The 57,671-nt window shown below is 72.4% G+C and carries 45 protein-coding genes and 1 pseudogene (1 of these 46 running past the window's edge); 19 read left to right on the top strand and 27 right to left on the bottom strand.

Annotated elements, in window-relative coordinates; all coding sequences use genetic code 11:
- The 7 genes from K7787_RS04590 to K7787_RS04560 form a co-directional block, all read right to left on the bottom strand.
- Positions 1-353, bottom strand: the beginning of a protein-coding gene (locus tag K7787_RS04590) for a peptide ABC transporter substrate-binding protein (protein ID WP_223000573.1). Its footprint begins 1,267 nt before the window's first position; only the first 353 of its 1,620 coding nucleotides appear in the window; it begins with the start codon at positions 351-353; the stop codon falls past the left edge of the window.
- A gap of 116 nt (positions 354-469) precedes the next feature.
- Positions 470-862: a VOC family protein gene (locus K7787_RS04585; protein WP_223000572.1), complete on the bottom strand. Its 393-nt coding sequence runs from the start codon at positions 860-862 to the stop codon at positions 470-472.
- Positions 863-998: 136 nt separating this feature from the next.
- Entirely contained in the window at positions 999-2,159 is a 1,161-nt protein-coding gene (locus K7787_RS04580; protein WP_164393400.1) for an ABC transporter ATP-binding protein, read from the bottom strand.
- Positions 2,152-3,198: an ABC transporter ATP-binding protein gene (locus K7787_RS04575; RefSeq protein ID WP_043261250.1), complete on the bottom strand. Its 1,047-nt coding sequence runs from the start codon at positions 3,196-3,198 to the stop codon at positions 2,152-2,154. Before K7787_RS04575 ends, K7787_RS04580 begins: the two co-directional genes overlap by 8 nt.
- A 51-nt stretch (positions 3,199-3,249) precedes the next feature.
- A complete protein-coding gene (locus tag K7787_RS04570) occupies positions 3,250-4,173 on the bottom strand; it encodes an ABC transporter permease (RefSeq protein ID WP_009190430.1) in 924 nt (307 codons plus the stop codon).
- Positions 4,174-4,206: 33 nt separating this feature from the next.
- A complete protein-coding gene (locus K7787_RS04565; protein WP_043261249.1) occupies positions 4,207-5,133 on the bottom strand; it encodes an ABC transporter permease in 927 nt (308 codons plus the stop codon).
- A gap of 186 nt (positions 5,134-5,319) precedes the next feature.
- Positions 5,320-6,966 carry a peptide ABC transporter substrate-binding protein gene (locus K7787_RS04560; RefSeq protein WP_164393398.1) on the bottom strand — a complete coding sequence of 549 codons (1,647 nt, stop codon included), beginning with the start codon at positions 6,964-6,966 and terminating at the stop codon, positions 5,320-5,322.
- Positions 6,967-7,785: 819 nt separating this feature from the next.
- On the opposite strand from K7787_RS04560, the gene typA reads away from it, so the two are divergent.
- Entirely contained in the window at positions 7,786-9,693 is a 1,908-nt protein-coding gene (typA, locus tag K7787_RS04555) for a translational GTPase TypA (RefSeq protein WP_019980270.1), read from the top strand.
- A gap of 237 nt (positions 9,694-9,930) precedes the next feature.
- On the opposite strand, the gene K7787_RS04550 is transcribed toward typA, so the two are convergent.
- Together K7787_RS04550 and K7787_RS04545 are read right to left on the bottom strand one after the other, a co-directional pair.
- Complete coding sequence (locus K7787_RS04550) at positions 9,931-12,177, bottom strand: ABC transporter family substrate-binding protein (RefSeq protein WP_223000571.1); 2,247 nt, start codon at positions 12,175-12,177, stop codon at positions 9,931-9,933.
- 221 nt (positions 12,178-12,398) lie between these two features.
- On the bottom strand, positions 12,399-13,544 hold the full coding sequence (locus K7787_RS04545; protein WP_372456605.1) for a glycoside hydrolase family 18 protein: 1,146 nt from the start codon (positions 13,542-13,544) through the stop codon (positions 12,399-12,401).
- Between the two features lie 457 nt (positions 13,545-14,001).
- On the opposite strand from K7787_RS04545, the gene K7787_RS04540 reads away from it, so the two are divergent.
- Entirely contained in the window at positions 14,002-15,474 is a 1,473-nt protein-coding gene (locus K7787_RS04540) for a hypothetical protein (protein WP_223000570.1), read from the top strand.
- A 120-nt stretch (positions 15,475-15,594) separates the two neighbouring features.
- On the opposite strand, the gene K7787_RS04535 is transcribed toward K7787_RS04540, so the two are convergent.
- The 5 genes from K7787_RS04535 to K7787_RS04515 form a co-directional block, all read right to left on the bottom strand.
- Entirely contained in the window at positions 15,595-18,354 is a 2,760-nt protein-coding gene (locus K7787_RS04535) for a SpoIIE family protein phosphatase (RefSeq protein WP_223000569.1), read from the bottom strand.
- Between the two features lie 367 nt (positions 18,355-18,721).
- The gene (locus K7787_RS04530; protein ID WP_223000634.1) at positions 18,722-19,168 is read right to left on the bottom strand and encodes an ATP-binding protein; all 447 of its coding nucleotides are present in this window, start codon (positions 19,166-19,168) and stop codon (positions 18,722-18,724) included.
- Positions 19,169-19,533: 365 nt separating this feature from the next.
- Positions 19,534-19,965 carry a (deoxy)nucleoside triphosphate pyrophosphohydrolase gene (locus K7787_RS04525; RefSeq protein ID WP_223000568.1) on the bottom strand — a complete coding sequence of 144 codons (432 nt, stop codon included), beginning with the start codon at positions 19,963-19,965 and terminating at the stop codon, positions 19,534-19,536.
- A gap of 466 nt (positions 19,966-20,431) precedes the next feature.
- Positions 20,432-20,629 carry an SPOR domain-containing protein gene (locus K7787_RS04520; protein WP_009190420.1) on the bottom strand — a complete coding sequence of 66 codons (198 nt, stop codon included), beginning with the start codon at positions 20,627-20,629 and terminating at the stop codon, positions 20,432-20,434.
- Positions 20,630-21,104: 475 nt separating this feature from the next.
- Positions 21,105-21,857: a GntR family transcriptional regulator gene (locus K7787_RS04515; RefSeq protein ID WP_009190419.1), complete on the bottom strand. Its 753-nt coding sequence runs from the start codon at positions 21,855-21,857 to the stop codon at positions 21,105-21,107.
- Between the two features lie 352 nt (positions 21,858-22,209).
- On the opposite strand from K7787_RS04515, the gene K7787_RS04510 reads away from it, so the two are divergent.
- Positions 22,210-23,316 carry a pyridoxal-phosphate dependent enzyme gene (locus K7787_RS04510; RefSeq protein WP_009190418.1) on the top strand — a complete coding sequence of 369 codons (1,107 nt, stop codon included), beginning with the start codon at positions 22,210-22,212 and terminating at the stop codon, positions 23,314-23,316.
- Positions 23,317-23,344: 28 nt separating this feature from the next.
- Here K7787_RS04510 and K7787_RS04505 read toward each other — a convergent pair whose 3' ends face one another.
- From K7787_RS04505 to K7787_RS04480, 6 genes are all read right to left on the bottom strand, one after another.
- The gene (locus K7787_RS04505) at positions 23,345-23,893 is read right to left on the bottom strand and encodes a GNAT family N-acetyltransferase (RefSeq protein WP_223000567.1); all 549 of its coding nucleotides are present in this window, start codon (positions 23,891-23,893) and stop codon (positions 23,345-23,347) included.
- A gap of 427 nt (positions 23,894-24,320) precedes the next feature.
- Positions 24,321-25,091 carry a DUF4232 domain-containing protein gene (locus K7787_RS04500; RefSeq protein ID WP_223000566.1) on the bottom strand — a complete coding sequence of 257 codons (771 nt, stop codon included), beginning with the start codon at positions 25,089-25,091 and terminating at the stop codon, positions 24,321-24,323.
- Between the two features lie 152 nt (positions 25,092-25,243).
- Positions 25,244-27,916, bottom strand: coding sequence for an AfsR/SARP family transcriptional regulator (locus tag K7787_RS04495; RefSeq protein WP_223000565.1), 2,673 nt, complete (start codon positions 27,914-27,916; stop codon positions 25,244-25,246).
- A 280-nt stretch (positions 27,917-28,196) separates the two neighbouring features.
- Positions 28,197-30,389 (bottom strand): DEAD/DEAH box helicase, encoded by a 2,193-nt coding sequence (locus K7787_RS04490; protein ID WP_223000564.1) that lies wholly within the window; start codon positions 30,387-30,389, stop codon positions 28,197-28,199.
- Between the two features lie 100 nt (positions 30,390-30,489).
- A complete protein-coding gene (gene galE / locus K7787_RS04485; protein ID WP_223000563.1) occupies positions 30,490-31,485 on the bottom strand; it encodes a UDP-glucose 4-epimerase GalE in 996 nt (331 codons plus the stop codon).
- 308 nt (positions 31,486-31,793) lie between these two features.
- A complete protein-coding gene (locus K7787_RS04480; protein ID WP_223000562.1) occupies positions 31,794-33,212 on the bottom strand; it encodes an ATP-binding protein in 1,419 nt (472 codons plus the stop codon).
- Between the two features lie 235 nt (positions 33,213-33,447).
- Between K7787_RS04480 and K7787_RS32045 the strand changes: the two genes are divergently transcribed.
- The 6 genes from K7787_RS32045 to K7787_RS04455 all read left to right on the top strand — a co-directional run bounded on the left by K7787_RS32045 (position 33,448) and on the right by K7787_RS04455 (position 35,851).
- Positions 33,448-33,663, top strand: coding sequence for a CPCC family cysteine-rich protein (locus K7787_RS32045; RefSeq protein WP_223000561.1), 216 nt, complete (start codon positions 33,448-33,450; stop codon positions 33,661-33,663).
- 32 nt (positions 33,664-33,695) lie between these two features.
- A complete protein-coding gene (locus tag K7787_RS31565) occupies positions 33,696-34,040 on the top strand; it encodes a HEAT repeat domain-containing protein (RefSeq protein WP_247720539.1) in 345 nt (114 codons plus the stop codon).
- Between the two features lie 159 nt (positions 34,041-34,199).
- Positions 34,200-34,421, top strand: a complete 222-nt coding sequence (locus tag K7787_RS31560; RefSeq protein WP_247720538.1) for a hypothetical protein — start codon at positions 34,200-34,202, stop codon at positions 34,419-34,421.
- 3 nt (positions 34,422-34,424) lie between these two features.
- Positions 34,425-35,054 carry a DUF6000 family protein gene (locus tag K7787_RS04465; protein ID WP_223000560.1) on the top strand — a complete coding sequence of 210 codons (630 nt, stop codon included), beginning with the start codon at positions 34,425-34,427 and terminating at the stop codon, positions 35,052-35,054.
- A 271-nt stretch (positions 35,055-35,325) separates the two neighbouring features.
- Positions 35,326-35,595 carry a type II toxin-antitoxin system Phd/YefM family antitoxin gene (locus tag K7787_RS04460; protein WP_015578585.1) on the top strand — a complete coding sequence of 90 codons (270 nt, stop codon included), beginning with the start codon at positions 35,326-35,328 and terminating at the stop codon, positions 35,593-35,595.
- Positions 35,588-35,851, top strand: a complete 264-nt coding sequence (locus K7787_RS04455) for a type II toxin-antitoxin system RelE family toxin (protein WP_164392122.1) — start codon at positions 35,588-35,590, stop codon at positions 35,849-35,851. Before K7787_RS04460 ends, K7787_RS04455 begins: the two co-directional genes overlap by 8 nt.
- Before the next feature lie 764 nt (positions 35,852-36,615).
- On the opposite strand, the gene ychF is transcribed toward K7787_RS04455, so the two are convergent.
- Entirely contained in the window at positions 36,616-37,704 is a 1,089-nt protein-coding gene (ychF, locus tag K7787_RS04450) for a redox-regulated ATPase YchF (RefSeq protein WP_009190408.1), read from the bottom strand.
- A gap of 164 nt (positions 37,705-37,868) precedes the next feature.
- On the opposite strand from ychF, the gene K7787_RS31555 reads away from it, so the two are divergent.
- Complete coding sequence (locus K7787_RS31555; protein WP_308036284.1) at positions 37,869-38,507, top strand: DUF6542 domain-containing protein; 639 nt, start codon at positions 37,869-37,871, stop codon at positions 38,505-38,507.
- Positions 38,508-38,735: 228 nt separating this feature from the next.
- Here the strand turns inward: K7787_RS31555 and ppgK are convergent, their stop codons facing one another.
- Together ppgK and K7787_RS04435 are read right to left on the bottom strand one after the other, a co-directional pair.
- Positions 38,736-39,482, bottom strand: a complete 747-nt coding sequence (ppgK, locus tag K7787_RS04440; protein ID WP_223000559.1) for a polyphosphate--glucose phosphotransferase — start codon at positions 39,480-39,482, stop codon at positions 38,736-38,738.
- 195 nt (positions 39,483-39,677) lie between these two features.
- Entirely contained in the window at positions 39,678-40,685 is a 1,008-nt protein-coding gene (locus K7787_RS04435) for a 4-hydroxy-3-methylbut-2-enyl diphosphate reductase (protein ID WP_009190405.1), read from the bottom strand.
- Between the two features lie 233 nt (positions 40,686-40,918).
- On the opposite strand from K7787_RS04435, the gene xseA reads away from it, so the two are divergent.
- Together xseA and K7787_RS04425 are read left to right on the top strand one after the other, a co-directional pair.
- Positions 40,919-42,127, top strand: a complete 1,209-nt coding sequence (gene xseA / locus K7787_RS04430) for an exodeoxyribonuclease VII large subunit (protein ID WP_223000558.1) — start codon at positions 40,919-40,921, stop codon at positions 42,125-42,127.
- A 9-nt stretch (positions 42,128-42,136) separates the two neighbouring features.
- Positions 42,137-42,382, top strand: coding sequence for an exodeoxyribonuclease VII small subunit (locus K7787_RS04425; RefSeq protein ID WP_009190403.1), 246 nt, complete (start codon positions 42,137-42,139; stop codon positions 42,380-42,382).
- A 343-nt stretch (positions 42,383-42,725) separates the two neighbouring features.
- Here the strand turns inward: K7787_RS04425 and K7787_RS04420 are convergent, their stop codons facing one another.
- Positions 42,726-43,259, bottom strand: a complete 534-nt coding sequence (locus tag K7787_RS04420; protein ID WP_009190402.1) for a DUF4245 domain-containing protein — start codon at positions 43,257-43,259, stop codon at positions 42,726-42,728.
- A 127-nt stretch (positions 43,260-43,386) separates the two neighbouring features.
- On the opposite strand from K7787_RS04420, the gene glpX reads away from it, so the two are divergent.
- Positions 43,387-44,421: a class II fructose-bisphosphatase gene (glpX, locus tag K7787_RS04415; RefSeq protein WP_009190401.1), complete on the top strand. Its 1,035-nt coding sequence runs from the start codon at positions 43,387-43,389 to the stop codon at positions 44,419-44,421.
- Between the two features lie 292 nt (positions 44,422-44,713).
- Here the strand turns inward: glpX and K7787_RS04410 are convergent, their stop codons facing one another.
- Complete coding sequence (locus tag K7787_RS04410) at positions 44,714-45,091, bottom strand: WhiB family transcriptional regulator (protein WP_027757751.1); 378 nt, start codon at positions 45,089-45,091, stop codon at positions 44,714-44,716.
- Positions 45,092-45,225: 134 nt separating this feature from the next.
- Complete coding sequence (locus K7787_RS04405) at positions 45,226-45,945, bottom strand: DUF1707 SHOCT-like domain-containing protein (RefSeq protein ID WP_009190399.1); 720 nt, start codon at positions 45,943-45,945, stop codon at positions 45,226-45,228.
- Positions 45,946-46,148: 203 nt separating this feature from the next.
- Here K7787_RS04405 and K7787_RS04400 point away from each other — a divergent pair, with 203 nt between their 5' ends.
- The 4 genes and pseudogenes from K7787_RS04400 (at position 46,149) to K7787_RS04385 (ending at position 53,476) form a co-directional block, all read left to right on the top strand.
- Positions 46,149-47,819, top strand: coding sequence for a fumarate hydratase (locus K7787_RS04400; RefSeq protein ID WP_223000557.1), 1,671 nt, complete (start codon positions 46,149-46,151; stop codon positions 47,817-47,819).
- Between the two features lie 1,008 nt (positions 47,820-48,827).
- Positions 48,828-50,213 (top strand): class II fumarate hydratase, encoded by a 1,386-nt coding sequence (locus K7787_RS04395; protein WP_223000556.1) that lies wholly within the window; start codon positions 48,828-48,830, stop codon positions 50,211-50,213.
- 74 nt (positions 50,214-50,287) lie between these two features.
- Positions 50,288-50,983, top strand: coding sequence for a cytidylyl-2-hydroxypropylphosphonate hydrolase (fomD, locus tag K7787_RS04390; protein ID WP_078512092.1), 696 nt, complete (start codon positions 50,288-50,290; stop codon positions 50,981-50,983).
- A 293-nt stretch (positions 50,984-51,276) separates the two neighbouring features.
- Positions 51,277-53,476, top strand: a pseudogene (locus K7787_RS04385) (SpoIIE family protein phosphatase).
- 231 nt (positions 53,477-53,707) lie between these two features.
- Here the strand turns inward: K7787_RS04385 and K7787_RS04380 are convergent.
- Entirely contained in the window at positions 53,708-56,155 is a 2,448-nt protein-coding gene (locus K7787_RS04380; protein WP_223000555.1) for a transglycosylase domain-containing protein, read from the bottom strand.
- 278 nt (positions 56,156-56,433) lie between these two features.
- Between K7787_RS04380 and K7787_RS04375 the strand changes: the two genes are divergently transcribed.
- Both K7787_RS04375 and K7787_RS31550 read left to right on the top strand, forming a co-directional pair.
- Positions 56,434-57,393, top strand: coding sequence for an SPFH domain-containing protein (locus K7787_RS04375; RefSeq protein WP_009190393.1), 960 nt, complete (start codon positions 56,434-56,436; stop codon positions 57,391-57,393).
- Positions 57,339-57,671: type II toxin-antitoxin system antitoxin (locus tag K7787_RS31550; RefSeq protein ID WP_372456602.1), on the top strand; the 333-nt coding region annotated here is incomplete at its 3' end. The genes K7787_RS04375 and K7787_RS31550, both read left to right, overlap by 55 nt.

Here is a 57,671-nt window from a genome sequence, read left to right as displayed (position 1 = left end):
CAGGCGTCGACGAAGGAGCGGGCGGTGACGGGTTCGCCGTTGCTGAAGGTCCAGCCGTCCTTGACGGTGACGTGGTAGGTGCGCGAGTCGGTGGTGTCGATGCGCTCGGCGAGCATGTTCTCGGCGCGGCCGGTGCGGGGGTTGTACCGCTTGAGGCCGCGGAAGATCATGTCGAGGACCTTGCCGCCCTGCACCTCGTTGGTGTTGGACGGCTCCAGCGGGTTCTGCGGGTCGCCCCAGGAGGAGGAGAGGACGCTGCCCCCGGCGGCTCCCGCGCCGCTCGTGCAGGCGGCGAGCGGCAGGACGGCGACCGCCACGGCCAGGGCCCACTGCACGCGCGTACGGCCACGCATGGGCGCCTCCTGGGGTGCGGTGACAGACCTGTCCTCATATCAACAGACAAGCCGCATATCGCACGTGTGCCGCACCGCGGCACGCCCTCGCTTGAGCCGTACGGCGCAGCGCCGGATCAGGCGCCCTGTTCGGCGGCCACCAGCTCCACCTCGTACCCGTCGGTGTCGGTGAGGTAGCCCGCGTAGTGCCGCGGGCCGCCCGCGTGCGGGTAGCGGTCGGCGAACAGGGGCGACCAGCCGTGCGCGGGCGCGTCCCGCATCAGCGCGTCCACGTCCGCGCGGCCGCCCGCGTGGAAGGCGAGGTGGTTCAGGCCCGGCCGCGTCCGGTCGTGGCCGCCCCCGCTCATCGCGGGCGACTGTTCGAGGACCAGATAGGTGACGCCGTGCCGCCAGCTGCGGCCGTGCTCCCATTCCTGGTACGGCACATGGCCGAGCCGGCCGAGCAGCCAGCCCCAGGAGCGGACCGCCCGGGACAGGTCGGGGACCCAGAGTTCGACGTGGTGCAGCATCCGCCCGTCCTTCGTGTGTGCCGTGGGTGCGCGCGTGCCGTGCGCGTGTGCGTGCCGTGGGTGTGCGCGGCCGGAAAAACGCCGGTTCCCGGCGCCTTCGGGAAGACGCCGGGAACCGGAAGGGGAACCGCTGGGACTACGCCGCGCCGACGACGTCCTTCTCCTCGGCGAAGTGGCAGGCCGACTCGTGGGCCGCCGGCGTGTCCACGCCCTTGAAGCGCTCGGGCACCGCCAGCAGCGGGACCTCCTTGGCGCACTTGTCCTCGGCCTTCCAGCAACGGGTGCGGAAGCGGCAGCCCGAGGGCGGGTTGGCCGGGGAGGGCACGTCGCCGGTGAGGATGATCCGCTCGCGGTGGTCGCGGGCGTCCGGGTCCGGCACCGGGACCGCCGACAGCAGCGCCTGGGTGTAGGGGTGCGTCGGGTGGTCGTAGATCTGCTGGTCGGTGCCGATCTCGGCCATCTTGCCCAGGTACATCACGCCGACCCGGTCGGAGATGTGCCGGACGATCGACAGGTCGTGCGCGATGAAGATGTACGACAGGTTGAACTCGTCCTGCAGCCGCTCCATCAGGTTGATGACCTGCGCCTGCACCGACACGTCCAGCGCCGAGACGGGCTCGTCGCAGATGATGATCTCGGGGTTGAGCGCGAGGCCGCGGGCGATGCCGATGCGCTGGCGCTGACCGCCGGAGAACTGGTGCGGGTAGCGGTTGATGTACTCCGGGTTCAGACCGACGACGTCCAGCAGCTCCTGCACCCGGCGCCGACGGTCGCCCTTCGGGGCCACCTCGGGGTGGATGTCGAAGGGCTCGCCGATGATGTCGCCCACCGTCATGCGCGGGTTGAGCGAGGTGTACGGGTCCTGGAACACCATCTGGATGTTGCGGCGCACGGCCTTCAGGGCCCGCCCGGACAGCTTGGTGATGTCCTGGCCCTTGTAGAAGATCTCGCCGGCGGTCGCCTGCTCCAGGTTCATCAGGAGCTTGGCCACCGTGGACTTGCCGCAGCCGGACTCGCCCACGATGCCCAAGGTCTCGCCCTGGTACAGGTCGAAGGAGATGCCGTCGACGGCCTTGACCGCGCCGATCTGCTTCTTGAACAGGATGCCCTGGGTCAGCGGGAAGTGCTTGACCAGGTTGCGCACCTGAAGGACCGGCTCGCCGCGCTGCGCCGGGGCGTCCAGCACCTCGACGGCCTCCTCCTCGGAGGCCACCTTCACGGTTTCCACCTTGGAGACGTTCGGCGTGGCGTCGTCCTTGGGCTCGTCGTCCTTCGCGAGCTTCGTCGGCTCAGCCATGGATCGTCTCCTTCCAGAAGTGGCATGCGGAGTGACGGCCGGGCAGCTCCGTGCCGTCCAGCTCGGTCACCGGCACCAGCGGCGGTACGTCGGTGCGGCAGACGTCCTGCGCCATGGTGCAGCGCGGGTTGAACGCGCAGCCCGGCGGGATCGCCTGGAGGTTGGGCGGCAGACCCTTGATCGCGTACAGCTCCTGGCCCTTGTGGTCCAGGCGCGGGATCGACTCCAGCAGACCCTTGGTGTAGGGGTGCGCGGGCCGCTTGTACAGCTCGTGCACGGGAGCCGTCTCGACGATCCGGCCGGCGTACATGACCGCGATCTTGTCGGCCACGTCGGCGACGACGCCGAGGTCGTGGGTGATCAGGATCAGGCCCATGTTGTACTCGCGCTGCAGCTCCGCGAGCAGGTCCATCACCTGGGCCTGGACAGTCACGTCGAGGGCCGTGGTCGGCTCGTCGGCGATGATCAGGTCCGGCTCCAGGGCCAGCGCCATCGCGATCATGATGCGCTGGCGCATACCGCCCGAGAACTGGTGCGGGTAGTCGCCCACGCGCTGGGCCGCGGCCGGGATGCGCACCCGGTCCATCAGCTCGATCGCCTTGGCCTTGGCGTCCTTGCGGGACATGCCCTGGTGGGCGCGGAACATCTCGCCGAGCTGGAAGCCCACCGAGAGCACCGGGTTGAGCGAGGACAGCGCGTCCTGGAAGATCATCGCCATCTTGGCGCCGCGCAGCTTGCGCCGCTCGTTCTCCGGCAGGCGCAGGATGTCCTGGCCCTGGAAGAAGATCTCGCCCTTGGCGATCCGTCCGGGCGGGCTGTCGAGGATGCCCATGATCGCCTGCGCGGTGACGGACTTGCCGGAGCCCGACTCACCGAGCACCGCGAGCGTCTCGCCCGCGTTGACGCTGTAGTTGACGCCGTTGACCGCCTTGGTCACGGAGTCGCGGACCGCGAACTCCACGTGCAGGTCGCGGACTTCGAGGAGCGGCGCGGCCCCGTCCGCCCCGGCGTTGGTGGGAGCCATCTCCAGGCTGGTCATGCCGTCACCTTCATCGTGCTTGGTCACTGGGGTTCGACTCATGGCGGCGCCTCACCGCATCTTCGGGTCGAGCGCGTCGCGCAGACCGTTGCCCAGCAGGATGAAGCCGAGTGCGGTGATGACGATCGCGAGGCTCGGGTAGGTCCACATGAAGTCCTTGACGCCCATGAAGTTGCGGCCCGCGGAGATCATGTTGCCCCACTCGGCGACCTCCGGGTCGACGCCGACGCCCAGGTAGGACAGCGACGCCTCGGCCACGATCGCGATGCCGACGTTGCTGGTGGCGTACACCAGCACCGAGGTCAGCGAGTTGGGCAGGATGTGCTTGCGGATGATCCGGCCCTGGCCGGCGCCGAGCGCCTTGGCGGCGTGGACGTAGTCCATCTCACGCACCGACAGGACCTGGCTGCGCAGCAGCCGGGCGAAGGTCGCCCACGAGAAGATGGCCAGCGAGAGCACGACGGGCAGCACACCGCGGCCCATCAGCAGGATGATGACGATGGCGCCGATCAGCAGCGGGAAGGCGAAGAAGACGTCCGCGACGCGCATGATCACGGTGTCCACCCAGCGGCCGTAGTAGCCGGCCAGGGCGCCCAGCGCCACGCCGATGACGACGGCGACCAGGATGGAGGCCAGACCCACGATCACCGCGATGCGGCTGCCGTAGATGAGGCGGGACAGCTGGTCGCGGCCGAGGGCGTCGGTGCCCAGCCAGTGCGCGCTGCCCGGCGACTGCAGGGTCTGCGTGAGGTCCTGCTTGAGCGGGTCGTGCGGGGCCAGCAGCGGCGCGAAGAGGGCCACCAGGACGAGCAGGAAGATGATCACCAAGCCCACCACGGCGAGCTTGTTGGCGAAGAAGCGGTGCCGGATGTCGGTCCACTGGCTGACCCTGGCGACGCTGGGTTCGGCGCCCGGGGCCGCCGGGACGGGACCGGCCGCCGTCGGCTCGCCCGTGCCCGAGACGAGTTCGGTCATTGTGTGACTCCTAGAGGGGAACGACCCTGCGGGTCAGGCAAGGCGGATACGCGGGTCAAGGGCGGCGTACAGCAGGTCGACGACCAGGTTCAGCACGACGAAGACCGCCACGCTGATCGTGACCACACCCACGATGATGGGGTTGTTGTTCTGCTGGATCGCCTGGATGAGCGCGAGACCGATGCCGTTCCAGTTGAAGATCGTCTCTGTGATGATCGCGCCGCCGAGCAGGGTTCCGAAGGAGATGCCCAGGTAGGTGACCACCGGGATGACCGAGTTGCGCATGATGTGCCGGGTCAGGACGGTACGGCGCGGGAGGCCCTTGGCGACCGCCGTCTTGACGTAGTCGGCGCGCAGCACCTCCAGCATGGTGCTGCGGGCGAGCTGGGCGACCAGGGCCGCGTCGATGATGGCGAGGGTGAAGGCCGGCAGGATGATGCCCTCGAAGCTGTCGCCCGCGATGAGCGGGAACCAGTCCAGCTCGATGACGAACACACGCTGCATGATCATGCCGAGCACGATCGAGGGCACGCCGATGGCCAGGGTCGTGATGAAGGTCGCCGACACGTCCCAGATCGAGTATCTGCGCATGGCGGCGAGGACACCGACCGAGATGCCGATGACGATGTCGATGACGATCGCCGCGACCGCCAGCTTGGCGGTGTTCTCCAGCTTCGGGCCGAGGATCTCGGTGACCGGACGGCTCTGCGTGTAGTCCGTTCCGAGATCGCCGGTGACGAGCTTGCCGACGTAGGTGCCGTACTGGACGACCAGCGGCTTGTCGAGCCCGTACTGCTTGTGCAGCTGTTCGATGACGGCCGGGTCGCGCGCCTTGTCACTGCCCGCGATCTGGCCCACCGGGTCGCCCGGGAGCACGAACAGGCAGGCGAACAGAACCATCGTCGCGCCGAGCACGACGATGACCAACTGGCCCAGCCTGCGGACCACATACCTTCCCATGACTGCCTCTCTGCCTCGCTGCCTCTTCCACAGCAGCTCCCTCGCCCCGGAATGTGGGGGTGGGGTGGGGGGCGGGAGCGGTGGATCACACCGCTCCCGACGGTCGTCGAGGGTCGCGGCGTCCGAGCGTCTGCTCGGACCCCGCGACCCCCGGTTGCCGGATGCCGCGCGGGGCGCGGCGACCCGTTACTTCATGGTGATCTCGGACAGGTTCGGGTCCTCGTGGAAGTCCATCTTCAGACCGTCGAACTTCTTGGTGTTGGCGAGACGCAGCTGGGTGCGGTTCCACAGCGGGATCAGCGCCACGTCGTCCATGGCGACCTTCTCGGCCTGCTTGTAGATCGCGTTGCGGCCGGCCTGGTCCTCGGTGGCGCGGGCCTGGGCGAGCAGGTCGTCGAACTTCTTGTTGCTGTAGCGGCCGCGGTTGTCGCCGGTGACCTTGCCGTTCTCGTCCTTGTTGATGGACGCGGTGTCCAGCAGCGGGTACAGGAAGTTGTCCGGCGTCGGGTAGTCGGCGCCCCAGGCGAAGCGGTACATGCCCGTCGCGCCCGGCTTCTGCTGGTCGGCGAGCAGCTCGGCGAACGGCTTGCCGGTCGACTTCACCTTGACGCCGAGGACCTGCTCGAGCTGCTGCTTGACGGCCTGGATCCACTCCTCGTGGCCGGCGCCGGTGTTGTAGGCGACCTCGATGGTGGTGCCCGGCTTCAGGCCGGCCTCGGCGGCGAGCTGCTTGGCCTTGGCCTTGTCCTGCTTGATGCAGGAGGTGCACAGGTCCTTCTGGTACACGTCGGTGAAGACGGGCGGAAGGATCGTCGTCGACTTGGTGTACATGCCCTGGAAGACGCCCTTGATGATGGCGTCGCGGTCGATCGCGTAGGAGACCGCCTCACGGGCCTTGGCGCTCTTGAGCGGACCGTTGTCGGTGATCGGGAGGAGGTAGTTCATCCCGTTCGTGTCGGTCTGGATCCACTCGCCCTGGGGCTCGTACTTGGCCTTGGCGGCCGGCAGCTGCGGGGTGGGCATACGGGCCCAGTCGTACTGGCCCGACTCGAAGCCCTGGTACTCCAGCGTGACGCCGTTGGCGGAGTTCAGGATGTCGATCTGCACCTTGTCCAGGTGGGCCTTGGTCAGGCCGTAGTCGTCGTTGCGGACGAGCGTGATCGACTTGTTGTGCTCCCACTTGCCCTGCATCTTGAACGGGCCGTTGCCGATAGGGGCTTCGTTGTACGCCTTGTTCTTGGCGTCGCCCGCGACCTTCGGGACGGGGCTGAAGACCGTGTGCGTGGTCTTGATGTAGAACTCGAAGTCCGGGGCGGACAGCTTCACCTGAAGGGTGTACGGGTCCGGGGCGGTCAGACCGGTCATGGTCTTCGCCTTGCCGGACTGCACGTCGGCGAAGCCCTCGATGCCGGCCATGTGGTACGCCACGTCGGACGCGGCGGTCTTCACCGCGACGCGGTTCCAGCCGCGGATGAAGGACTCGGCGTCAACGGCCTCGCCGTTGGAGAACTTGGTGCCCTTCTTGATGGTGAAGGTCCAGGTCTTGCCGTCCTTGCTGACCTTCTTCGACGTGGCCAGCGCCGGGTTGACCTTGCCGTCGGCGGTCGGCTCGTACAGACCCGTGAAAAGGTTGTCCGTGACCAGGATGCCCTCGGACTCCTGGGCGTTGTACGGGTCGATGGCCACCGGCTCCGTGATGCCCATCCGGAAGGTGCCACCGGCCTTGCCGGATCCCTTGCTGCCGCCATCGTCGTCGCCGCCTCCGCAGGCGGTCGCCGCCAGGGCTATGACGATCGCACCCGCGACCCACTTGGCGCTGCTGGCACCACGCATGGGTTCCTCCTCTGAGTCCTTATGTTCACCACAAGAGGGAACACGCGACATCCCACGGACATGAAGAACGGGGAAGGTCAAGTGCACCCGCAACGCTCGTGAGCCGGCGCCTCCTGCGGCGCGTGACTCGTCGACCCGAGCTCTACGCGCCTAACTATCTGCCATCGCCTCACTGACAGACCACAGTCATTTGGTCTCGTTTCGATCACACCTGACGTCTACTTCTTCCAAAATCCGGACAAACGGTTTCGCGAAAGATGCCTGCGAAACGGACTTGTTACACAAGTATCGGAGTCCGGTGTCCGAATAGCGGACACGCTGAAGGGATATCAGTTGCGCTCGGCGACGGAGAGTGCTTCCTCGACGGCGTGAGCCAGGCAAACCGGGGCAGAGTGAGCCCGTAGGTCGCCCATATCCGGCCAACCGTACCGCCGTGAAGTGGCGTCTGCGGCCATACATGGGGCTCACACCCGTTCCCTAGGGAAAACCCTCTATGCCCCTGTCTCCGCCCCGTCCGTGATCGTCGCGGATGCGATCACTCACCGCGCCTGGGACGCGATCACGCCATCAGCGGGGGAAGTGGCCGGGACATGGGAGAAGAGGCGGCCGAGTCGCACGGCCCCCCTATAAAGCCGCGCGGCCCTCCCTATAAAGGGGGACGCCGCGAGACCTCGGTGATCTTGCCGACAGGCGCGCGCAGGCGGCACCTCGGGGGCACCCCGTACCATGGGGTGAGGCCGTGGCGTGTTCAGCCCGGCAGGGCGCGTGTACCGAGGACGTACGCGCAGCCGTCCGCACACTCCGGGAGTACGCCTCACTATGGCCACGCGCCACGACATTCGAAACGTAGCCATCGTCGCCCACGTCGACCACGGCAAGACGACCATCGTCGACGGGATGCTCAAGCAGGCCGGCGCCTTCGCCGCGCACCAGCTCGACTCGGTCGACGATCGCATGATGGACTCGAACGACCTGGAGCGTGAGAAGGGCATCACGATCCTCGCCAAGAACACGGCGGTGAAGTACCACCCCAAGGACGGCGGGGACCCGATCACGATCAACATCATCGACACCCCCGGCCACGCCGACTTCGGCGGCGAGGTCGAGCGCGGTCTGTCGATGGTCGACGGTGTCGTGCTGCTCGTCGACGCCTCCGAGGGCCCGCTGCCGCAGACCCGCTTCGTGCTGCGCAAGGCCCTCCAGGCCCGCCTCCCCGTCATCCTCTGCATCAACAAGACGGACCGTCCCGACGCCCGCATCGACGAGGTCGTCAACGAGACGTACGACCTCTTCCTCGACCTGGACGCGGACGAGGAGCAGATCGAGTTCCCGATCGTCTACGCCTGCGGCCGGGACGGCGTGGCCTCCCTCACCAAGCCGGAGAACGGCACGGTGCCGGCCGACTCCGACAGCCTGGAGCCGTTCTTCTCCACCATCCTGGAGCACATCCCGGCCCCCACCTACGACGAGGAACTGCCGCTCCAGGCCCACGTCACCAACCTCGACGCGGACAACTTCCTCGGCCGTATCGCGCTGCTGCGCGTGGAGCAGGGCGAGCTGCGCAAGGGCCAGACGGTCGCGTGGATCAAGCGCGACGGCTCGATCAGCAACGTGCGCATCTCCGAGCTGATGATGACCGAGGCGCTGACCCGCAAGCCCGCCGAGAAGGCCGGTCCGGGTGACATCTGCGCGGTCGCCGGCATCCCGGACATCATGATCGGCGAGACCCTCGCCGACCCGGAGAACCCGGTCCCGCTGCCGCTGATCACGGTCGACGAGCCCGCGATCTCCATGGTCATCGGCACCAACACCTCCCCGCTGGTCGGCCGCGGCGGCACCGGCAAGGGCGCGGACGCCAAGGCGGCCGTCAAGGACCGCAAGGTCACCGCCCGCCAGGTCAAGGACCGTCTCGACCGCGAGCTGATCGGCAACGTCTCGCTGCGCGTCCTCGACACCGAGCGCCCCGACGCCTGGGAGGTGCAGGGCCGCGGTGAGCTGGCGCTGGCCATCCTGGTCGAGCAGATGCGCCGCGAGGGCTACGAGCTGACCGTCGGCAAGCCGCAGGTGGTCACCAAGGAGATCGACGGCAAGGTCCACGAGCCCGTCGAGCGCATGACGATCGACGTCCCCGAGGAGCACATGGGCGCGGTCACGCAGCTCATGGGCGTCCGCAAGGGCCGGATGGACAACATGTCCAACCACGGCTCGGGCTGGGTCCGCATGGAGTTCGTGGTGCCCTCGCGCGGTCTGATCGGCTTCCGCACCGAGTTCCTGACCCAGACCCGCGGCACCGGCATCGGCCACTCCATCCACGAGGGCCACGAGCCCTGGTTCGGCACCCTGCAGACCCGTAACAACGGCTCCCTGGTCGCCGACCGCGCCGGCACGGTCACCGCGTTCGCGATGACCAACCTCCAGGAGCGCGGCGTCCTCTTCGTGGAGCCGGGCACCGAGGTGTACGAGGGCATGATCGTCGGCGAGAACAGCCGCTCCGACGACATGGACGTCAACATCACCAAGGAGAAGAAGCTCACCAACATGCGGTCCTCGACCGCCGACGTGGCCGAGTCGATCGTCCCGCCGCGCAAGCTCTCCCTGGAGCAGTCCCTGGAGTTCTGCCGCGACGACGAGTGCGTCGAGGTCACCCCGGAGGCCGTGCGCATCCGCAAGGTGAACCTGGACGCCCGCGAGCGCGCCCGCGCGGCGAGCCGCGCGAAGCACGGCTGAGGCCGGGGCACGGCTGAGGCCGGGGCACGGCTGAGGTGCCGGCCGTGCGCTGACGCGCGGCTGAGGTACTGACGGGAACGCCGCCCGTGGAGACGTCCGAGTCTCCGCGGGCGGCGTTTTCCGTGTCCGGTATCCGGTATCCGGCGCCGGTCGCCCCCCTGGTCGCCGGGGCGGGGCGGCTGCTTCGGCGGCGGATGCCGGAGGGCGGCTGCTTCGGCGGCGGGTGCCGGAGGGCGGCTACTTCGGCGCCGGCTTCGCGCCCTTCTTCAGGAAGCCCATGTCCTCGTAGACCGGGGTCTGGAAGCCGAAGGCGCCCACGTTGGCCAGGTCGGTGCGGGTGGCGACGAGCTGGGGGCGCTGGTAGAGCGGGATGGAACCGGCCGCGGCCCAGATACGGGAGTCCGCCTTGCGGATCAGGTCCCGCTCCTGGTCCTCGTCCAGGGTGGCGATGGCCTGGTCGAAGAGCTGGTCGACCTGGTCGGTGCCGACCCGGGTGTAGTTCTGCTGGACGTTGAGGGAGCCGTCGGCGGCCGGGGCGGGCTTGGCGTAGACGGGGCGGGCGTCGGTGGCCGGGTAGGCGGAGGCCGGCCACGAGTACAGGGCGAGGTCGAACTGCCCCGAGGCGATGTGGTCGCGGAAGTAGCTGTCCTCGGAGACCTTGGTGATCTCCGTGCCGATGCCGACCTTCTTCAGCATCGCCGTGATCTTGTCCGCCACCTTGCGCAGCGTGTCCGAGCCGGGGCCCGAGGGCAGGACGAAGCGGAGCGTGAGCGGCTTGCCGTCCTTGGCCAGCGGTCCGGCCATGGTGCCGGCCGGCGCGGCGGTGCCCTTGGGGGCGTAGGCGCCGGGCGCGCCGCCCTGGGTGAGGCGGTCCCTGGCGTACTGCTTGCCGTCCTGGGCGAGCTGCTGGGCGCCGCTGCCGTCCCCGGCGTGCTGTCCGGCGTGGTCCTCGGCGCTCTCCTGGCCGCCGGGCTTCCCGCGGTCGCTCTCGGCGCGGCCCTTGCCGTCGCCGTTGTGCTCCACGTCGTCGTCGACGCCGACGATGTACGTGCCGTCCCCGGCGGCGGCGTCCGGGCCGTCCTCGCCCTTGTCGCGTTCGGCGCCGGCCGCCTTGTCGCCCTTCTTCTGGTCCTTGACCGCGCCGTGCACCCAGCCGGCGTCCGTGAGCAGGGCCTGCGCCTGGGCCGCGTCCTGGCCGCCGAGCGCGTCGCTGTTGTCGGCGTAGGCGTCCTGGCCGGACAGCGCGAGGTGGCTGCCGACGGGAACCGCGGGCAGGCCGAGCGGCTTGAGGACCAGGTCGGCGATCTGCTGGCGGTCCAGGGCGTGGGCCACCGCGTGCCGGACGCGTTCGTCGGCGAGCGGGCCGCCCGCGCCGTTGAGGGCGAGCTGGGTGTAGGCGGGCTCCAGCGACTTGCGCACCTGGAACCGGCGCAGCCCGTCCTGCTGCTTCAGATAGGCGCCGAGCGTGCCCCGGCCCTCCGCCACGGCGCGGCGCTCGCGGTCGGCGGCCTTCTCGTCGGAGCCGTGGAGCAGGGCCCAGGAGCGCAGGGCCTTGGCGGCGGTGCGGCCGCCGGCCGGTCCCTTGAAGGGCGAGCTGCCCTGGCTGCCGGCGGCCTGGGCGATGCGGTCGGCGTCGCCGGGGTCGATGTCGGCCACGTCCACCGTGCCGTCGGCGAGGGCGGCGGCGCGCTTGTCGCGGGGCACCTCGTGCAGCACGATCTCGGAGAGCTTGGCGGGGTGGCCCCACCAGCGGGGGTTGCGGGCGAGGACGACGTCCTTGTCCTTGGTGTCGATCTTCTGCACGGTGAACGGACCGGCGCTGACCTTGAGCTTTCGGCGGGCGCCGTCGTTGAAGGAGTTCGCGGTGCCGGTGACGTCCTTCGGGTACAGCGGGGAGAACAGCGACTTCCAGTCGGCGTAGGGGCGCGCGAAGGTGACGCGCACCTCCAGGTCGTTGGCGCCGCGCTCGACCTTCTCGATGCGGTCGTAGCCGGCGTTGCGCGCGGTCCAGTACGCGGAGTCCTTGCCGGACAGGGCGCGCCACTGGGCGGCGAAGTCGGCCGCGCCGATCTCGCGGCCGTCGCTCCAGACGGCCTGCTGGTTGAGCCGGTAGACGACGACCTGCTTGGGCTCGGTCTCCACCACGCGGGCGGAGTCGAGGAAGTCGGCGTCGCGCTGCGGGCGGCCGCTCGCGTCGATGCGGAACATGGCCGGCAGGACGGCCTGCGCGATCCGGGTGGTGCCGGCGTCGGCGTCCGCCTGGAAGGTGTTCAGCGTCTGCGGCATCTCGTCCACCGCCCACCGCAGGGTGCCGCCGTCGGCGATGTCCTGCCGCTTGGCCGACCCGATGTCCTGCCCGGCGAGCGGCTTGCTGCCCTCGTCGTCGGAGGAGCATCCGGCCAGCAGGGGCACGGCGAGGGCGCCCGCGGTCAGGAAGGCGACCGAGCGCATGACCGCCCGTGGTCCGACACCGTCGTACGACATCCCTGCTACCTCCGAGGCCCGCTCCCCCGCCGGTGGACTTGGGTGGGGTTCGTTCACGTTTGGCGGTATTTGGTGTTGATCAGATCTACGCAGATCTACGGCCCACTGAAGAGGAAAGGGTTCGCCAGACGGGGGCGACACGGCGAGGGGGGCACGGAAGGTCACCCGGGTGGAGCAGCGGGGGGAGCAGTGGGGGGTGCTGCGGGTGGTGCAGCGGGACCCTACCGATGCACCCAGTCCTCGCGGTACGCGGTCCAGTCGGCCTCCGTGGCCGCGAAGTCGACGTACAGCGCGACGCCGAACCGGGCGCGGTCGGCGTCGGTGCGGGACAGGCCGAGGCGGACGCCCCGGACGGCGGCCGGCACGGTCTCGGCGTGCGCCTGATGGCCGAACTTGTTCTCGTGGTAGAAGGGCAGGCCCATCAGCAGCTGGGTGCCGGGCGGGGTGACCTCCAGGGCGAGCGAGGTCTGCTGGGCGACGTAACCGCCGTACAGGCTCTGCAGCGGCTGCATGGTGTCGTACGACATCACGGCGATCTGGTCGACGCGGCGGGCGACCTCGCCGAAGTACGCCTGCGACCACCACTTGGGGTGGTTGGTGAGGGTGCCCCACACGGAGTGGAACGCCGGGAGCGGGTCGATCTGGTGGGAGGCGACGGACAGGAGGGCGCCGTGCGCACGGGTGACGGCGCGCAGGTCGTCGAGGAGGCCGAGATAGTTCCGGTCGCCGGAGTGCAACGGCTCCAGGTCGAAGTGGGCGCCCTCGTAGCCGGCGGCCAGGACCTCGCGGGCGGAGGCCACCACGGCGGCCCGGGTGCGCGCCCGCTCCAGGCGCAGCCCGTCCGGTGACTCGCTGGCCAGCACATCGCCGAGCCAGGCCTGCACGCGGACGCCGGGCAGCGCCCGGTGCACGGCGGCTATGAACCAACCGGCCTTCGGATACACGGACTCGGGCAGCGTGCCGTCGTGCTCCAGGGGTCCGGTGTGCACGTAGAGGTCGCGGATGCCGGTGCCGCGCAGCCGCTCGGCCAGGGCGGTCACGTCGGCGTCGGTCTTGCGCCCGTCCACCCAGGCGTGCCCGAGCCAGATCGCGTCCTGGCCGCGGGTGTAGGTCCCGTCGGCGGGGTCCCCGGAGTAGTTCACACGAAGCGCGGCCTCGGCGCCGAGCAACGGCACGAGCAACAGCAACACCAGCACGACGACCCCCCGCCGCACCCAGCGCCGACGGCGCCGGGACCGCTGCCCCGCCCCCGCCGCCCGGGGATCCGGCGCCTCCGGGTCCGCCGCACCCTGGGCGGAGCCCTGCGGGTCCGGCGCCTCCGGACCCGCCGCATCTGGGGCCGGTCCCTGCGGGTCCGACGCCTCCAGGGCTGGCTCCTGCGGGCCCGTCGCCTGCCGGTCCTGCTCCTGCGGGTCCGGCTCCTGCGGGACGGGCTTCTCCGGGGTGTCGCCCGGCTTCGGGCCGGGGCCGGGGCCAGGAACCGCACCCGGGTCCGGGGCGGAGGACGGGTCCCCGCCCGGCTTCGGGCGCGGGCCGAAGGATGAGGCCGCGGTCAGGTCTCGGGGGGACGTCGTGTCCGGGGTTCGGCGCGGTGGGGTCGGGTCTCCGTGTGGTGTGGGTGGCATTCCGTCTCCCCTTCGCGTCGTCCTGGCCCCGCCCGCCCCACCACTGACGCAGCACCGGTCGCGGGGCCGCCCGGGCGGTCATACGCTCCCGAATGTGACGTCATCCCCGCCCCCGGCGCCCCGGCAGCGGCGCGCCGCACCGCACTGGACCGTGCGGGCGACGTGCGCCTTGTTGCTCGTGGGGCCGACGCTTCCGGTGATGACGATCAACAGCGGCACCGCGGTTGCAGCCGCCGCGCTCCCCCGGGCCGGCCCGCCGCACGGCGTCACCGCACCGCCGCAGGACGAGACGTCGGGCACCGACCTCGTCCTGCCGCTCGTCGCGGTCGGCGCGGCCGGCGTCCTCGCCGGGTACGGCTACCTGCGCCGCACCCGCCGCGCGCGCACCCGCACCACCCCGGCCGGCGGCCCGGCCCCGCCGCCGCCCGGACACCCGCCGGAGGCCGCCCTGGACGAACGGGCCCGGGACGCGCTCGTCGGGACGGACGACTGCCTGCGCACCTCCCGCGAGGAACTCGCCTGCGCCGAGGCGCAGTTCGGCGCCGAGCCCGTGGCGCCGTACGAGCGGGCCGTACGGCGGGCCGAGACGGAACTGGCCGCCGCCTTCGCGCTGCGCCTGCGCTACGACCACGGTCTGCCGGGCGACCCGGCGGCCCGGCGGCAGGCGCTGACCGGCATGGCCGGGCGGTGCGAGGAGGCGGGCCGGCTGCTGGACGCCGCGGCCGACGGGTTCGACCGGCTGCGCGCCCTGGACCGGGACCCGAGCGCGGCCCTGCACCTCGCGGAGGCCCGGTTCCGCGAGCTGGCCGCGCGCACCCCGGCGACCGAGACGCGCCTGACCGCGCTCACCGAGCGCTACGCCCCCTCCGCGACCGAGCACGTCACGGGCGACGTGGAACAGGCCAAGGACCGGCTGGTGTTCGCCACGGCCCGCCTCAACCAGGCCCGCCAGGCGATCGACTCGGGCGGCGCACCCGCGGCCGTGGCCCATCTCCGCGCCGCCGAGGGCGCGGTGGCCCAGGCGGCGGTGTTCCTCGACGGCGTCGACCGGCTCGCCGCCGAGCTGGACGAGGCCGCCGCGCTCGTCCCCGCCGCGCTCACCGGCGCGGAGGCGGAACGGGCCGGGGCGGCCGACCGGCTGCCGGACGTGCCGGCCGGCGAGGCGCACTCCCGTCTCCTGCACGCCGACGCCGTACTGGCCTCGGTGCGCGGGGAGTTGACCGCCGGACGGCCGTACGATCCGCTGGACCTGCTGCGCCGGGTCGTCCGGGCGGCGGCCCCGCTCGCGATGGGCCGCACCGGCGTCCTGTCCGCCGCCGCCCTGCTCACGGCGCGCAGCGCCACCGCGGCGGCGGCCGGCTACGTCACCACGCACCGGGGCGCGGTGGGCGCCGCGGCCCGCACCCTGCTCGCCGAGGCGGAACGCCTCCTCGCCGCCCCGGCCCCCGCCGACCATCTGCACGCCGACGCGCTGGCCCGCGAGGCCCGTGAGCTGGCCGAACACGACGTACGCGCCCGCGGGAACCCGTACGCCGACCTGGACGCCCGGGCGAGCGGCACCGCCGGGGCGGTCCTCGGCGGCATCCTGCTCCCCGTCGCCCTGCCCACCGGCGTCCCGCCCGCCTTCGGCGGCCCGGCGACGCGGGAGCGCCGCGCCGTACCGACCGCCTGAACCGACCCAGTGAACCGACCGCCTGAACCGACCCAGTGAACCGACCACACCTGGACCGACCACCTGGACCGACCGAGTGAACCGACCGCTCAGCCCCCGCCGAAGGCGCGGCGGCCCCGGTCAGAACAGGCTCAGCAACGCCTCCGCCGGGTCCATCAGCCCGTTGCCGCTGTCGGGCAGCGGGAGTTCGAACCACACCGTCTTGCCGCGCGGGGTGCGCCGCGAGCCCCAGGCGGCGCTGAGCAGGCCGACGAGCTGGAGCCCGCGCCCGCCCTCGTCGGTGTCGCGGGCGCGGCGGCGGCGCGGCTGCACCAGCCCGGAGTCCCACACCTCGCACACCAGCGTGCGGTCCAGCAGCAGCCGGAGGCGGATCTCGCCCTCGCCGTAGCGCAGGGCGTTGGTGACCAGTTCGCTGACCAGGAGTTCGGTGGTGTCCACCAGCGGCTCCAAGTCCCAGGCGAGCAGCTGGGAGCGGGCGTACTCGCGGGCGCGGCCGACGCTGCGGGGCTCGCGCGGCAGCGTCCAGTCGCCGACGGACTCGGCGGGCAGCCCCTGCACGCGGGCCATCAGCAGCGCGATGTCGTCCTCCCCGTGGTGGCTGCCGAGGGTGTTGAGGACGTGGTCGCACACGTCCTCCAGCGGCCGGTTCTGGTCGGCGAGCGCCCCGACGAACGCCTGCAGCCCCTCGTCCAGCGGATGGTCGCGGGACTCGACCAGGCCGTCGGTGTAGAGGGCGAGCAGCGCGCCCTCGGGGAGTTCGACCTCGACCTCCTCGAAGGGCTCGCCGCCGACGCCGAGCGGCATGCCGGGCGGCACGTCCAGCATCAGCGCGGACTCGCCGGGTTCGACCAGGACGGGCGGGAGGTGGCCGGCGTTGGCGAAGGTGCACCTGCGGGTGACGGAGTCGTAGACGGCGTAGATGCAGGTGGCGAGGTAGACCTCGGACAGGTCGGCCTCGCGGGGGCGGCGGGCCGCGCGGGTGGCCTGCTGGACCCCGCCGGGCGCTCCGAGGCCGCGGGCGATCTCGTCCAACTGGGAGAGCACTTCGGCCGGTTCGAGGTCGAGCAGGGCGAGGGTGCGGACGGCGGTGCGCAGTTCGCCCATCGCGACGGCGGCCCGCAGCCCGCGGCCCATCACGTCGCCGACGACCAACGCGGTGCGGTGGCCGGGCAGTTCGATGACGTCGAACCAGTCGCCGCCGACCTCGCTGGGGCGGCCGGTGGCGGCGTTGCCGGGCAGGTAGCGGCAGGCGATGTCGAGGCCGGAGGCCTCCGGGTCGCCGGGCGGGAGCAGGGACCGTTGCAGTATCAACGCCCGCTCGTGCTCGCGCCGGTAGAGGCGGGCGTTGTCGATGCAGACGGCCGCGCGGGCGGCGAGTTCCACGGCGAGGGCGCGGTCCCGGTCGCCGAACGGTTCGCTGCCCTTGGTCCGCGCGAACTGCGCTAGCCCCACGACCGTGTCGTGCGCGACCATCGGGACGGCGAGCGTGGACTGCACGAGGCCGCCCTCCTCGCCGGGCACGAGCTGCGGGCGGGCGGTGCGCAGGGCGTCCGCGCAGCGGGAGTTGAAGGAGAAGTGGTGGACGGCGCCGACCTCCACATGGGGGCCGGAGCCGGGCAGCGGCGCCCCGGAGACGGCGCTGGCGAAGGCCACGCGGCGCAGTTCGGCGCTGCCGTCGGCGAGTCCGGGCGGGGCCTCGTCGCCGGTCAGCAGGCCCTGGTAGAGATCGACGGTGGCCAGGTCGCAGAAGCCGGGGACCACCACGTCGAGCAGTTCCCGGGCGGTGGTCTCCAGGTCCAGGGAGTTGCCGATGCGGGCGCCGGCCTCGTTGAGCAGGGCGAGGTTGCGGCGGGCGGCGGCGGCCTCGCGGGCGGCGGCGCGGCGGGCGGTGATGTCGGTGCCGAGCCAGGCGATGCCGATGGGCCGGCCGGTGCCGCTGTGCACGCGGTAGAGGTTGATGGACCAGTGGCGGCGTTCGTCGGAGCCGGGCACGTGGCCGGTGACGTGCAGATCGGTGATGGAGTCGCCGGTCTTCAGGACCCGGCGCAGGATCGCCGTGACGCGTTCGGCCTCGGCGCGCGGCAGATAGTCGTGCACGCCCTTGCCGCGGTGGTCGTCGGGGGTGCCGCCGAAGATGGAGGCGAACCGCTGGTTGGCGCGGCGGATCCGGAGGTCGGGGTCCAGCAGCAGGAACCCGAACGGGGATTGGCCGAAAATCGCCTGCGAGGCGGCGAGGTCGGTCTCGATGCTGCGCAGGGTGCGGACGTCCACGACGATGCAGACGGCGGCCTTGTCGCCCTCCGCGGTGCGGGTGGGCATGACGTACACCTCGGCGAGCCCGCGCACGACGCGGGGGCCCGGGCGACGGCGGTCGTCGCCCGTACCGGACCGGCCGGGGTCCGTGCCGGTGCGGTCGAGGGCGGTGCCGGTGCGGTCGAGGTCCGTGCCCGCGGGGGCGTGGGCCGCCCCGCCGTGGCCGTGGTCGCCGTAGTCGCCGGGCGCGCGGTCCGGCGGGACCGGCAGGCGGAAGGGGACCACGCCGGTCCACTCCCGTCCGTCGAGGATCTCGGCCATCTTCCGCTGGCCCTGTTCGCGCAGATCGGAGTCGATGAACGCGTCGATGGGGTCCATGCCGACGGCCCGCTCGGCGGGAATGCCGAACAACTGCTCGGCGCGCAGGCTCCACTGGTCGACGTGGCCGTCGGGGCCGATGGAGAACGAGGCGACCTTTATGTAGTCGTAGATGGAGCCGGGCGGGTTGCTCTGCCACATCGCGTCCACGGGCGGCGCCCCTTCGGCGGAGCCCTCACCCGTGGACCTCGTCATCGCGCCGTCCGACGGGTCCTCGGACTCCGTGGCCTTCGCTGGTATCTCGCTCACGCGAACCGTCCCCTCCAGCTCACCGCATCCGGCACCGGTCACCGGAGGCGGCTGCCCGCAGTATCCAGCACTACGGCGCCGCGCGACACGGTGTTCACGATCACAGGACCATCCCGATGTGTTTCGGTCCGGCCTGCGACAACACACCAGTCTTCTAACCAGGCGACACCCCCTCGAACCCCGTGACGGCCAATCGTCGTCGCCGACCGTCACCGGCGGCGGCTCCGGGCGGCCGGCGGGCGGGGCCGGTCGCGGGCCGGTCATGGACCGGTCCCGGCCGTACGCGGCCGTACGCGGCCGGATTCCCGGCGGGCGGCAACAGTCATCACGGACCGTCACGTACGGCCGCCGGACACGGCGGGCAACCTCACTTGTGGCCGTCGGGCACGGCGGGGACCGCCAGTTCGAACCAGACCGTCTTGCCGGCCGCGGCGGGACGGGTGCCCCAGCGGCGGGAGGAGGACGCCACCAGTTGCAGACCGCGTCCGCTCTCGTCGTCGGGGCGGGCGGGGCGTTCGCGGGGCGGGTCGGGCAGCGGATCGGAGACCTCGACCAGCAGCACGTCCGGCAGTCCGGTGGGCCGGATCAGGCGCAGGCCGATCGGTCCGCGCGCGTGCCGCAGGGAGTTGGTGACCAGTTCGCTCACCAGCAGGACGGCGGTGTCGCCGACACTGTCCAGCTCCCAGGTCCGCAACTGGCCCCGGACGGCCGCACGCGCCGTGCGCACCGCGCCGGGGTCCGCGGGAAACGTCCACTCGGCGCAGTCGCCTTCGGTGTCGATCACGCCGATCACTTCCCAGACCAGGGAGCCCATCACATACCGTTTCATACGATTAATGGGCACATACCCGGTATACGTCACGCAGTACCGTCCCGCACCGTCCCTCTCACGCCTGCGATGGCCCGCTGTGCTGCGAACGGCGCACAGGGGCGCGGGGAGGCACCGGCGGGACGCGGACGCCGACAGTGCGCCGCGTACGCGCCGGAGCCCTCGGAGGTGACGGCGCGCCGGGACGGCGATCCGCTTCCCGGCGGTCGGCGCGCCGGGGCCGCGGTCCGCTTCGCGGCGGTCGGCTCTTTCGGGGGGGCGGCGATCCGGTCCTTCGGCTTCCCCGGTGGTGCGGGGTCCGGAGTGGTGCGGGGTCCGGCGGCCGACCGGCGGCCTGGCCGGCCGGCGGGTCAGGCGGTGCCGGGTGCGGCGGGCGGCGGGGTGGCCGGGAGGTGGGCGAGGGCGGCGCGTACCGCGGGGACGTCCTGGTCGAGCCAGGGGACGGTCCAGATCTCGTCCGGCGTCAGCCAGCGGAGTTCGTCGTGGTCCTGAAGGGCCTTCGGGGCGGCGGAGCCGGGGCGCAGGCACGCGGTCCAGACCCGGAGTTCGTAGGGCGGCCGCAGCGGCCAGCTGCCCGGCACCGGCTCGGCGACCTCGGCATCGACACCGAGTTCCTCGCGCAACTCGCGGACGAGCGCGTCCTCGGGCCGCTCCCCCGGCTCGACCTTGCCGCCGGGCAGTTCCCACCGGCCGGCCAGCTCAGGGGGCGCACTACGGCGCGCGGCCAGCAGACGCCCACCGTCGAAAAGGGCGCCCCCCACCACCACGATCGCTTCACTCATGCGCGGGAGCCTACGGGAGCCCGAAGCCACCCGACGCCGCCGACCACGTACGACCACCGGCCGACCGCGCCCGGCCGAAGCCCAGAGCACACACCGCCACGTCACCGCCCACGCACCGACGAAGCAGCGCGCACCGCCACCGCAACGCCGATCCGCGCACGACCGGCCACCGCCCCTGCCCGCCACCGGCCCGCACGAACCGGCACCCCGGGCAGACCGAACACCGACGACCCGACAGCCCGATGAACCGACAGCCCGATGAACCGAGAGACCGACGGCCCCGCGACACCCGCGAGCCGGGCGGCCGGTAAGCCGGACGGACCGGCAAGCCGGGGACCGGCCGCCCGCGCGACGCCCGTGCACCGGACAGCCGATGCGCCGAGCAGGCCGACGGGTCGAGGCCGACGGACCGGCGAGCCGCGAGGCCGATGGGCCCCGCGACCCGGCCGGGCCTGCGGCCCGGTCGTCAGCCGCTGCCGTCCATCCCGCCGCCGTTCTGCCCGACGCGCTCGACCCAGTACAGCTGCTTGTGGCCGCGGCTGTCGAGGCTGTCGGCGATCTCCTGGGCCTCCGCGCGGGTGGCGTACCTGCCCACGCGGTAGCGATTGCCGTTGTCGTCCTGACGGACGACGAGCCAGGGAAGAGTGATCGTGCTGTCGTTCATCCCGCCCCACTGCTCCTTCCCGCTCCCGTGCGCCTTCGCGCGCCGGAGCCAGCGCCCGCGACCGGCATCCGCCCCCTCTGTCGCGCCCCGCACGCCGAGGAAACCGCAGTCCGCATATGCCCGAGCCTACGCCCTACCTTCACGCAGCGAATACGGGTTTTCACAAAGAGGTAGGCAACCGGCCAGTAACCCAGGGGCGCACAGAGGCGAACGCGCCGCCCCTGGCGTGGGTGTGTGACGTACGGGACGTATCGCACCGGAGCGGGGCGACCTGCGAGAACGGCCGGAATCCAGCGCCCGGCACAGCCGCCCGGACGCCGCCGCGCGGGCGGAACCGCCGCCGGGGGGCGCGCACCCGCGCGCGCACCCCGGCGTCACACGGAAGCGGCGCGCCGCGCGAACCGAGACGCCCACCCCCGCGGCGCCCCACCCCGCGGCGCCCCGCCCCGCCCCGCGGCACGGCCGCTCGCCGCGGTTACTTCACGGGCAAGTGGTACGCCACCCGGTACCGGTCGGCGGGGATCACCACGTCCGCCGTCTCCACGGCGCGGCCGGAGGCGTAGAAGGTGCGCTGGACGACCAGGACGACATGGCCGGGGACGCCTCCGAGGGTGTGCAGTTCCTCGGCGAGGCCGGGGCGGGCGCCGACCTCCTCGGTGACGTTGTCCACGATGACGTCGATGGCGCGCATCCGCTCCACCACGCCCATGCCGCCCAACGGCCCCTCCTCGGGCAGCATCACGGGCGTGCGGCCGGTGAGGGCGAGGGGCTCCCAGGAGGTGGAGAGCATCATCGCCTCGCCCGCGTCCCGGTAGACGTACTTCGTGCACATCACGCGGTCGCCGGGCTTGATGCCGAGCCGCTCCGCGATGGCGCCGCTCGCCTCGGTCTGCGCGCTGCTGGACTCCCAGGTGCCGCGCGCCTCGGCCGCCGCCTGCTCCTGCCGGAACGGGGTGGCCCCGCCGACCGGGCGGAACCCGGAGCGGGCCACCCGGCGCGGCACGGGCCGCTCGCGCACATACGTCCCGGACCCGGAGCGGCCCTCGACCAGGCCCTCCGCCATCAGCACCTTGCGCGCCTCCAGCGCGACGGTGTCCGAGACGCCGTACTCCTCGCGGATCCTGGCCTGGGAGGGCAGGCGGGTGTGCGGCGGCAGCAGACCGTCGACGATCTTCTGGCGGAGATCACCCGCGACACGCAGATACGCCGGCTGCTCACCGAAAGTCACTGGCCACTCCCATCAGGTTCTACAGACAGCAACAGCCTGACAACCGTAGGTTGTAACTTGCAAGCGAAGGCCAGGGAATCACTCGATGTGATGACGTCTGCCGTCGGAGGGCTTTACCCAGGCGGTTTCTCCCCGCTATGACGGCCGTCACACCTCATCCCGCCGCCACCCCTCCGTCCCGTGGGTCCGGACGCCTCCGGCCCCCGCCCCGGCAGCCGGGACCTGAACTTCGCGTCCCGTGACCGATAACGATCGGTCGCCCGCGCCGCCCGCGCCGCACGAGCCTCCCCCGACGCCCCCGCCCCCGCCGTCGTCCCGGGACACACGCACCCCAGGGGCTTAACCTGCGCTCATGACCCCTCTGCCGGACCGCTACTGCCCGACCGACGGCGTCCGCATCCCCGGCGCCTCCCTGGCCTGGTGCTGCCCCTCCTGCCACGGACCCCTGGACCTCGACTTCTCGCCCACGCCGGCCCCGCTGAAGTCCCTCACCGGACGCGTGAACTCCCTGTGGCGGTACGCCGAGACGCTGCCGCTCGCGCCGCCCACGATCTCCCTCGGCGAGGGCCGCACCCCGCTGGTGCCGCTGACGGACGACATCTCGGCCAAGCTCGACTACCTGATGCCGACGCTGTCCTTCAAGGACCGCGGCGCGGTGCTGCTGGCCGAACTCGCGCTGCGCGCCGAACCCCGCCGGGTGGTCGCCGACAGCAGCGGCAACGCGGGCACGTCGGTGGCCGCGTACTGCGCCCGCGCGCGGCTGCCCTGCACGGTGTACGTCCCGTTCGGCACCTCGGCGAAGAAGCTGGAGCAGATCGAGGCGCACGGGGCGCGGGTGGAACTGGTCGACGGCGGCCGCGAGGCGGCCGGGGCCGCGGCCCGCCGGGCGGCGGACCAGCCCGGGACCTTCTACGCCTCGCACGTCTACAACCCGTACTTCCTGCACGGCACCAAGACCTACGTCCACGAGCTGTGGGAGGACCTCGGCGGCCGCCTGCCCGACGTCCTCGTGCTGCCGGTGGGCAACGGCACGCTGCTGCTCGGCGCGGCCCTGGCGGTCGCCGAACTGTACGGCGCCGGGCTGCTGGACCGGCGGCCGGCGCTGTGGGCGGTGCAGGCGGCGGCGGTCGCGCCGCTGGCCGAGGCCTTCGCGCAGGGCGCCGACGAACTCACCGGGACCACCCCCGTCGCCCCCACCCTCGCCGAGGGCATCGCCATCCCCCGCCCGCCCCGCGCCCGCCAGATCCTGCGCGCGGTCCGCGACTCGGGCGGCACGTTCCTGACCGTCACGGAGGACCAGATCCGCCACGCCCAACTGGACCTGGCCTCCCGCGGCCTGTTCGTGGAGTCCACCGGCGTCGCCTGCTGGGCCGCCGTACGAGAGGGCGCCCTGGCCGGAAAGTCAGCTGCGGTCCCCCTGTGCGGCGCCGGCCTCAAATCAGGCCTCGCGCACGCCTAGCACCGTGCACAGCTAGGTGATTCCCGGCTCAACCAGGCGGCGCGGCCGAGGTCCGTACGCCGAACCACTGCTCGGCGTCCCACTCCTCGAATCGTGCCGCCTCGGTGAACCCCAGCTTCGCCGCGAGGCGCATCGAGCGGTCGTTCGCGGCCTGGGTGCAGAGCACCACCGGTTCGCCGGGGAACGCGCCGGCGAACCAGCCGAGTGCCGCCGCGCACGCTTCGGCCGCGTACCCGTGCCCCCACGCCTGAGGCAGGAACATGTAGCTGAGCTCGGCCTCCCCGCTCTCCGGACGGATGTGGCCCGGACGCTCCGCGGCACGCCGGTCCAGGCCGACCGTGCCGATCATCGCTCCGTCGAGATCGATCACGAAGAGACCGGGGCGCCGCGCGGGCACCTCGGGAACCGTGCGTTCGAGTTCGTCGCGCGGCCGGGGCCCGCCGAGGTAGGCGCGGACCGCCGACGAGGCGAACAGCTCGATGAACACCGCACGGTCCCGGGCCCGGGACTCGCGGAGCACGAGCCGCTCGGTCCTGATCGGGGCGGGCGGCCAGGCGACGGGTCCGAGCTCGGTCATGGCGGGCAACCTAGCGCACGCCCTCAAGGGGGCGGGCAGTCCCGCTCAGTCTCCGAAGGCCGCGGCCCGGGTGTGGCTCTCCCAGGCGGTGATCTCTTCGCGAGTCTGGTCGAGGTGGGTGAGGAGCGCGGTGGCCGCGTCGTCGCCCAGGGGGAGGCGGCACGGCCGCTGGTGCGGGCGTACGCGCAGGCCTGCCGGCCGGTGGCGGAGGGCCGGTGAGGGGCGGCCGGTGAGGGGACCGGGCCGCGCACTCGGGCGAACACCCGGAGGGAAACCCAGGGAAGCACCCGGAGTAACCATCCGGGGGCGCCCGGAGACATACCCGGAGGGCCCCGCCGGTGGCCGGCGGGGCCCTCCCGTCCGCCTCGCGCCGTGACCGGCCGGGGGAGCCGGCCCGTACGCGAGGGGCGGTCGATGGACGGGGCGGTCAGAACTCGTCGGCCCCGTTGCGCAGTTCCGGCGTCCAGTAGCCGGTCTTGGCGACCGCCTCGTCGACCGCGAGGCCGCCGGCCGGGGCCTTCACGTCGACGCTGCCCTCGGCCGGGCCGTCGGGGGCGAAGAGGTTGACGGTGAACGAGGTGACGACCTTGTTGTCCTCGTGGACACCGCCGTTGGCGACCCGCACGTTCGCGTACGCCGGGTCGCCCGGCGCCAGGACGACCTGCACCGGGGGCTTGCTCTTGGCGACGGCCGGGATGTCCTTGGCGGTCTGGATGGGCCCGAAGGCGATCAGCGGGTACTGGAGCAGGCGGCAGGAGCGGCCGGAGATGTTCTTGGCGGTCAGCACCACGTGCTCGGTGGGCGTCTCGTCGGCCTTCTCCACCGTGATCCGCACATCGCCGTAGGCGCAGGCGGGGGCGGACGCGGAGGACTTGCCGGAACCGCCCGAGCCGCCCGCGGACGTGCCGCTGCCGCCGCCCGACGTGCCGCCCTTGTTCTTGGCCGCGGTCTGCGCGGCGGCCCCGCCCGTGCCCGAACCGGAGCCGTCGGAGCCGTCCGTGTTCGAGCCGTCCGTGTTCGAGCCGGCGTCGGTCTTCGAGGTGGCGTCGGGCTTGACGGCGGTGGCGGTCTGCGACGACGCGGCGGCGCCCTCGTCCTTCGTGCCGGTCCCGTCGCCGCCGCCGCACGCGGTCAGCCCCAGCGAGAGGGCGGCGACGGCCGCGGCGGCCAGGACGGTGTGCTTGCGGTGGTTGCGCATGGTGGTTCTCCCCCGTGACGGTGGTGAAGCGGTCGTTTCCGGCACCGTTCCTCGATGCCGGACACCAGCTTCCGCACCGGCGCTGCCGTCCCGCTTACGTACCGCTAACGCCCCGCTGCCACGCACCGCCAACGCCGCGCCGCCCCGTACCGTTAACGCCCCGCCGCCAGCCGGGACAGCAGCTCGGCCGCCCGCTGTGAGCCCTCGGTGAAACCGGCCGCCGCCGCGGCCCGGGTGGCCGACCTGAACTGGTCGGCGGCCTCCGTGACCCGCCCGAGCCCCGCCAGCGCCTCGCCCCGGACGATCTGCAGCTCGGCCCGGCCCACCGCGGCGTGCGGCGAGACGAGTTCGGCGGCGCGCGCGGTGTGCGCGAGGGCAGCCGCGTACCGGCCGGTGGTCAGGCAGTGCCGGGCCAGGTGCCCGAGGGTCAGCACCTGGGTCGCGGGGTGGCCGGTGCGGTCGGCGAGGGCCACCGCCCGCGACATCAGCTCCCCGGCCCGCCCCATCTCGCCCACGCCGTTGAGCACGGCGCCGAGGTTGACGTAGGCGATCGCCTCGCTGATCGTGTCGCCGGCGGCGGCAGCGAGTACGGGCGCCTGCTCCAGGTGGACCAGGGCCTCGGTGTCGCGGCCCTCCTCGTGCAGGATCCAGCCGAGCAGCGCCCGGGTGCGCGACTGCGCGTCCAGGTCGCCCACGAGTTCGGCCGAGGCGAGTCCGGCCTCCAGCAGCGGGGTCCAGCCATCGGTGATCCGCCACAGCATCAGCGGCCACTGCACCAGCGCCAGCCGCCAGGCCCGGTCGTGCAGGCCCAGGGCCGCCGCGGCGGCGACCGCGCCCTCCAGCGCGGCGCGCTCCGCCTCGTACCAGGCGAGGGCGGCGGCCCGGTCCTCGAACTCCGGTGTGGCGGCCGGGCGGTGGGCGTCGGCGGGCAGCGCGTAGCAGGGCTGGGAGCCGGGCTCGGCGGCCGCGTCGGCGGCGAGGCCGGTGTAGAGGTAGTGGTCGAGGAGGCGGCGCAGGCCCTCGGGGTCGGCCTGCGGGGCGAGGTGGCGCGCGTAGAGCCGGACCAGGTCGTGGGGCGTCCAGCGGCCGGGCACGGACTCGGTGAGCAGATGGGCGGCGGCGAGCCGGTCCAGGTCGGCGGAGGCCTGCGCGGGGGTGGTGCCGGCGAGGGCGCTCGCCGTGAACCGGTCCAGATCGGAGCCGGTGTGCAGGCCGAGCGCGCGGAACATCCGGGCGGCGGGCTCGGGCAGTTGCTGCACGGTCAGCCGCAACGCCGCCGATACGCCGGTGTCCTCGACGTTCAGCAGCGCCAACCGGCCCTGCTCGTCGGCGAGTTCGTGGCCCATCGCGGCCAGCGTCCACTGCGGGCGGCCGGCCAGACGGGCGGCGGTCACCCGCAGCGCGAGCGGCAGCCCGTCGCACAGCCCGGCCAGCCGCTCGGCGGCCTCCGGCTCGGCGGCGATCCGGTCCTCGCCCAGCACACTCGCGAGCAGCGCCGCCGAGTCGGCCGCCGGCAGATGCCCGAGCGGCACCGGGCGGGCGGCGTCGGAGGCGACGAGCCCGCCGAGCCGGTCCCGGCTGGTGACCAGCGTGGCGCAGTGGTCGCCGCCGGGCAGCAGCGGGCGTACCTGCTCGGAGGAGCGGGCGTTGTCGAGGACGACGAGCAGCCGCCGCCCCTCGGTCAGCGTCCGGAACAGCGCCCCGCGCGCGGCGGCGGTCTCCGGGACGCGCTGCGCGGGCACGCCGAGCGCGAGCAGGAACTCCCGCAGCACGGTCCCGGCATCGGGCGCCGGGGTGTCGCTGAAGCCGCGCAGATCGGCGAAGAGGCGTCCGTCGGGGAAGCCGGCGCGCCGCCGGTATGCCCAGTGCAGGACGAACGCGGTCTTGCCGACGCCGGCCGGCCCGGTGACCAGGCAGACGGGCGCGTCGCCGCCGTCCACGGCCGCGTCGAGCGCGGCGAGTTCGGCCCGCCGCCCGGTGAAGCCGCGCGGCGGGCGCGGCAGCAGCTCCGCTACGGGGGGTGCCTCGGCGGGCGGCGGGGCGGACGCCGTCACGGGCTCGGCGGCTTCGGCGGGCTCGACCGGCTCGGCGGCCCTGAGCAGCGTGGCGTACGCGTCGGTCAGCGCCTCGCCCGGGTCGACGCCGAGTTCGTCGGAGAGCAGGCGGCGGGTGCGGTGGTACCAGTTGAGGGCGTCCGACTGCCGACCCGAGCGGCCCAGCGCCAGCATCAGCGCGGCGGCCAGGGACTCGCGCAGGGGGTGCGCGACGGCCTCGGTGCGCAGCACGGCGGCGGCCCGGCCGTGCTCGCCGAGCTGCCCGTACGCCTCGGCCAGCGCCTCCACGGCCGACAGCCGCAGATCCTCCAGCCCGGCGGCGGCCGCCTCCAGCGGGCCGCTGCGCACGGTCCCGGTGAGCGCGGGCCCCTGCCAGCAGGCCAGCGCCTCGCGCAGCATCCGTACGGTGTCGGCGGGCTGCCGCTGCACCCGGGCGAGCCCGACCAGTTCCTCGAACCGGTGCGCGTCCACCAGCGACTCGGGCAGCTGGAGTTCGTACGCTGCCCCGTGCGTGGCCAGCTCGATGCCGTACTCCCGCGCACCGTGCGCGGCGAGCAGGGCGCGCAGCCGGGAGACGTGGCCCTGGACGACCGTCTTGAAGTGGAGGGGCGGTTCCTGCTCCCACAGGGCCTCGGTGAGCCGGTCGACGCTGACCGGGGTGTTGGGCCGCAGCAGCAGCACGGCCAGCAGCGTCGCCCGTTTGACGGGACCGAGCGGAACGTCGCCGCTCTCCGTGACCACGGCCACGGACCCGAGCAACCGGAACTCCACGTCCTGCCTCCCCGATGAGCGTCCCAGTCCCGACCTGAGGATACGCGGAGTAATCGCCGCCCGGCTCACCCGCTCGCCGGGTTGGCGTGAGAGCGACGGTGGGGTGGCGTCGGTCGGGGGGTGAGGGAGGGGGATTGCGGGGTGCGGTCACCCGGGTGGCGCAAGAGGGGGTGGGGCGCCGTCACTCGCCCGGCGTCCGGGGAGGGCAGTCATTCGGTGGACGCCAGGGGAGTCATTCGGTGGATGCGAGGACAGTCATTCGGTGGACGCGAGAGGGCAGTCATTCGGTGGATGCGAGGGCGCCCTCGGCGTCGCCCGACGCGTCCGTCACGCCCAGGCGCTCCTGCTCCTCCTCGACGATCCGGCGGGCGAGTTCGAGGTCGGACACGTCGACCGCGTCGGGGCTGGCCTCGGCGACGGCGCTGCGGCGGGCGTAGGCGTCGAACAACCGGGACTTGCGCTCCAGCAGCCGCACCAGACGCTCGTCCACGCCCCCGGTCGCCAGGAGGCGGTGCACGCGGACCGGCCTGATCTGGCCCATCCGGTGGGCGCGGGCGACCGCCTGATGCTCAGCGGTCGGCTTGACCTGCGGCTCGCACAGGACGACGACGGAGGCGGCCTGGAGGTTGAGCCCGACACCGGCGGCCTGGATCTGCGCCAGCAGCACGGCGGGGCCGCGTACGCCGCCGAAGTCGTCGACGATCCGCTGCCGCCGGGCGGCGGGGACGGCCCCGGTGAGGGGACCGAACACGGGGACGCGGTCACCGGGAGCCGGCGCGAGCGCCTCCCCCACCACCCCCAGGACGTCCTTGAAGTGGGAGAAGACCACCGTCTTCCGGCCGTTCTCGGCGGCCTCGCGGACGATCTCCCGCAGCCGGTCCAGCTTGGCCGACTTCTCGGGCCGCGCGTACGCCGCCCGCCGCATCGCCATGAAGTTCCCGGCGCGCACGGCCTCCCGGTACGCCTCCTCGTCCGAGGCGCTCAGCTCCTCCCACTCGTCGGTGTGCTGGAGACTCGGGAGTTCGGTGAGCACGTCCTGCTGGTTGCGCCGCAGATAGACGGGGGCGACGGCCTTGCGGAAGGCGACGGAGCCGACGACCGCGTCCCGCTCCCCGAGGGAGTCCGCGAGCGTCGCGTCGATCATCCGGACCAGGTTGCGGAACTCGGCGACCCGGTTCTCCATGGGGGTGCCGGTGAGGAAGAGGCAGCGTTCGCACCGACCCGCCCACAGGGCGACGGCCTGGGACCGCTTGGCGGCGGGGTTCTTCACGGAGTGCGCCTCGTCCACGACGAGCAGGGCGGTCTCGCCGTCGTCCGGGGCCGGGAGTCCGCGCAGCGCGTCGAAGGTGGTCACCGCGACCCCGCCGCGTTCGCGCCAGTCGGCGTACGCCTCGTGCCGGCCGGGGCCGTGCAGCGGTACGACGCCGAGGGTGCTGCGGGACTCGACCTCGCGGGTCCAGTTGACGAGGACGCTCGCGGGACAGACGACGAGGAAGCGGCTGTGCCCCTCGGCGGCGAGGTGGGCGAGCACGGCGATGGCCTGGACGGTCTTGCCGAGGCCCATCTCGTCGCCGAGGATCACCTTGCGCCGGGCGAGGGCGAAGCGCGCGCCGAAGGCCTGGTAGCCGCGCAGGGAGACCCGGCGGTGCGTGTCGTCCAGGCGCTGGGTCCGCACCCGCTCGGCGATCTCGTCGGGCAGGAACCCCTCGGCGGCGGCCGTGTCGGGCGGGTGCCCGGAGATCTCGGCGAGCAGGCCGTAGTAGTCGGCGGAGCGGAGTTCGAAGTCCACCCAGGCCGCGAGGTCGGACGGGGCTCCGCGCAGCAGATCGACGGAGGCCTGCGCGAACAGCTCGGGCAGACCGGCCCGTTCGGCCTCCTCGACCAGCGAACGGACCTCGGCGACCGCCGCGAGGGCGCGCGCCTTCTTCTCACGGCCGGTCAGCAGCAGCCGGAGGCGCCCGGCGGCGGGCCGGGCGTCGGCGAGCAAGGGGGCGAGCCGCTGCGCCAGGCCGGTGGCCTTGGCGACGGCGCGCTGGGCGTCCGGGCCGGCCTCGACGAGCACGTGCAGGGCCGCGACCAGGGCGGTGGTGCGCAGTTCGGGCCGGTCCACGTCCAGGTGGACGGCCGCGGTCTCGTGCACGGCCTCGGAGATCCGGCGGGCGGCGGCGAGGATCTGGCCGACGGTGCGCTCTCCGACGCCGGGTATCTGCCGCAGCCGGTAGGGCCCGGCGTCGAGGACCTGGGCGACCGTGCGCAGCCCGCTCTTCTCGACGCTCCCGAGGCGCAGCCGCCCCTCGGTGACGTCCTGGAGCCGGCCGACGGGGATGGCGTCGAGTTCGCGCCGCACCACGGCGTCCCGCAGCGGCTCCAGCGCGGCGCGCACGGCTTCGACGGCCCGCGCGTGATCGGCGACGACACCGCGCGCGGCCTCCTCCAGCCGCGCCGCACGCCCCAGCCACTCCCGCGCCACCAAGCCCCCTCCTCACCCTCCCCCCAATAGTCCCATCCCCCAGCCCCCAGTCCCCAGCCCTCAGCCCCTTGTCCTCAGCCCCCAGTCCCCCGGTCCTCAGTCCTCAGTCCTTCAGCATGGCGTCGCGCACGGGGAGCCAGTCGAGCGCGGAGCGGATGCCGTCCTCCAGGGACAGCTTCGGCGTCCACCCGAGCAGCTTCTCGGCCCGGTCGCCGACGGTGTACCCGCCGGCGACGTCACCGGGACGGGCCTCGGCGTCGACGGTGACCAGCGGGGTGCTCACGACGTTGTCGAACGCCGCGCACAACTCGCGCACGGTGGTGCCGGACCCGGTGCCGAGATTGATGGCGAGCGACGGCCGGGCCGGGGTGAGGATGTCGTCGAACCGTTCGATCGCCGCGATGTGCGCGGCGGCGAGGTCCCAGACGTGGACGTAGTCGCGGATGCCGGTGCCGTCGCGGGTCGGATAGCCGACCCCGGTGACGGGGAAGGGCGTGCCCGCCTCATGGGCCCGGATCAGCATGCCGAGCGCGTGGGTGGGGCGCTTGAGCTGAAGGCCGGTCCGCAACTGCGGGTCGGCGCCGATGGGATTGAAGTACCGCAGCGACAGCACCCGCAGCTGCCCGGCCGCGGCGATGTCGGCGAACATCTCCTCGCACACCGCCTTGGTCCGCGCATACGGACTCTGCGGCGCGAGCGGCGATTCCTCGGTGACGGCGGAGCCGTCCTCGGCCCGGTAGGCGGCCGCCGAACTGCTGAAGACGAGCCGGTCGCAGCCGTTGCGCCGCAGATGCCGCACGAACTCCAGGCTCTTGACGACGTTCGCCTCGTAGTAGCCGACCGGGTCCGCCACGGACTCCGGCACCACGATCAGCGCCGCGCAGTGCACCACGGCGGAGATGTCAGGATGCTCGGCGAAGATCCGGTCGACCACTTCCCCGTCGGCGATGTCCCCCCGGTAGAAGACCCGCCCCTCGACGAACTCGGCCCGCCCCCGGGCGAGGTTGTCGAGAATCACGGGAGTGATCCCGGCATCCAGACAAGCGGAAGCCACGGTACTCCCGATATACCCGGCACCCCCGGCGATCAGAACAGCCATACGCCTTCTCTCCCATCCCGATCAGAACCCCGACGGCCACTGCCCCGCCCCGACGACTGACACGGGGTGGCGGCAAGGCTAACGAACGGACGGTGGGGGCAGGGTGAGGACGCGGTGGGCGATCGGGCAGGAAGCGGGCACGGTGGACGAGTAACCGTAACCGGTGCTCGTCCAGTGTGTGATGCGGACTCCGTAACCGCGGCTGGTGGGAGACGAGAGAGGACGACGAGGACGGAAGCTGATCCGGTGGGCGGCACGACCTGGGTCATGCCGCCCGCGCCGCGTTCCTCCGGGCCCTCCCTCCGCGCTCACAGTGACCAGGCGGCCAGCAGATCGACGGGACCGTAGGCGGCGTCGAGCCCCGAGCACTCGACTCCGCTGCGCGAGACCGCCACGACGGGGACGGGTTCGCCGGTGAGAGCGGCACGGTGGCGGTGGAGAGCCGCCAGATCGTGCCGGTCGAAGGGCGCCTGTTCCAGCCACTTGACGGAGCCGACGAAGAACAGTTCCTTGGCGATGGGGGCGCGGTCCGCTCCGACGATGTCGATCTCGACGTCGTTGGTGCGGGTCCAGTAGCCGCCCACCGCCGGGGCCGCGGGCAGCCTGCCGTCGGGCAGGATCCGCGCCAGGGCCTCGCGGACCAGGGGCTCGACGGCCCGGCCGCGCCAGCTGGTCCAGTTCTCCCGGATACGCGCCAGGGTCAGATCGCCGCGCCCCCGCTCGATCTCCTCCATGGACGGGCCCAGCAGATGCAGCCAGAACCGCAGGTAGGGATCTGCCACCCGATAGCGGCGATCCTTCGACGGGCGCAGCGACACGGGCAGCTCCGCGGCGACGATCCGCTTGTCCGTGAGCAGCTCCAGCGCTCGCTGCAACGGCGTGGCCCCGATCCCGCCGGCCGCCCTGGCGATGTTGGTGAAGGTGCGCTCGCCACTACCGATGGCGGCCAGCACCGTGCGCGCCTGCGCCTGCGGGGGGAATTCGGCGGCCAACGAGCGCTCGGCCGACACCAGCAGGGCCGAGACCGGATCGCTCAGCGCCTCACCCAGGAAATCCCACAGCCCCGCTCCGCGCGGCCACTCCGCGCAGATCAGCGGCAGCCCACCGGTCACCAGAGCGGCGTCGAAGGCTTCCGCCGGACCCAGCCCGAGCATCCGCCCGACCTCGGCGGGGTTGAGGGGTCCCAGCACCATCTCCCGACCACGCTGGTGGAAGGGCCGTCCGTAGCTGTTCAGTGCCTCCATCATCGACAGATCGGAGCCGATGAGGACCAGGAGCACCGGCTTGGTCTCCAGCACCCGGTTCCAGGCACGTTGCAGCACACCCTCGAAGGCGCCGTCGGCATCCATCAGGTACGGCACTTCGTCGACGACCAGCACGCTCGCCCGGTCGGCGGGCAGCGCCGCGGCCAGGACGTCGAACGCGGCGTCCCAGCTCTCCGGCCGCGCGGCGGCCACCAGCCCCGCCAACGGCAGCGTCGACGTCTGGGCGTCCCGGGCAAGCCGCGCGAGATCGTCCCGGGGAGACGCGCCGGTCGCCGCGTAGAACAAGAACGGGGCCCCGGAACGCTCCGCGAACCGCTCGACCAGCCGCGACTTGCCCACCCGCCGCCGCCCACGCAACATCACGCACCGGCCGGGCCGTTCTCCGCCGACCCCCGCCGCCACCTTTCGCAGCTCACGCTCGAGTGTCGCCAGCTCCTGCCGACGGCCCACAAAGTCGACCACACCTACCTCCGCATTACTAACGTCGAAGTTAGTAACATCGAGATTAGCAGGCGTCTCGTATCGGTGTGCCGATCGTGGCCCCTACTCAACCCAGACGAGGCTTCCACGTCGGCCTGTGTTGACTCCCTCCCGACGGCCGATCACGGGTGTCCCGCGGACTGGCTGCGGACTGGCCGGGGGCTTCGAGGGGCGAAAGCCCTGGCGTGCCCGTGAGGCTTGCGAGGAGACTGTGCAGGTGAGCGACTCCTGCCCCCGTCCGTGCTGCGGGCACCGCGTGCTGGAGGACGCGTTGCCCGGCGCGTACGGGATCTGCCCCCTCTGCTTCCGGGAGAACGACGGGGTCCCGTCCCGCCGGCCCACCAGGGCCGGCGGGACGAACAAGGTCTCCTTCGAGGACTGGGCGGCCGAGAACCGCTCCCTGTGCCCCGCCGACCGCTCGGTGCTCTGCTGATGGCTGCCCACCTTCTGGCGGCGCGACCACCAGTGACCGCTCGCCTCGAGAGACTCGTCCAGCAGCTCGACGACTCGTCCGGCCCGTCGTACGACGCCCGCGCGGAACTGATCGGCATCGGCTCCGAGGCCGTCCCCGCCCTCGTCGACGGCCTGCCCTCCCTCGGCGGCTTCGGTCAGCTGACCGCCATCGCGGTCTTCGAGGAGATGGGCGATCCCCGTTGCGGTTCCGCTCTCATCGGCCTGCTGGGCAGCGACCACCCGACCGTCCGCGAATGGGCGGCCATGGCCCTGGCGAGCCTGGAGACCGACGGCGCCACCGGGCCCCTGCACCGCGCCCACCGCGCCTGCCTGGAACACGCGACCCCACCGGACTAGTCCGTCGGCATCCGCTGGGCGCTGACCGCACTCGGCGCACGCACCCCCGTCGTACCGGCGCTCACCGCGCGCCTACGAGCCGCCACCGCGGACGACGCCCCAGGCTGGCCCTCGGCCCATTTCACCGAGGTCATCAACGACCTCGCCCACCACGCCCAGGTGATCCTCTACTCCCAGTTCTGGCGCATGGACGCTGGCCGTACGTACGGCGCCTCCGGCCCCGGCCTGGACCGGGAACCCGACTGGACCGCGCCCTGGGAGCACATGGCCGAAGAGTCCCGCGCCTGGTCCCTCCTGGAAGCCTCCGAAGCCCCCGTCGGCGATGATGCCTTCGTCGCCCCCACTTGGATCGACCGCACCGACCTGCACCCGGAGAGGTGACCCATGCCGTCCCGGCACCCCGAGGAGATCGGCTGCGGCCATGTGGTCAAGAGGTACGTGACGCGGACGTACGCGGGCCTCCCGCGCTATCTCGTACTGAACGGCGGGCGCTTCCTGGGCCCCCGGTGGCGGCACACCACCCGCTTCACCCGACACCTGATCGATGACGCCGCCGCGATCACCGACGAGGAACTGGAAGCCCTCCTCGGCTACGAATGGCGCTCGCGCCTCACCGCGGCCTGGCTGATCGGCGTCCACCGCCGCGAACGGTTCCGGGCACGCATCGGCGACCTGCTCCTGGCCAGCGAGGTCTGCTATTCCGGCGGCGCCTACTGCTTCGCCCTGGCCCGCTTCAGCACCCATGCCGACGCCGAGATCCTCACCGCCTACCTCGACCGCTACCTCCCCCGCACCGACCTCCACTACGACCAGCCCGCCGCCCTCGGCGCCCTCCTCCGCCTCGACGCCCACCTCGGCACCCGCCACGCCGACCGCTTCACGGAGCCCGACGGCCTCTGGGACGAGTGGGTCAAGGGCGTGGAACGCCTCGGCTATCCCAGCTACTCCCCCGTGGAACAGCGCCGCTCGACGGACCTCCAGTGCGAGTTCGCCGACGGGTGGTCCCGCCCGTAGTCCCGTCAGGGCCGCGCACCGGTCGCCCGCGCGGACGACAAAGGCCGCCCGACCCGCTCTACCGCGGGTCGGACGGCCTTTCGCCGGACGTATCAGACGTTGAAGCGGAATCTGCGGCGCAGGGCTCCCACCTGCGTAAACGCAGTACTGGAAGTGGCTATCCAGCACCTATCCAGCACGGTGACAAGTCACCCAGCTCATCCGGCACGGCAAAACCCGCTCGACCTGGGACAGGTTGTGTACACATGGCACACTCGGTACGCTTGAGCGCATGACACAGCCACTGCCCATAGAGTCCATCCGCGACGTACGTGCGCACCTAGCCGAGGTCGTGGAGCGCGCCGATCGAGATGACATGCCCACCGTGATCACCCGACGGGGCAAGCAGATTGCCGCCGTCGTCTCCATCGAGGTGCTGCGCAAGTACCAGGAATGGGAAGAGCGCGAGATCAACCGGATCATCGACGAACGCATGGCCAACCCGGCACCCGGCATCCCGATCGAGGACATCATGAGGGAGACGCTGGCGCGCGGTGAGTGAATACCGAACCGTCTTCCGGCCAGAGGCACAGGCCGAGCTCCGGAAGATCCCTCGCGACATGGCCCTACGCATCCTGACCAAACTGACCGAACTGGAGCGCGACCCCCTCGGCTTCAACACCACCGCGCTCGTGTCACAGCCAGAACGCCGTCGACTGCGGGTCGGCGACTACCGGGTCGTCTACACGATCGACAAGGGAGAGCTTGTGGTGTGGGTCGTCCACGTCGGGCATCGCTCCACCGTTTACGACACCTGATTCGGCAGCGTCAGCCATTCCAGCGCCTTCAGCACTTCGCTGGACACATCCTTCTGCTCTCCAATTGCCGCGCCATCCCACAGCATGTGGAACCGAGCAACTTCAGGCTCGGGTTCCAGTGGCAATATCCTGAGCAAGAATCAGAACGACTAGTGCGAGGAAACTCCAGTCGGGGAGCACCGGATTTGAGAACAGGTCGTGCACACGCCCGTGACTACCGACCCCGTTCGTCCTGCGGGCCAGTTCACGCGTTGCTGGAAATCCGGCCTTCCGATGCAGCGCATGCAGCTCTTCACTCAGCCGTCGCATGGGCCCATCCGGCAGCCCTGGCTCCCTCAGCTTGGGTCTCCCTGTCCGAGGCGAACCTCGACCACTGCGCGTGACGCGCATCTGATCCCGTCCAGTGACGTCTGATGCCGTCCAACACTGTCCAGAACTGTCAAAACCGCGCGCGGCGGGCCACGCTTGATGCGTCAACATCGAGCGAAAGGACGCGGCATGGCTGGTGCAACGGCTTCTAATCGAGGGCCTACTCACTCAGCTACCTGCACCCCTGACCTTTGGCGGCGCCGGAAGGTAGGAGCTGACGCAACCGATCAGGTCGTCACAGCGGTTCCATCCTCAGCGCCCAGCAGAGGTGACTAATCGTCAGAAAACCAGCACCGAAGCAGCACGGTATGGACGAAGGGGCCGGGCTCTCGAAAACCCGGCCCCTTCTGATCTGCTTGTTTGCCACATCAGCGACGTGGTGTTACTTCATCCACTCAAACGTTGAAGCGGAACTCCACCACGTCCCCGTCCTGCATGATGTAGTCCTTGCCCTCCATGCGGGCCTTGCCCTTGGCGCGGGCCTCGGCCACCGAGCCGGTCTCCACGAGGTCGGCGAAGGAGATGACCTCGGCCTTGATGAAGCCCTTCTGGAAGTCGGTGTGGATCACACCGGCCGCCTCGGGGGCGGTGGCGCCCTTCTTGATGGTCCAGGCGCGGGATTCCTTGGGGCCGGCCGTCAGGTAGGTCTGCAGGCCCAGGGTGTTGAAGCCGACGCGGGCGAGGGTGGCCAGGCCCGGCTCCTCGGCGCCCACCGACTCCAGCAGCTCCAGCGCGTCCTCCTCGTCCAGCTCGGCGAGGTCCGCCTCCAGCTTGGCGTTGAGGAAGATCGCCTCGGCGGGGGCCACCAGGGCGCGCTGCTCGTTCTTGAAGTCCTCGTCGGTCAGTTCGTCCTCATCGACGTTGAAGACGTAGAGGAAGGGCTTCGTGGTGAGCAGGTGCAGGTCGTGCAGCAGCTCGCTGCGCTCGGTGCCCTGGACGATGCCGTGCGCGAAGAGCGTGTCGCCCTTCTCCAGGATCTCCTTGGCCTCCTCGACCGCCTTGACCTTCGGCGCCACGTCCTTCTTGATCCGCGACTCCTTCTGGAGGCGGGGCAGGACCTTCTCGATGGTCTGCAGGTCGGCGAGGATCAGCTCGGTGTTGATCGTCTCGATGTCGTCCTTGGGCGAGACCTTGCCGTCCACGTGCACGACGTTCTCGTCCTTGAAGGCGCGGATGACCTGGCAGATCGCGTCCGACTCGCGGATGTTCGCGAGGAACTTGTTGCCCAGGCCCTCGCCCTCGCTGGCGCCGCGCACGATGCCGGCGATGTCCACGAAGTCGACGGTGGCCGGGATGATCCGCTCCGACTTGAAGATCGAGGCGAGCTGGGCGAGGCGACCGTCCGGGACGCCCACGACACCGACGTTGGGCTCGATCGTGGCGAACGGGTAGTTGGCCGCGAGCACGTCGTTCTTGGTCAGGGCGTTGAACAGGGTCGACTTGCCGACGTTCGGCAGACCGACGATTCCGATCGTGAGCGACACGTTGCGACTTCCCGTACGTGAGGAGACTGGCGGCCAGGCGGCCGATCCACCAGTCTACGGCGTGCGCCGCCCCGCTTCGGCGACGGTTCGAACGCTTGGCCGCGCCACGCCGTGCGGCGTGTCAAACGGCCTATTCAGCACATAAACAGACCTAGGTTGGTCCGGTGGAGCAACACAGGACGCGACCCCAGCAGCACGGACCGCGACGCGGCAGGCCGCCCGCGCCCCCGCAGGGCATACAGCAGCCGGTACGGCCGTCGGCCCGCGCCCGCCCCCGACCGGCCGCGGGAGGAGCGCGCGGCCCCGACCGGCCCGCGCCGCGCCGGGCGCCCTCCCCCGCACCCCCCGTCTCCGCCCCGGCCGGCGCCGTACGACGGCTTCGGCGGCTGCCCAACCCGCGGCTGACCGGGCTCGGCGGCGGGCTGTTCTGCGGTGCGGTGATGTTCGCGCTGGGCTGTCTCGACGCCCTGCTCCTCGATGCCTCGCCGGCCGTGTACGGCGTGCTGTTCGTGCCGGTGTGCGCGCTGACCGCCCTGTGGGTGCGCAAGGGCGACCTGCTGACCGCGCCCGTCGTCGTGCCGATCGGGTTCACCGTCGGGCTGCTGCCGGTGGCCGACGGCGAGGGGGTCCTCGGCACCCTGATGGGCCTGGTGACCGCCCTCGCCACCCAGGCGGTGTGGCTGTACGCCGGGACGCTGGTCGCCGGGGCCACGGCGCTGGTACGGCGCGCCGCCCTGGCGGTGGCCGCCCGGCCGGCGGTGCGGAGCCGGCGGCCGGGCGGCGGCCGCCAGCGGCCGAGCTGACGCTGTCGGACCGCGCCGTTCGTCCGGTCGACGCCGTCCGCTGGGCCCGTGTCGTCCGCCGGGCCCACACCGTCCGCCGGGTGAGCGCCTCATCGGATCAACACCGTCCGCTAGGGGCGAGGCCGTCGACCGGGGGCCGCCGAGGGGGTGAGTCGCCGGGCGCCAACGCTTCACACCGCCGGGTGCGGCCGCGTACCTCCGGGTGGGGCCGGGCCGGACCCGACACCGTCAGCCGTCCTGCGCCGCCCGCATCGCCGCGCCCACGATCCCCGCGTTGTTCTGCAGCTGCGCGGGGACGATCTCCGCCCGGACGCCCTCGATGAGGGGCAGGAACTTCTGCGACTTGCGGCTGACGCCGCCGCCGATGATGAACAGCTCGGGCGAGAACAGCATCTCGACATGGGCCAGGTACTTCTGGACCCGGTGCGCCCACTGCTCCCAGGACAGCTCCCGGTCGTCCTTGACCTTGCTGGAGGCGCGCTTCTCCGCCTCGTGGCCGTCCAGCTCCAGGTGGCCCAGCTCGGTGTTGGGCACCAGGGCGCCGTCGATGAAGACCGCGCTGCCGATGCCCGTGCCGAACGTCAGCAGGATCACCGTGCCCCTGCGGTCCTTCCCCGCGCCGAACTGCATCTCGGCGACGCCCGCCGCGTCCGCGTCGTTGACCACCGTCACCGGCAGGCCGCCGAGGCGCTCGCCGAACAACGCGCGCGCGTCGGTGTCGATCCAGCTCTTGTCGACATTGGCCGCCGTGCGGATCGTGGCGCCGCCGGTGACCACGCCCGGGAAGGTCAGTCCGACCGGGCCCGTCCAGCCGAAATGGTCCACGACCTGCTTCACGCCGTCGGCCACCCCGTCGGGCGTCGCCGGGTGCGGGGTGAGCACCTTGCACCGCTCCTGGGCCAGGTCGCCCCGGTCCAGATCCACCGGGGCGCCCTTGATCCCCGAACCGCCGATGTCCACACCGAAGATCTGCATGGCTCCACGTTACGGGGTGGCACTGACAGTCACGCCAGTGGCGGCCGGACCGGGGCCGCCTGACGGGTGTCCTCCCGGGCAGCCGGGCCGGGGCCGCCTGACGGGTGTCCTCCCGGGCAGCCGGGCCGGGGCCGCCTGACGGATGCCCTCCCAGGCGCCCGCCACCGCCGCCCCGCGCTCGGCCCTCCGCCGCGCTCAGTCCTCCGCCGTGCCCGACCCGCCGCGCTCGGCGACCAGCGAGGCCGCCTCCTCGCGCAGGTCGCGGCGCAGTTCCTTCGGCAGGGAGAACGTGATGGACTCCTCGGCCGCCTTGACGATCTCCACGTCCTCGAAACCGCGCCCCGCGAGCCATTCGAGCACCTGCTCGACCAGCACCTCCGGCACCGACGCGCCCGAGGTCACGCCGACCGTGCTCACGCCCTCCAGCCAGGCCTCGTCGATCTCGTCGGCGAAGTCCACCAGGTACGCCTGGGCGGCGCCGGCGAGCTTGGCGACCTCCACCAGCCGCTTGGAGTTGGAGGAGTTGCGCGAGCCGACCACGATGACCAGGTCCGCCTCGGCGCCCATCTGCTTCACCGCGAGCTGGCGGTTCTGCGTGGCGTAGCAGATGTCGTCGCTCGGCGGCGAGATCAGCTGCGGGAACTTCTCCTTCAGCGCGTCGACCGTCTCCATGGTCTCGTCCACCGAGAGCGTGGTCTGGGACAGCCACACCACCCGCGACGGGTCGCGCACCTCGACCTTCGCCACGTCCTCGGGGCCGTCCACCAGCTGGATGTGCTCGGGGGCCTCGCCGGAGGTGCCGATGACCTCCTCGTGGCCCTCGTGCCCGATCAGGAGGATGTCGTAGTCCTCCTTGGCGAACCGGACGGCCTCCTTGTGGACCTTGGTGACCAGCGGGCAGGTGGCGTCGATGGTGGCGAGCCGGCCGCGCTCGGCCTCCTCGTGCACGACGGGCGCCACGCCGTGCGCCGAGAACATGACGATGTTGCCCGGCGGCACCTCCTCCGTCCGCTCGACGAAGACGGCACCCTTCTTCTCCAGGGTCTGCACGACGTACTTGTTGTGGACGATCTCGTGCCGGACGTACACCGGAGCCCCGTACTGCTCCAGGGCTTTCTCGACGGCGATCACGGCGCGGTCCACACCCGCGCAGTAGCCCCGGGGGGCGGCGAGCAGGACACGGCGGCCAGACGTAGCAGTCATGGCCCCATCGTAAGGGTGCCCCCGGCGGGCCGGAGATCGCGCGGCCCCCATCGACGCCCCCGGTCCCGTCCGGCACCCCCGATCCCGTCCGGCACCCCTGGTCCCGTCCGGCGCCTGCCGTCCCTGTCCCGCGCCGCCGGCGTCCGTGCCGTCCCCGTCCCGCGCTACCGACGTCCGTGCCGCCGTCGTCCGTGCCGCCGTCGTTGTCGGCGCCGGCCGCTACCCTCGCGGACATGGCCATCTCCACGTCCCCCGAAGCTCCCCTGCCCGTCGGTGAGGTCTCGCGGCTCATCGGCGGCTGGATCGACCGGCTCGGCGCGGTCTGGGTCGAGGGCCAGATCACCCAGCTGTCGCGGCGGCCGGGCGCGGGCGTGGTGTTCCTGACGCTGCGCGACCCGTCGTACAACATCTCGGTCGGCGTGACCTGCTACCGCGAGGTGTTCGACGCGGTCGCCGACGTCGTCGGCGAGGGCGCCCGCGTCCTCGTGCACGCCAAACCGGAGTGGTACGCCCCGCGCGGGCAACTGTCGCTGCGCGCGGCCGAGATAAGGCCGGTGGGCGTCGGCGAGCTGCTGGCCCGGCTGGAGCAGCTGAAGAAGAACCTCGCCGCCGAGGGCCTGTTCGCGCCCGAGCGCAAGAAGCCGCTGCCCTTCCTGCCCCAGCTGATCGGGCTGGTGTGCGGGCGCGCCTCCGCCGCCGAGCGGGACGTCCTGGAGAACGCCCGGCACCGCTGGCCCGCCGTCCGCTTCGAGGTGCGCAACGTCCCCGTGCAGGGCGTGCACGCCGTCACGCAGGTCGTCCAGGCCGTCAAGGAGCTGGACGAGATCGAGGACGTGGACGTGATCGTGGTGGCGCGCGGCGGCGGCAGCGTGGAGGACCTGCTGCCGTTCTCCGACGAGCAGCTGGTCCGCGCGGTCGCCGCGTGCCGTACGCCCGTGGTCTCCGCGATCGGCCACGAGCCGGACACGCCGCTGCTGGACTACGTCGCCGACCTGCGCGCCTCCACCCCCACCGACGCCGCGAAGAAGGTCGTCCCGGACGTCGGCGAGGAGTACGAGCGGGTGCGGCAGCTGCGCAACCGCGCACGGCGGTGCGCGCAGGCGCACGTGGAGCGGGAGGAGCGCGGGCTCGCGCACGCGCTGGCGCGGCCCTGCATGGAGGACCCGCACCGCATGATCGACGAGCGGGCGGACCATGTCGCCGCGCTGCTCGACCGTGGCCGGCGCACGCTGCGGCACCTGCTGGACCGCGCCGACTCCGAGCTGGCGCACACGCACGCGCGCGTGGTGGCCCTCTCCCCCGCGGCGACGCTGCGGCGCGGGTACGCCGTCCTGCAGCGGGCGGACGGCCATGTGGTCCGCGATCCGGCGGAGGTGACGGCGGACGAGGCGCTGCGGGCACGGGTCGCCGAGGGCGAGTTCACGGTTCGAGTCGACATTTAGGGTGGGCGGATGACAAGCAAGGCAGCACCGGCACAGGAGACGCTCGGCTACGAGCAGGCGCGCGACGAGCTGATCGACGTCGTACGGCGCCTGGAGGCGGGCGGCACCAGCCTGGAGGAGTCCCTGGCGCTGTGGGAGCGGGGCGAGGAGCTGGCCAAGGTGTGCCGGCGGTGGCTGGAGGGCGCCCGCGCCCGCCTGGACGCCGCCCTGGCCGAGGAGGCCGCGGAGGACGAGGACGAGGACGGCGAGGAGTAACCGAGCCGGAGGCTCGGGGGCGCGGCCAGCGGGCCGGGGCGGTATGCGGCCCGGGGCGGTATGCGGGCCGGGCGGTCCGCGCCCGGCGGGCGGCTGCGGCCCGGCAGCCGGCTACGACCCGGGAGGCGGCTGCGGCCCGGCAGCCGGCTACGACCCGGGAGGCGGCTGCGGCCCGGCAGCCGGCTGCGGCCCGGTGGGCCGTGCGCTTCGGGGCCTACGGCTCCGGACGGGGCTGCGGCCCCGGGCCGGCCGTCGTCAGTCCACCGTAGGGCCGCCCTCAGGCCACCGTCAGCCCGCCGTCAGGCAGTCGTCGGTCCGCCCTCGGGCCACCGTCAGCCCGCCCTCAGGACGTCTTCTTCAGTTCCAGCGCCTGCGCCATCGCCGTGAGCCGGTCGAAGCCCGCCGTGCCCGCGACCACCGTCGTCGATCCCTTGCCGTCCTCGTACACGAGGGCGTCGTAGCGGCCGCCGGTGTACCGGGTCCAGGTGCGGCCGTCGATCTGCTGGGTCACCTTGGTGGCATGGCCGCCCTGGCTGGCCTCGTCGATGAAGTCCTTGCGTTTCTGCGTGGACTGCTCGACCGCGACGTACTGACCGTCGGGATCCTGGAAACCCAGGTGCCAGAGGTCGCCCTGGTCGGCGCGGTAGCGGACCGAGGTGGCCTTCCAGCCCGCGGGGAGCCCCTCGGGCGCGGCCACCGGGTAGGAGGCGGCGCGGCGCGCCGTGATCAGTTCGACGCGGTAGTCGACCGGCTTGATGTCAGGAGCGTGATCGTCGTGCGGGACGAAGATGTAGACGACCGCCGCCGCCAACACGGTCACGCCCAGGGAGGCGATGGTGCCCCGGACTGTCTTCTGCTTGCGGTTCGAACCTGCCACGCCTCCTATCGTCGCAGGTGCCCGATCCGCTCATCCGTGGGGTCCCCTGCTCATTTTGTCTGCCCGGCGATAGAGTCAAGGCCAGAACCCTCATCCGGCCGTCGTCGTATCAGAAAGGTGCGCTCCGATGACCGAGCATCATCACCTCCCGTCCGAGCTTGAAGTCCCCGAAGAGGCCCCTGACCGCAACATCGCCCTGGAACTCGTCCGGGTGACCGAGGCCGCCGCGATGGCGGCCGGCCGCTGGGTCGGGCGCGGTGACAAGAACGGCGCCGACGGCGCCGCGGTCCGCGCCATGCGGACCCTCGTCTCCACCGTCTCGATGAACGGCGTCGTCGTCATCGGCGAGGGCGAGAAGGACGAAGCCCCGATGCTCTTCAACGGGGAGCGCGTGGGCGACGGGACCGGGCCGGAGGTCGACATCGCCGTCGACCCGATCGACGGCACCACCCTGACCGCCAAGGGCATGCCGAACGCCATCGCCGTGCTGGCCGCCGCCGAGCGCGGGGCGATGTTCGACCCGTCCGCCGTGTTCTACATGGACAAGCTGGTCACCGGGCCGGACGCCGCGGACTTCGTCGACATCGACGCGCCGGTGTCCGTGAACATCCGGCGGGTGGCCAAGGCGAAGCGGGCCACGCCCGAGGACGTCACCGTCGTCATCCTCGACCGGCCCCGGCACGACGGCGTCATCAAGGAGATCCGGGAGACCGGTGCGCGGATCAAGCTGATCTCCGACGGCGACGTGGCCGGCTCGATCCTGGCGCTGCGCGACGGGACCGGCGTGGACATGCTGCTCGGCATCGGCGGCACCCCCGAGGGCATCATCTCGGCCTGCGCGGTGAAGTGCCTGGGCGGCACCATCCAGGGCAAGCTGTGGCCCAAGGACGACGAGGAGCGGCAGCGGGCGATCGACGCCGGACACGACCTCGACCGGGTGCTGGGCACCGACGACCTGGTCTCCGGCGAGAACGTCTTCTTCGTCGCCACCGGCATCACCGACGGCGAGCTGCTGCGCGGGGTGCGCTACCGCTCGGAGACCGCGGTCACCGACTCGATCGTCATGCGCTCGAAGTCCGGCACGGTCCGCCGCATCGACTCCGAGCACCGGCTGAGCAAGCTGCGGGCGTACAGCGCGATCGACTTCGACCGCGCGAAGTAGGTCCGGCGGCGCGAAGCGGTCAGTCCCAGGCTCCGAGGAGCCGACGGCCTTCGTTCTCGTACGGCGACGGGCGCCTCCCGGTGCGGAGGGAGGTGCCCCCACCCGTCCACGACGGCTCGCCCGTGACGGCCCGCCCACGACGCCCGCGCCGGCTCCCCGGACGCCCGCGCCGTACCGACAAGCCCCGCGCCGTACCGGGGAGGCCCGCGCCGTGCCCGGCGGCGCCAGGCGGCGCCGGCCGAGCCCGTCGCCGCGGCGGAGCGCGCCGCGTCGTGCGCCGGCCGGCGTCCGGCTAGCCCGCCTGCGCTATCCGTCCCGTCGTGCGCGCGGTCTTCTTCAGTTCCATCTCGCGGCGCCTGCGGCGCGCGAGGACGACGCGGCGCTCCGCCGCGGTGAGGCCGCCCCAGACGCCGTACGGCTCGGGCTGGAGCAGTGCGTGCTCGCGGCACTCGACCATCACCGGACACCGCGCGCAGACCCGCTTGGCCGCCTCCTCGCGCGAGAGCCGGGCGGCGGTGGGCTCCTTGGAGGGCGCGAAGAACAGGCCGGCCTCGTCACGCCGGCACACCGCCTCGGTGTGCCAGGGTGCGTCTTGGTCCCTGTCCCGCACTGGCACCCGCTGGGCCGGGACGGCAGCGACCTGCAGGGACGTATGCGGCGGTTGCAGCACGGTCTTCTCCTGACGACGGCTTCGCGAGCAGCTCTGGGGTGCCGTGAGTCCCACGGACCCCTCCGAGAGACGATGCAGCAAGGCCTACCCGCTGTACGCGCGCCTATGCACTCGGTCGTGGACCGTGCGGCCGGTCAGAGGTGCTTGCGCAGCCGCTTGTCGACCTTGCGCTGCACGCGGTCGAGGATGTCCGCGACCAGCTTGCCGCGCTTGGGGCGCGCCTCCACGTTCCCCAGGACCGCCCAGCCGTCGACGTAGACCACGGGGGCCTGCGGATCGGCCGAATCCAGCGCCGTCACCTCGAAGTTACCGAGGACGCCGCCGCCGGTGCCGCGCAGCGAGACGTTCTCCGGGACGCGTATCTGGACGTCGCCGAAGACCGAGACGGCCTTGATGACGACCTGCTGGTACTCGAATATCGCCTCGCTGAGGTCGATCTCGACGCTGCCGAAGACCGCGTACGCGTGCAGCCGGCGTCCGGCGCGCCAGCGGCCCTTGCGGACGGCGGCGCTGAACACCGCCACCACGTTCTCGTCGGCCCGCGGGGGTATCTCACCGGCCGGCGGGCGGTGCGGCGCGGCGGTGTACGCAGGGCCGGTGCGGTCCTGGTGGGCGGCGGGCAGGTCCTGGATGAAGACCTCCAGCTCGCCGACCGTCTTGGCGCTGAGCACCCCCTCGACGCGCTCGGCGTGCTCGTCCGCGGTGAGACGGCCCTCGGCGAGGGCGTCGCGCAGGATGTCGGCGATGCGGTCGCGGTCGGCGTCCGAGGCGCGCAGCCCGGTGGCGCGGGCGGTGGCCGCCGGGCCCGGCGCGCTCTGCCGGGACGGTTCGGTCTGCTGCTTCTGAAGGTCCACGGCAGCAGCGTACCGAAACGCGATAGATCGCGACTACCCCCTGTCGCCGCCCTGTGGAAAACCCTCGCCCCGCGCGCACGCGTCCGCGGCGTCCCGGGCAGTGAGCCGGACCTCACAAGCCCGCCGTCATCCACAGGTCCTACGCTGGTCGGTGCCCGCCGACCGGGGCGGGCAGCTGTCTGTCGAGTGAGGAATGGGCGACGATGCCTGAGTTCGCGTACACCGATCTGCTCCCCCAGGGTGAGGACACCACCCCGTACCGGCTGGTGACGTCCGAGGGCGTCTCCACCGTCGAGGGGCCCGACGGACGTACGTTCCTCAAGGTCGAGCCGGAGGCGCTGCGCAGGCTCGCCGAGGAGGCGATCCACGACATCCAGCACTACCTGCGCCCGGCCCACCTCGCCCAGCTGCGCCGCATCATCGACGACCCCGAGGCCAGCTCGAACGACAAGTTCGTCGCCCTGGACCTGCTGAAGAACGCCAACATCGCCGCGGCCGGCGTGCTGCCGATGTGCCAGGACACCGGCACGGCGATCGTCATGGGCAAGCGCGGGCAGAACGTGCTGACCGAGGGCGAGGACGAGAAGGCCCTCTCGCACGGCATCTTCGACGCGTACACCAAGCTGAACCTGCGCTACTCCCAGATGGCCCCGCTGACCATGTGGGAGGAGAAGAACACCGGCTCCAACCTGCCCGCGCAGATCGAGCTGTACGCCGCCGACGGGGGCGCCTACAAGTTCCTGTTCATGGCCAAGGGCGGCGGCAGCGCCAACAAGTCGTTCCTGTACCAGGAGACGAAGGCCGTCCTGAACGAGGCCTCCATGATGAAGTTCCTGGAGGAGAAGATCCGTTCGCTGGGCACGGCCGCCTGCCCGCCGTACCACCTCGCGATCGTCGTCGGCGGCACCTCCGCCGAGTACGCGCTGAAGACCGCCAAGTACGCCTCCGCGCACTACCTGGACAACGCGCCGACCGAGGGCTCCCCGCTCGGCCACGGCTTCCGGGACAAGGAGCTGGAGGAGCAGGTCTTCGAGCTGACCCAGAAGATCGGCATCGGCGCGCAGTTCGGCGGCAAGTACTTCTGCCACGACGTGCGCGTGATCCGGCTGCCCCGGCACGGCGCGTCCTGCCCGGTCGCCATCGCCGTCTCCTGCTCGGCCGACCGCCAGGCCGTCGCCAAGATCACGGCGGAGGGCGTGTTCCTGGAGCAGCTGGAGACCGACCCGGCGCGGTTCCTGCCGGAGACGACCGACGAGCACCTGGACGAGGCCGGGGACGTCGTCAAGATCGACCTCAACCAGCCGATGGACTCGATCCTCGCCGAGCTGACCAAGTACCCGGTCAAGACCCGGCTCTCGCTGACCGGGCCGCTGGTCGTGGCCCGCGACATCGCGCACGCGAAGATCAAGGAGCGGCTGGACGCGGGTGAGGGCATGCCGCAGTACCTCAAGGACCACCCGGTCTACTACGCCGGTCCGGCCAAGACCCCCGAGGGGTACGCCTCCGGTTCCTTCGGCCCGACGACGGCCGGGCGCATGGACTCCTACGTGGCGCAGTTCCAGGCGGCGGGCGGCTCCAAGGTGATGCTGGCCAAGGGCAACCGGAGCAAGCAGGTCACGGACGCGTGCCATGCGCACGGCGGGTTCTACCTCGGGTCCATCGGCGGTCCGGCGGCCCGTCTCGCGCAGGACTGCATCAAGAAGGTCGAGGTCCTGGAGTACGAGGAGCTGGGCATGGAGGCGGTCTGGAAGATCGAGGTGGAGGACTTCCCGGCGTTCATCGTCGTCGACGACAAGGGCAACGACTTCTTCCAGGACCCGGCCCCGCAGCCGACGTTCACGTCGATCCCGGTACGGGGGCCGGGCCTGGCGTAACGCCTCGGGCGGCGGGGAAGGTTCCTCGCCCCCGCCGCCCCTACCCGTCCCATCCCCCAGGGGCTCCGCCCCTACGACCCCACCAAGGGCTCCGCCCCTTCCACCCCGCCGGGGCTCCGCCCCCGACCCCCGCGAGGCGGCGGACCGCCGACGGTCCGCGCCAGGCCCTCGATGGCCGGTGCACGGCCCGGCACGCGGCCTCGGCGGCGGGCCGGCAAGCGGCCTGGGCGGCCGGCCGGGCGAGTCTCGCCCCCGCCGCCCCTACCCGTCCCATCCCCCAGGGGCTCCGCCCCTACGACCCCGCCGGGGGCTCCGCCCCCTGGACCCCCGCGCTTCAGGGCGGCCGACGGGCGACCCGCCCGGGAACAGCGCCGCTCCCCGGCGGGCGGGCTCACCAGAGGCCCCGCACCCACGGTCCGGCGTGGGGCTCCGGTGGCCCCCGCACCGCGCCCTCCCCGGTGGCGGACCCGCCGGGGGCCTCGCATCACGCCGCCCCCGGCAGCGGACCCGCCCGAGGCCCTCGCAGCACGCCCCGGCGGGCGACTCGCCCCGGGACCGCGCCGCTCCCCGGCGGACGGGCTCACCAGAGGCCCCGCACCCACGGTCCGGCGCGGGGCTCCGGTGGCCCGCCGAGGCCCTCGCACCACGCTCCCGGCGGCGAACCCGCCCTGGGCCTCGTACCGCGCCCCCTGGCGGCGGACCCGCCCCGGGCCCCGCACCGCGCCCTCCCCGGCGACGGACCCGCCCGGGCCTCGCGCCACGCCGCCCCCGGCGGTGGACCCGCCCCAGGCCTCGCACCACGCCGCCCCCGGCAGCGGACCCGCCCCACGCCCTCGCACCACGCCCCGGCGGGCGACCCGCCCGGACCCGCGCCTCGGCAAGGCGCGGGGCGGTGCGGGACTGGGACGCGCCGCCGAGGTCCCCGCGCCCCGCTCACCTCGCCCGCTCACCTCGCCCGTTCGGCTCAACGGGCGGAACAATCGGGGGCGCTGACACGCTGTACCCGGTATGACCGAATACCGTATCGAGCACGACTCCATGGGCGAGGTCAAGGTGCCCGCCGAGGCCAAGTGGCGGGCTCAGACGCAGCGTGCCGTGGAGAACTTCCCCGTCTCCGGGCAGCGGATCGAGCGTGCCCACATCGAGGCGCTGGCGCGGATCAAGGGCGCCGCCGCGAAGGTCAACGCGGATCTGGGGGTGCTCGACAAGGACGTGGCCGAGGCGATCGCGTCGGCGGCCGAGGAGGTCGCCGAGGGGAAGTGGGACGAGCACTTCCCCGTGGACGTGTTCCAGACCGGCTCGGGCACCTCGTCCAACATGAACACCAACGAGGTCATCGCCACCCTCGCGACCGAGCGGCTGGGCCGGGACGTGCACCCCAACGACCACGTCAACGCCTCCCAGTCCTCCAACGACGTGTTCCCGTCCTCCCTCCACATCGCCGCCACCGCCGCCGTCACCCACGACCTGATCCCCGCCCTGAACCACCTCGCCGACGCCCTCGCCCGCAAGGCCGAGGAGTTCAAGGACGTGGTGAAGTCCGGCCGCACCCACCTGATGGACGCCACGCCCGTCACCCTCGGCCAGGAGTTCGGCGGGTACGCGGCGCAGGTGCGCTACGGCGTGGAGCGGCTGACCGCCTCCCTGCCGAGGCTCGCCGAACTCCCGCTGGGCGGCACCGCCGTGGGCACCGGCATCAACACCCCGCCCGGTTTCTCCGCCGCCGTCATCGAGGAGGTGGCCCGCACCACCGGGCTGCCGCTCACCGAGGCCCGCGACCACTTCGAGGCGCAGGGCGCCCGGGACGGCGTCGTGGAGACCAGCGGCCAGCTGCGGACCATCGCCGTCGGCCTGACGAAGATCGCCAACGATCTGCGCTGGATGTCCTCCGGGCCGCGCACCGGACTCGCCGAGATCTCCCTGCCCGACCTCCAGCCGGGCTCCTCGATCATGCCGGGCAAGGTCAACCCCGTGATCCCGGAAGCGGTGCTGATGGTCGCCGCGCAGGTCGTCGGCAACGACGCGACCGTGGCCACCGCGGGCGCCGCCGGCAACTTCGAGCTGAACGTGATGCTCCCGGTCATCGCCAAGAACGTCCTGGAGTCGATCCGGCTGCTCGCCAACGTCACCCGCCTGCTGGCCGACCGGACCGTCGACGGCATCGTCGCCCACCGCGAACGCGCCCGCGAGTACGCCGAGTCCTCGCCGTCCGTCGTCACCCCGCTCAACAAGTACATCGGCTACGAGGAGGCAGCGAAGGTCGCCAAGAAGGCGCTCGCCGAGCAGAAGACGATCCGTCAGGTCGTGGAGGAGAGCGGCTATGTGGAGCGGGGCGACCTGACGGCCGAACAGCTCGACGAGGCCCTGGACGTCCTGCGGATGACACACCCGTGAACCCTCACCGCCCCCGGGTGTGAACCGTGACGCTCACCGCAGCGTCGTATGGCCATGACACCTAATATCTGTCCATGGCAGACGACGGAGCGGTGAGACGCGTGACGGCGGGCGGTGCGAGAGAGGGCCACTGGGCCCCGGGGACCCAGATCCTGTGGCGGTACCGGGAGAACGGCGGCGCCGGCTTCCACATCGCCCGGCCGGTGACCGTCGTGCGCGACGACGCCGACCTGCTGGCGGTGTGGATGGCGCCCGGCACCGAGTGCGTCAGACCCGTCCTCGCCGACGGCACCCCCGTGCACCAGGAACCGCTCGCCTCCCGCTACACCAAGCCGCGCGCCGTGCAGCGCGACCGCTGGTTCGGCACCGGGGTGCTGAAGCTGGCCCGGCCGGGCGAGCCGTGGTCGGTGTGGCTGTTCTGGGAGCCGGGCTGGCGGTTCAAGAACTGGTACGTGAACCTGGAGGAGCCCCTAGTCCGCTGGGCGGGCGGGGTGGACTCCGTGGACCACTTCCTGGACATCACCGTGCAGCCGGACCGCAGCTGGGACTGGCGCGACGAGGACGAGTTCGCGCAGGCGCAGCGCGACGGCCTGGTGGACGCGGCGCTGGCCGAGCGGGTGCGCGCCGCCGGGCTGGCCGCGGTCGAGGTGATCCGCGCCTGGGGGCCGCCCTTTTCCGAGAACTGGCAGCACTGGCGCCCCGACCCCGCCTGGGCGGTACCGTCGCTGCCGGAGGACTGGGACCGTACGCCCGCGCACGTGTCCTCATGAGACCCTTGATGCGCCCCCGGGCGGGAAACGTAGGATCGTCCTCCGCAAGGGCGCAGGGAGGCGCAGGGCCGGAGCAACTCCCGGCGCACATGCCGGGTCTGACCGTACGTCACCGAGGGGCGGCAGGACGTGAGCGAGGGGTACGACGGCATGACCCGTGCGGGCCGCGAAGGACCCGCCGGTGGCACAGGAACAGCCTCTGACCACGCCGGAAATCCGTTCCTGGGGCAGGTATTCCGGGTATCGGGTCTTCGGCGGGACCCACTGCGCGCCCGGCGCGCAGCCCCGGACGGATGGATTCGACACGCGTGACGGAGCAGCCGACCTCCTTCGAACGCCCCCAGCCGGGCGTCGACCCCGCGGACGCCCGCGGGGCACTCCCGCGTACCCCGCAACCGCCGCAGGCGTTACCGCTGCAGCCCCGCCCGGACGGCGCGCCCCGCTCCGCGGCTCCGGGCGCGGCGGGCGAGCCGGCGCGCGGCGCCGGGGCGAACGCGCCCCGCGCGGGCGAGGCGTCGCCCTCGGCCGGGTACGAGCACGCGCAGCCGGTGGCCGCCGAACCCGGCGCGCACCGGCCGCGGCCCGCCCCCGAGGGCATCCCGGCCCAGCCCGACCCGGGCGGCCGGTCCACCGGCCCCGCGGGCGCCGCGGGGGCGTCCGGCACGGTCAGGTCCCCGGGCGCGACCGACGGCACGGACCGGCGCGGAACCGGCGGAACCAGCGGTCCCGGCGGGCAGGAGCGGCGCAGCGGGCAGCCGCTGCCGTCCAACCGTCCGCTGCCGATGCGGCGCGACGGGGACCGGCTGCGGTTCGTGGGCGCGGCGACCCGGCGCATCGCGCGCGGCATGGACCTCGACGAGATCCGTCATGGGGCTGTGCCGGGCGACCGTGCCGACGTTCTCCGACGCCATCCTCGTGTATCTGCGCGAGCCGCTGCCGGTGGGCGACGAGCGGCCGGTGGGCCCGCTGGTGCTGCGGCTGCGCCGCACCGACCGGATACCGACCGAGCGGGACACGGAGATCGGGTTCATGCCCGTCCCGGCGCCCGAGCAGCCGGCCGAGCTGTCCGTCGTCACCAACGAACTGTGCGAGGTGCGGCCCGGCAGCGCGCTCGGCGAGGTGCTGCGCGGGGTCCGGCCGGTCTTCACCGACGCGCCGTCCGCGCGCGCCGCGCTGACCGAACTCCTCGGCGAGGACTCCGAGCTGGCGGTGCCCGACGGGCAGCGCGCCGTCCTCGCCCCGCTGCGCGGCCGACGCCGGGTGATCGGCGCCGCGCTGTTCCTGCGCCGCCCCGAGCGGCTGGCGTTCGAGAACGACGACCTCCTCGTCGCGGCGCAGCTCGCCACGCACAGCGCGCTCGGCATCGACAAGGCGATGCTGTACGGCCGTGAGGCGTACATCGCCGACGAGCTGCAGCGCACCATGCTGCCCGAGACCCTGCCCCGCCCCACCGGGGTGCGGCTGGCCTCGCGCTATCTGCCGGCCGCGCAGACCGCCCGGGTGGGCGGCGACTGGTACGACGCGATCCCGCTGCCCGGCAGCCGCGTCGCCCTCGTCGTCGGCGACGTGATGGGCCACTCCATGACCTCGGCGGCGATCATGGGCCAGCTGCGCACCACCGCGCAGACCCTGGCCGGCCTCGACCTGCCGCCGCAGGAGGTGCTGCACCATCTGGACGAGCAGGCGCAGCGCCTGGGCACCGACCGCATGGCGACCTGCCTGTACGCCGTCTACGACCCGGTCTCGCACCGCATCACCATCGCCAACGCCGGCCACCCGCCGCCGGTCCTGCTGCACCTGGGCGGCCGGGCCGAGGTGCTGAAGGTGCCGCCGGGCGCGCCGATCGGGGTCGGCGGGGTGGACTTCGAGGCGGTGGAGCTGGACGCCCCGGCCGGCGGCACGCTGCTGCTGTACACCGATGGCCTGGTGGAGTCGCGGCTGCGCGACGTGTGGACCGGCATCGAGCAGTTGCGCGAGAAGCTGGCCGCCACCGCGCGGCTCACCGGCCCGGACCATCCGCCGCCGCTGGAGGCGCTGTGCGACGAGGTCCTGGACATGCTCGGGCCGGGCGACCGGGACGACGACATCGCGCTGCTCGCCGCCCGCTTCGACGGGATCGCGCCGAGCGACGTGGCGTACTGGTTCCTGGACCCGGAGGAGACCGCCCCCGGCCAGGCCCGCCGGCTCGCCCGCCGGGCGCTGGCCCGCTGGGGTCTGGAGGAGCTGACGGACTCGGTCGAGCTGCTGGTCAGCGAGGTCGTCACCAACGCCGTGCGCTACGCCTCCCGGCCGGTGACGCTGCGGCTGCTGCGCACCGACGTGCTGCGCTGCGAGGTCGGCGACGACGTGCCGCAGCTGCCGCGGCTGCGGCAGGCCCGCGCCACCGACGAGGGCGGCCGGGGCCTGTACCTGGTCAACAGGCTGGCCCGCCGCTGGGGCGCGACCCGGCTGAGCACCGGAAAGGTGGTGTGGTTCGAGCTGCACCGCGGCTGACGCGGACGGCGCGAGCACGCGAGGACGCACGACGAGGGGCACGCACCGTGCGGTGCGTGCCCCTCGTCGTGCGTCCGGAGCGATCGTGGCCCGGAGCGATCGTGGCCCGGAGTGGTCGTGGCCCGGAGCGATCGTGGCCCGGAGCGATCGTGGCCCGGAGTGGTCGCGCGCGCCCGGAGTGGTGGCGCGCCCGGTGGACGCGCCCGCTCCCCCGGGGACGCTGCCGGGCCGCTACCGGGTGGTGTGCTCCCGGTCGGTCAGCTGCGCCCCGTCGCCGCCCGGGTCGAACGGGTTGCCGTCGCCGCCGCCGTCGGCGCCCGGGCTGGTCGACGGGTCCGGCGGCGGGGACGACGACTGGGTGGGCGGCGTGCTGCTCGGCGAGTGGCTCGGCGGCGTACTGCTCGGCGAGTGGCTCGGCGGCGGGCTGCTCTCCGTCTCGGACGCGGACGGCGGCGCGCTGCTCGGCGACTCGGAGGCCGAATGGCTCGGCGACACGCTGGTGGACGGGCTCGTGGACGGCTGGACGGCCGCGCCCTGCGTGGTGTCCAGGTCGAACTTGCTGGTGCCGTCCATCACGCCGAAGGTGTACGCGGCCCAGATCTGCGCCGGGTAGCCGCCGCCGTTGATGCGGCCGGGGCTCGGCAGCAGCCCGGTGGCGCCGGTCAGCGTGGTGTGGGCGTGGGACTTCGCGTCCTCGCCGAACAGGCCGACCGAGGTGACGAGCTTGGGCGTGTACCCGGTGAACCAGGCCGACTTGTTCTCGTCGGAGGTGCCGGTCTTGCCCGCGACCTGCTGTCCGTCGCGCAGCGGGTTGTCGCGCACCGACTTCTTGGCCGTGCCGTCGTCGACCACGCCCGTCAGCACCGAGGTCACCGTGTCGGCGGCCTCGCGGCTGATGACCTCGTCGCCGATCGGGTCGGGCATCTTGACCTGGCGGGTCTTGTTCTCGGCCTTGGCGAGGACGGTCGGGGTGACCTTCTTGCCGTGGTTGTCGAGGGTGGCGTAGATGCCGGCCATCTCCAGCGGGCTGGCGCCCATGGAGCCCAGCGTCTGCGCGGGCACCGCCTGCATGCCCTCGGTGTCCATGCCGAGCTTGCCGGCGACGCTCATCACCTTCTCCATGCCCACGTCGATGCCCATCTGGGCGAAGACGGAGTTCACGGACTGGTTCATCGCCGTCTGGACGGTGATCTGGCCGTAGTTCTGGTCGTCCTCGTTGGGCGGGCCGAAGCCGACCTTGACACCGTGGTCCACGGCCTGCCGGCCGCTGGTGCCGTCGTAGAGGGTGTTCGCCGTGATCGGCTGCCCCTCCTGCGTCTCGGCCCCGCTGTCGACGGCCGCGGCGAGGATCACCGGCTTGAAGGTGGAGGCGGGCTGGTAGTCCTTGCGGGTGGCGTTGTTGACGTAGTGCTTGAAGTAGTCCTCGCCGCCGTACAGGGCGACGACCTTGCCGGTCTTCGGGTCGACGGAGACCGCGCCGGCCTGGACGTCGCCGTCGACCTTGCGCTTCTTCGCGTCCAGCTTGCTGGTCAGCTGTTCCTTGACCGTCCGCTCCAGGGCGGCCTGCTTCTTCTTGTCGATGTTGAGGGTGATCGTCCAGCCCCGGTCGACGACCTCGGCCTCGGCCTGGGCCATGGAGATGCCCTCCTGCTTCACCAACTGCTGTTCCAGCTGCTTGTTGGCGAGGTCGATCAGGTAGCCCTTCTGCCCTTCGAGGCCGGGGGTGCCCTTCGGGTCCTTGGGGACCGGGAACTTCATGGCCTGCCGCTTACCGGCGTCGAGCCAGTGCTGCTCGACCATGTTGTTCAGCACGTAGTTCCAGCGCTCCTGGACCAGCTTCTTGCCGGTCGGGGTGGCCGCCGCCCAGTCGTACTGGCTCGGCGCCTGGAGCAGGGCCGCGAGGTAGGCGCCCTGCTCGACGGTGAGCCTGGAGGCGTCGGTGCGGTAGTAGGCCTGGGCGGCGGCCTGGATGCCGTAGGCGCCGCGGCCGTAGTAGCTGGTGTTGATGTAGCCGGCCAGGATGTCGTCCTTGGACAGCTTCTGGTCCACCTTCAGCGAGATGACCAGTTCCTTCAGCTTGCGCGTGACGGTCTGGTCCTGCGTCAGGTAGTAGTTCTTGACGTACTGCTGCGTGATCGTCGAGCCGCCCTGCGCCCCCTTGCCGGAGAGCGTGTTGAGCAGGCCGCGGGCGGTGCCCTTCAGGTCGACGCCGGAGTCGTGGTAGAAGCTCTTGTTCTCCGCCGCGACGAAGCAGTGCTGGACCTCGACGGGCACCTTGTCCAGGGACACGCTCTCGCGGTTGACCGTGCCCTTGCGGGCCAGGATCGAGCCGTCGCTGAACTTGTAGACGTTGCTCTCCTGCTGGGCGACGGCGTTGCCCTGGGGTATGCCCACCATCATGTAGAGCACGATGAAGGTGCCGATGCCGAGCAGGCAGACGCCGAGGAACGTGCCGACGATCTTCTTCCAGGTGAACAGCCGGCGTATGCCGCTCTTCTTCGCCTTGCCCGCCCTGCCCGCCTTGCCGGAGCGCGCCGCACGGCGGGCCGCGGCCCGGCCGCCGGTGACCGGAGCGCCGGTCCCCGCCCCCGGTGCGGCCGTCGGTGCGGTGGACGAGCTCCTGGGCGCCGCGCGGCGGCCACCGCGCTGCCGCGCTCGTCTCTCTTCGGCTCGTCCCATGCGTCCGTCCGCTCCGCTTCCGTCTCAGCTGTCACTCACGTACGTGGCCCAGGTCAGCTCAGAAAGCTAACACCGCCCTCTGTGACAAAGGGCCCTCGATCCGTCCTTTTTCGGACGTGACAATGAGCACCCGCCCCAACGGAACCGACGCTCCAGAGGGGTTGGGGGTTGCCATCCCGGGGTAAAGTGATATCACTTAGCTAGAACGACGATAGGCAGCCGCCACCAGCGGCCGCGGTCACAACCGTACGGAGACGTACGAGAACGGGGGATTTCCCATGTCCGCACACGACCCCGCGCCCGGCACCGCCGACGGCGGCCCCGGCGCCGCCGACCTGCCCGACATGCCCGCCCCGCAGGTGCGCGAGTTCCCCGCGCACAGCATCAAGGGCGGCCTCGCGCTGCTCCTCGGGCTGGTCGGCCTGGTGATCGCGGTGGTGCTCGTGGTGGCCGGCTCGGCCGTCACCGCCACCGGCCCCAAGGTCGCCCTGATCGTGGTCGGCATCGTGATCGGCATCGCCGCGCTGCTCGCCATGTGCGGGCTGAACATGGTCGCGCCCGGCGAGGCACGGGTCGTCCAGCTGTTCGGCCGCTACCGGGGCACCATCCGCGAGGACGGCCTGCGCTGGGTCAACCCGCTCACCTCCCGCGAGAAGATCTCCACCCGGGTCCGCAACCACGAGACCGCCGTCCTGAAGGTCAACGACGCCTACGGCAACCCGATCGAGCTGGCCGCGGTCGTGGTGTGGAAGGTCCGCGACACCGCGCAGGCCTCCTTCGAGGTGGACAACTACCTGGAGTTCGTCTCCACCCAGACCGAGGCGGCCGTACGGCACATCGCCATCGAGTACCCCTACGACGCCCACGACGAGGCCGGCCTGTCGCTGCGCGGCAACGCCGAGGAGATCACCGAGAAGCTCGCCCTCGAACTGCACGCGCGCGTGGAGGCGGCCGGCGTGCAGATCATCGAGTCGCGCTTCACCCACCTCGCCTACGCCCCCGAGATCGCCTCGGCGATGCTCCAGCGGCAGCAGGCGGGCGCGGTCGTCGCCGCCCGGCGCGAGATCGTGGACGGAGCCGTCGGCATGGTGGAGACGGCGCTCGCCCGGATCGCCGAGCGGGACATCGTGGAACTCGACGACGAACGGAAGGCGGCGATGGTGTCGAACCTGATGGTGGTGCTGTGCGGGGACCGGGCGCCGCAGCCGATCCTCAACACCGGGACGCTCTACCAGTGACCGCCCCCGAGGAGGGCACGCCCGCCCGGCGCCGGCCGCAGCAGCGCAAGCAGGTGCTGCTGCGGCTGGACCCGTCCGTCTACGATGCGCTGGCCCGCTGGGCGTCGGACGAGCTGCGCTCGGCCAACGCGCAGATCGAGTTCCTGCTGCGCCGCGCCCTGGCGGAGGCCGGCCGCCTCCCCGGCGAGGCGGGCCCCCCCCCCCCCCCCGGCCCGCCTCCCCCCCCCCCCCCCCCCCCCCCCCCACCCCCCCCCCCCCCCGCCCCCCCACCCCCCCCC

The sequence above is a fragment of the Streptomyces sennicomposti genome (assembly GCF_019890635.1).
In the GTDB taxonomy this organism is placed as follows: domain Bacteria; phylum Actinomycetota; class Actinomycetes; order Streptomycetales; family Streptomycetaceae; genus Streptomyces; species Streptomyces sennicomposti.
Note: the sequence above shows the minus strand (reverse complement) of the source record. Positions and strands in the feature narration are given on the sequence as shown.

Bases quoted from the DNA above. Each gene is read 5' to 3' on its own strand.
- K7787_RS04505 (WP_223000567.1), bottom strand. From the start codon at position 23,893: ATGACCGAGCTCGGACCCGTCGCCTGGCCGCCCGCCCCGATCAGGACC.
- K7787_RS04565 (WP_043261249.1), bottom strand. From the start codon at position 5,133: ATGGGAAGGTATGTGGTCCGCAGGCTGGGCCAGTTGGTCATCGTCGTG.
- K7787_RS04510 (WP_009190418.1), top strand. From the start codon at position 22,210: ATGACCCCTCTGCCGGACCGCTACTGCCCGACCGACGGCGTCCGCATC.
- K7787_RS04525 (WP_223000568.1), bottom strand. From the start codon at position 19,965: ATGAGTGAAGCGATCGTGGTGGTGGGGGGCGCCCTTTTCGACGGTGGG.
- K7787_RS04425 (WP_009190403.1), top strand. From the start codon at position 42,137: ATGACAAGCAAGGCAGCACCGGCACAGGAGACGCTCGGCTACGAGCAG.
- K7787_RS04550 (WP_223000571.1), bottom strand. From the start codon at position 12,177: ATGTCGTACGACGGTGTCGGACCACGGGCGGTCATGCGCTCGGTCGCC.
- K7787_RS04460 (WP_015578585.1), top strand. From the start codon at position 35,326: ATGACACAGCCACTGCCCATAGAGTCCATCCGCGACGTACGTGCGCAC.
- K7787_RS04375 (WP_009190393.1), top strand. From the start codon at position 56,434: ATGTCCGCACACGACCCCGCGCCCGGCACCGCCGACGGCGGCCCCGGC.
- K7787_RS04380 (WP_223000555.1), bottom strand. From the start codon at position 56,155: ATGGGACGAGCCGAAGAGAGACGAGCGCGGCAGCGCGGTGGCCGCCGC.
- K7787_RS04580 (WP_164393400.1), bottom strand. From the start codon at position 2,159: ATGGCTGAGCCGACGAAGCTCGCGAAGGACGACGAGCCCAAGGACGAC.
- typA (WP_019980270.1), top strand. From the start codon at position 7,786: ATGGCCACGCGCCACGACATTCGAAACGTAGCCATCGTCGCCCACGTC.
- K7787_RS04395 (WP_223000556.1), top strand. From the start codon at position 48,828: ATGACCGAATACCGTATCGAGCACGACTCCATGGGCGAGGTCAAGGTG.
- K7787_RS04520 (WP_009190420.1), bottom strand. From the start codon at position 20,629: ATGAACGACAGCACGATCACTCTTCCCTGGCTCGTCGTCCGTCAGGAC.
- ppgK (WP_223000559.1), bottom strand. From the start codon at position 39,482: ATGCAGATCTTCGGTGTGGACATCGGCGGTTCGGGGATCAAGGGCGCC.
- galE (WP_223000563.1), bottom strand. From the start codon at position 31,485: ATGGCTGTTCTGATCGCCGGGGGTGCCGGGTATATCGGGAGTACCGTG.
- glpX (WP_009190401.1), top strand. From the start codon at position 43,387: ATGACCGAGCATCATCACCTCCCGTCCGAGCTTGAAGTCCCCGAAGAG.
- K7787_RS04585 (WP_223000572.1), bottom strand. From the start codon at position 862: ATGCTGCACCACGTCGAACTCTGGGTCCCCGACCTGTCCCGGGCGGTC.
- K7787_RS04465 (WP_223000560.1), top strand. From the start codon at position 34,425: ATGCCGTCCCGGCACCCCGAGGAGATCGGCTGCGGCCATGTGGTCAAG.
- xseA (WP_223000558.1), top strand. From the start codon at position 40,919: ATGGCCATCTCCACGTCCCCCGAAGCTCCCCTGCCCGTCGGTGAGGTC.
- K7787_RS04540 (WP_223000570.1), top strand. From the start codon at position 14,002: ATGACGATCAACAGCGGCACCGCGGTTGCAGCCGCCGCGCTCCCCCGG.
- K7787_RS04435 (WP_009190405.1), bottom strand. From the start codon at position 40,685: ATGACTGCTACGTCTGGCCGCCGTGTCCTGCTCGCCGCCCCCCGGGGC.
- K7787_RS04570 (WP_009190430.1), bottom strand. From the start codon at position 4,173: ATGACCGAACTCGTCTCGGGCACGGGCGAGCCGACGGCGGCCGGTCCC.
- K7787_RS04560 (WP_164393398.1), bottom strand. From the start codon at position 6,966: ATGCGTGGTGCCAGCAGCGCCAAGTGGGTCGCGGGTGCGATCGTCATA.
- K7787_RS04575 (WP_043261250.1), bottom strand. From the start codon at position 3,198: ATGACCAGCCTGGAGATGGCTCCCACCAACGCCGGGGCGGACGGGGCC.
- K7787_RS04400 (WP_223000557.1), top strand. From the start codon at position 46,149: ATGCCTGAGTTCGCGTACACCGATCTGCTCCCCCAGGGTGAGGACACC.
- K7787_RS04500 (WP_223000566.1), bottom strand. From the start codon at position 25,091: ATGCGCAACCACCGCAAGCACACCGTCCTGGCCGCCGCGGCCGTCGCC.
- fomD (WP_078512092.1), top strand. From the start codon at position 50,288: ATGGCAGACGACGGAGCGGTGAGACGCGTGACGGCGGGCGGTGCGAGA.
- K7787_RS04530 (WP_223000634.1), bottom strand. From the start codon at position 19,168: ATGGGCTCCCTGGTCTGGGAAGTGATCGGCGTGATCGACACCGAAGGC.